Origin of the sequence: Streptomyces sp. NPDC059743 (assembly GCF_042732975.1) — a bacterium.
Lineage (GTDB): Bacteria > Actinomycetota > Actinomycetes > Streptomycetales > Streptomycetaceae > Streptomyces.
On the sequence record NZ_JBHWGS010000014.1, the window covers coordinates 132,585 to 189,161 of the forward strand.

Sequence of the window (56,577 nt, forward strand, 5' to 3'; positions counted from 1 at the left end):
CGGATAGGCCTGGAGCAGGCCCTGCGTCTGCTGGAAGGACTTCTGGTCCGCGTCGTCGCCGTACGCGACCTTCACGAGCTGCATGTTCCGGTACTTGGGCAGCTTCAACTCGTCCTTCATGAACTCGATCCAGGTGTTCTGGTTCGTGGCGTTCTGGGTGGCCGAGAGGATCGCGATCTTGCCCTGGTGGCCGATCTGTTCACCGAGGTGCTGGACGAGGCTCCGGCCTATCTCCTCGGAGCTGGCCTGGTTGATGAAGAGCTGGCGGCAGTCCTTGGCGGTGTCGGAGTCGTACGCGACGACCTTGATGTCCTTCTTCATGGCCTGCTTGAGCGGGCCGCAGACCGCGTTCGGGTCGTTGGCCGCGATCAGGATGGCGTCCTGGCGCTGCTGGATGAGGGTGTTGATGTACGAGACCTGCGAGGAGGCGCTGGCGTCGGAGGGACCGACCTCCTTGCCGGTGGCGCCGTACTCGGCCGCGGCGGCAATACCGGCCTCGTCCACGATCTTCTCGTACGGATTGTTGATCTGCTTGGGCAGGAAGGCGAGCTTGAGGCCCTTCTTCAGCGGCGCGTCCGGATTGGCCTCGGCGGCGGTGTCCGCCTTCGTGGTGTCCTTCTCGGTGCTGTTCTTGGTGGTGCCGGAGCAGGCGGTCAGGGCGACGGCGAGGGCACAGACGGTGGCGGCGGTGGCCGCCGCGCGGCGCCGGGCGGCGGTACGGATGATCATGGCGGGCACAGGCCTTTCGGGAAGTACGGCAGAGGCTGGGCAAAGGCGAGGTGAGGTGAGTCGGAGGAGGGTGGTGCGGTTGAAGGGCCGGGCTCGGGGCAGGGCGGGAGGCTCAGGGCCCGGACGTACCGACGGCCGCGCGCCGATGACGGCGCTCCACCACGGTGGCGATGACTCTCGGCGTGAGGACCGAGGCGACGAGCAGCAGCCCGGTCACGATGACCTGGACCTCGTTCGGCACATCGTTGAGCGTGAGCAGATTTTTGAGGACTCCGATCAGCAGCACACCGGCGACCGCGCCGAAGAGCGTGCCCTTGCCGCCGTCGAAGTCGACGCCGCCGAGCAGGACGGAGGCGATGACGAGCATCTCGAAACCGAGGCCGTTGTCGGCCCGCGCGCTGCCGTACCGCAGAGTGAAGACGATTCCGGCGAAGGCCGAGAACACTCCGGTGACCACGAAGAGGATCAGCTTGAACCGCTTGACCCTGATCCCGGCGAAGTAGGCGGCCTCCTCCTGCGCGCCGATGGCGAACAGCGACCGTCCGAAGGAGGTGGAGTGGAGCAGTACGGCCGTGGCGAGCGCCAGTACGAGGAACAGGACGACGGGATAGGTCAGGAAGGTGCCAGGGACCGTGGTGGTGTCCACGGCCCAGTCGGCGTACACCTGCGGGAAGTCGGTGACGGCGTCACTGCCGAGCGCGACCGAGGCGAGCCCGCGGTAGAGGGCGAGTGTGCCGATGGTGACGGCGAGCGAGGGCAGTCCCACCCGGGTGACCAGCCAGCCGTTGAGCAGTCCGCCCGCGACACCGGCCAGCAGCACCACGGGCACGATCAGCTCGAAGGCCCAGCCCGCGTTCCACAGCGCGCCGGTGAGCGCGCTGCCGAGGCCCAGCATGGAGGCGACGGACAGATCGATCTGTCCGGCCACCACCAGCAAGGTCATGGGCAGGGCGATCAGGGCGACTTCGGCGATGTCGTTGAAGGCGAAGGCGAGATTCTCGCCGGAGGCGAAGCCGTCGGTGGTGCCGAGGCCGGTCACGAAGACCGCCACCAGCAGAACGCCGACCGCGGTGTCCCAGCGCAGTCCCACCGTCCGTAGCAGCCGCCCGGCGCTCGGGCGCGGCTCGGGCGTGTCTGCCCGGGGCCCGGGCGCGGTCTCCGGCGCGGTCTCTGTCTCAGGCGCCGTTCCCATGGCGGGCGCTCCTCTTCCTCAGTGCGGCTGTCATGCGCAGGGAGACGATCCGGTCGACGGTGATGGCGGCGAGGAGCAGCGCGCCGGTGATGGCGCCCTGCCAGAACGCGTCGACCTTGAGGACGACCAGGGCGCTGCCGATGGTGGTGAGCAGCAGCGCGCCGAGCGCCGCGCCCCACACCGTGCCCGTACCGCCCGTGATGGCGACACCGCCGACGACCACGGCGCTGACGACGGTGAGTTCCCAGCCATGGGCGTTGTCCGCGACGACGGTGCCGAAGCGGGCGAGCCAGAGGGCGCCGGCGAATCCGGCCACGGCACCGGAGAAGGCGTACGCCGCGAGGATCCTGCGGCGGATCGGTACGCCCGCGAGCCGCGCGGCCTCCGGGCTGGAGCCGATCGCGTACAGCTCGCGTCCCGAGCGGTAGCTCCGCAGGTAGTACGCGGTGAGCGCGAGCAGCACGAGGGCGATCAGCGGAAGGTACGGGATGCCGAAGACGCTGCCGCTGCCCAGGTCGAGGACCGGTTCCGGGATGTCGTTGGCGCTGATCTGCTCGCCCTGTGCCCACCAGTAGTCGAGGCCCTGGATGATGTAGAGCATCCCGAGGGTGACCACGAGCGCCGGGACGCGGCCGAAGCTGACCAGTGCGCCGCTGACCAGGCCGCAGCCCACACCGAGTGCGGTACCGAGCAGCATGACGGTGAGCACACCGTGGTCGGTCCCGGCGACGAACTGGCCGCAGGCGAAGGCGGAGAGCCCGACGACGGAGCCGACCGAGAGGTCGATATTGCGGGTGACGACGACCACGGACTGGCCGACGGCGAGCAGGACCAGGATGGAGGCGTTGAGAAGGAGGTCCTTGACGCCCTGGTCGTCCAGGAAGCGCGGATTGGAGATCCAGGTGCCGAGGACGAGCAGCGCCAGCGCGCCGGCGATGCTGATCTCCCTGGCCCGGAACACGGCGTCGACCAGCGAGCGTGACGAGCGCTCGTCGCGGCCCGCTTCGGCGGGCCTGTCCAGCAAGGTGGTCATGCCGCCGCCCTTTCGGCGCGGCCGGTCGCGGCGGCCATCACCGTCTCCTCGGTGGCCTCCGCGCGCGGGATCTCGGCGGTGAGACGGCCTTCATGCATGACGAGGACCCGGTCGGCCATGCCCAGGACCTCGGGCAGATCGGAGGAGATCATCAGGACGGCGAGTCCTTCCGCGGCCAGGGAGGAGAGCAGCCGGTGCACCTCCGCCTTGGTGCCGACGTCGATGCCCCGGGTCGGTTCGTCGACGATGAGGACGGCCGGTTCGGTGGCGAGCCACTTGGCGAGGACGACCTTCTGCTGATTGCCGCCGGAGAGCACACCAACGGGATCGGCGAGACGGTTGTACTTGAGCTGGAGACGTACGGCCCAGTCGGCGGCCCTGCCGCGCTCCAGCGCCCGGCGCACCAGTCCGCCCTTGCCGAGCCGGCCGAGCCCGGTCAGCCCGATATTGCGTTCGATGGACATCTCCATCACCAGTCCGCGCAGCCGCCGGTCCTCGGGCACGAGCGCGAGTCCGGCGTCCATGGCCGCGGTCGGTGAACCGGCGGGCAGCTTCCGTCCGTCGACCTCCACCTCGCCCGCGTCGGCCCGGTCGACACCGAAGACGGCCTGCGCCACCTCGCTGCGCCCGGCGCCGACGAGTCCCGCGAGAGCGACGATCTCGCCTCGCCGTACCTCGAAGGAGATGTCCCGGAACACTCCCTCCCGGGTCAGCCGGCGCACCGACAGGGCGGTCTCGCCCACCGCGGCCCGCTGCTTGGGATACAGCTCGCCGAGATCGCGGCCGACCATGGCACGGACCAGATCGTCCTCGGTGAGTCCGGCCAGTGGCTCGGAGGAGATCAGCCAGCCGTCGCGCAGGGTGGTGACGCGCTGGCAGAGCTCGAATATCTCGCCGAGCCGGTGAGAGATGAAGAGCACGGCGGCGCCCTCGGCCCGCAGAGTCCGCACGACGGAGAAGAGCCGGGCGGTCTCGCTGCCCGTCAGCGCCGCCGTGGGCTCGTCCATGATCAGCACGCGCGCGTCGAAGGAGAGCGCCTTGGCGATCTCGACGATCTGCTGGTCCGCGATGGACAGCCCGCGCGCGGGACGGTCCGGGTCGAGCTCCACACCGAGTCGCTTCATCAGGGCGGCGGTGCTCTCCCGTACGGCCCTGCGGTCGATACGGCCGAGCGAGCGTCGGGGCTGGCGGCCCATGAAGATGTTCTCGGCGATCGACAGATCGGGGAAGAGCGTCGGCTCCTGGTAGATGACGGCGATCCCGGCGTCGCGGGCGTCGGCAGGTCCGTGGAAGACAACAGGTGTGCCGTCGAGAAGCACCTCGCCGGCATCGGGCCTGTGCACCCCGGCGAGCGTCTTGATCAGGGTGGACTTGCCCGCGCCGTTCTCCCCGGCGAGCGCGTGCGCCTCGCCGGGGAACAGTCGCAGGGAGACGTCCCGCAAGGCCCGTACGGCGCCGAAGGACTTGCTCACATCCTTCAGGGCCAGGACCGGGGCGGGGCCCGTGGCGGGCTGGTTCATTTGGGCTCCTCAGCGGCGACGGGCCTGGGGCACCGCCCGCCGTGAAAGGTTTCAATGAGGTTGCACGGAAGCTAAACGGCGTTCCAGGGCGGCGTCAATGGGCTGTGCTCGACAATTTCGGGTGAATTCACAGGGGTGCGACCCGAACAAATGGAGGTGTCGCGCGGAGGGTTGACACCCTCCGACGACTCCCATAGCTTCGCCGCGATGAAACGATTCATAAGGAATCGCGGCACCGACTCCGGCCGGCCCCGCGAGTCCGCACCACGGGAGCGCTGAGATATGACGGGTCGATCCGCCGAGTCCGCTGTGAAGGCGGCGCTGAAGTCACAGGCTGTCGAGACGCCGTCGTGGGCGTTCGGGAATTCCGGCACCCGGTTCAAGGTGTTCGCCCAGCCCGGTGTGCCGCGTACGCCCGCCGAGAAGCTCGCGGACGCCGCGCGGGTGCACGCGCATACGGGCGTGGCGCCCACGGTGGCGCTGCACATCCCGTGGGACCGGGTGGACGACTACGGCGCGCTGGCCGCGCGGGCCCGGGAGCTGGGACTGCGCGTCGGAGCGATCAACTCGAACGTGTTCCAGGACGACGACTACAAGCTCGGATCCGTCACGCATCCGGATCCGGCCGTGCGCCGCAAGGCGCTGAACCATCTGCTGGAGTGCGTGGACATCATGGACGCGACCGGCTCGCGCGATCTGAAGCTGTGGTTCTCGGACGGGATCAACTATCCGGGCCAGGACGACATCTCGGCACGTCAGGGACGGCTCGCCGAGGCGCTGTCCGCGGTGTACGAGCGGCTCGGCGACGGGCGGCGGATGCTGCTGGAGTACAAGCTGTTCGAACCGGCCTTCTACGCCACGGATGTGCCGGACTGGGGAACGGCGTACGCGCACTGTCTGAAGCTGGGCCCGAAGGCGCAGGTGGTCGTGGACACCGGGCACCACGCGCCGGGCACCAATATCGAGTTCATCGTCGCGGTACTGCTGCGCGAGGGAAAGCTCGGCGGATTCGACTTCAACTCCCGCTTCTACGCGGACGACGATCTGATGGCCGGGGCCGCGGATCCCTTCCAGCTCTTCCGGATCATGTACGAGGTGATCAGAGGCGGCGGGTTCACGGCGGAGACGGCGTTCATGCTCGACCAGTGCCACAACATCGAGGAGAAGATCCCGGCGATCATCCGGTCGGTGATGAACGTCCAGGAGGCCACGGCCAAGGCGCTGCTGGTGGACGCGGAGGCGCTCGACGCGGCCCAGCGGAGCGGTGACGTGCTGGCGGCGAACGCGGTGCTCATGGACGCCTTCAGCACGGACGTACGCCCGCTGGTGGCCGAGGTCCGCGCGGAACTGGGCGCGGACGCCAATCCCGTCGCCGCGTATCACGCCTCCGGGTACGGCAAGAGGATCGTCGCCGAACGGGTCGGCGGCACGCCGGCCGGCTGGGGCGCCTGAGGCCCGGCCCGTATCCGCTCCGGCGCCGCACCTGAGCCCGTACCCGTACCTGGCGAAGTCCGCACCTCACAGAGGGACATGATGACCGACCAGCCTCACCAGCACGTGCCGACCGTGCATCCGGCGGCGGCCGAGCTGCTCGACCGCTCGCACCGGCTCGGCGCCGATCCGCGCAACACCAACTACGCCGGCGGCAACACCTCGGCGAAGGGATCCGCCACCGATCCCGTGACCGGCGACGACATTGAACTGATGTGGGTCAAGGGCTCCGGCGGCGATCTGGGCACCCTCAAGGCCGGCGGGCTCGCCGCGCTCCGCGTCGACCGGCTGCGCGCGCTGACCGCGGTGTACCCGGGTGTGGAGCGCGAGGACGAGATGGTCGCCGCGTTCGACTACTGCCTGCACGGCAAGGGCGGCGCGGCGCCCTCCATCGACACCGCGATGCACGGACTGGTCGACGCCTCCCATGTGGACCATCTCCATCCCGACTCGGGTATCGCCCTGGCCTGTGCGGCGGACGGCGAGAAGCTGACGGCCGAGTGCTTCGGCGACACCGTGGTCTGGGTGCCCTGGCGCCGGCCGGGCTTCCAGCTCGGTCTGGACATCGCCGCGGTCAAGGAGGCGAATCCGCGGGCGATCGGCTGTGTGCTCGGCGGCCATGGCATCACCGCCTGGGGCGCCACCTCGCAGGAGTGCGAGCGCAATTCCCTGCACATCATCCGTACCGCGGAGGCGTTTCTCGCCGAGCGCGGCAGGGCCGAGCCCTTCGGTCCCGTCCTGCCTGGATACGAGCCGCTGCCCGAGACCGAGCGGCGGGCGAAGGCGGCTGCGCTGGCCCCGCTGATCCGTGGTCTGGTCTCCACCGACCGGCGCCAGATCGGCCATTACACCGCCACGGAGCCGGTCCTCGACTTCCTCTCCCGTGCGGAGCATCCACGGCTGGCCGCCCTGGGCACCTCCTGTCCCGATCACTTCCTGCGGACCAAGGTCCGTCCGCTGGTGCTCGATCTGCCCGCCGGTGCGCCGCTGGAGCGGATGAAGGAGCGGCTGGCCGAGCTGCACTCCGACTACCGCGCGGAGTACCGGGCGTACTACGAACGGCACGCGGTACCCGGTTCACCGCCGATGCGCGGGGCGGATCCGGCGATCGTGCTGGTGCCGGGCGTGGGCATGTTCTCCTTCGGCAAGGACAAGCAGACCGCGCGGGTGGCCGGTGAGTTCTATCTCAACGCCGTCAATGTGATGCGCGGGGCCGAGGCCGTCTCCTCGTACGCGCCGATCGAGGAGTCCGAGAAGTTCCGTATCGAGTACTGGGAGCTGGAGGAGGCCAAGCTGCGCCGGATGCCCGCGCCGAAGGCGCTGGCGGGCCGGATCGCGCTGGTGACGGGTGCGGGCTCGGGGATCGGCAGGGCGATCGCGCACCGGCTGGCCGCCGAGGGCGCGTGTGTGGTGGTCGCCGACCTCAACGCCGAGAGCGCGACGACGGTCGCCGGGGAGCTGGGCCCGGGCGGCACGGACACGGCGGTGGCGGTCACCGTCGATGTGACGGACGAGGAGCAGATCAAGGCGGCGTTCGACGCGGCCGTCCTCGCCTACGGCGGCGTGGATCTGATCGTCAACAACGCCGGTATCTCGATCTCCAAGCCGCTGCTGGAGACCACCGCGCGGGACTGGGACCTCCAGCACTCCATCATGGCCCGTGGCTCGTTCCTGGTGTCGCGTGAGGCGGTCCGGGTGATGACCGATCAGGGATTCGGCGGCGACATCGTCTATGTCGCCTCCAAGAACGCGGTGTTCGCGGGCCCCAACAACATCGCGTACTCCGCGACCAAGGCCGACCAGGCCCATCAGGTACGGCTGCTCGCCGCGGAGCTGGGCGGGCTCTCGATCCGGGTCAACGGCGTCAATCCCGATGGCGTGGTGCGTGGTTCGGGGATCTTCGCGGGCGGCTGGGGAGCCGAACGGGCGGCGGTGTACGGCGTGGAGGAGGAGCGGCTCGGCGAGTTCTACGCCCAGCGCACACTGCTCAAGCGGGAGGTGCTGCCCGAGCATGTGGCCAACGCGGTGTTCGCCCTGACGGGCGGCGATCTCAGCCACACCACGGGACTGCATGTGCCGGTCGACGCCGGTGTGGCGGCGGCGTTCCTGCGCTGAGAACGAGGTCCGTCGTGTCATCCACCGCACCGCTCCCTTTCGCCGCCGTCGATCTCGGCGCGTCCAGTGGCCGTGTCATGGTCGGCCATGTCTCCGGCCGCGGCGCGGGCACACTGCGCCTCCAGGAGGTGCACCGGTTCCCCAACCGCCCGGTGCGGACCGCCGGCACACTGCACTGGGACATCCTGTCCCTGTACGGCGGTGTGCTGGACGGACTGCGGGCCGCAGGCAGGGCGGCGGGACGGGCGCCGGCGAGTGTCGGTGTCGACACCTGGGCCGTCGACTACGGACTGCTCGACGCGGACGGCGCGCTGCTCGGCAATCCCGTGCACTACCGCGACACGCGCACCGAGGGCCAGGCGGCGCTGGTGGGCGCTGTGCTGCCACCGGCCGAGCTCTACGCGGCGACCGGCCTCCAGTACCTCCCTTTCAACACCTTGTACCAGCTCACCGCGGCGCGGGACACCGCGGTGCTCGGCGCCGCGCGGCGGCTGCTGCTGATCCCCGATCTGATCGCGTACTGGCTCACCGGCGAGGCCGGGACCGAACTCACCAATGCCTCCACCACCCAGCTGATCGACCCACGTATCCGCGACTGGTCCCGGTCCGTCGCCGATACGCTCGGCATCGATCTCGCTCTGTTTCCTCCGCTGCGCGGACCGGGCGACCGGGCCGGTGAGCTGCTCCCGGAGGTGCTGGCGGAGACCGGACTGTCCGGCCCTGTTCCGGTGACGGCGGTCGGCTCGCACGACACGGCGTCCGCCGTCGCCGCGGTCCCGGCGACGGGCGACCGCTTCGCGTATGTCGCGACCGGCACCTGGTCCCTGGCCGGGCTGGAGCTGGACGCGCCCGTCCTCACCGAGGAGAGCAGACGCGCCAACTTCACCAATGAATTGGGCGTCGACGGCACGGTCCGCTATCTGCGCAACATCATGGGCCTGTGGCTGCTCCAGGAGTGTCTGCGCACCTGGGAGGCGGCCGGCATCCCGCAACGGCTGGACCGGCTGCTGCGCGAGGCCGCCGAGGTGCCGGGGCTGCGGTCGTACGTCGATGCCGACGATCCCGCGTTCCTCGCGCCCGGCGACATGCCTCGGCGGATCGCGGACGCGTGCCGCCGCCTGGGCCTGCGGCCACCGCAGGGGCCGGCCGAGACCGCCCGCTGTGTCCTGGACTCGCTGGCCCTGGCGCACCGGCGTGCCATCGAGGATGCCCAGCGGCTCTCCGGCCGCGCCGTGGACACCGTGCATATCGTCGGTGGCGGCGCCCACAACGAGCTTCTGTGCCGGCTCACCGCCGATGCCTGCGGGCTGCCCGTGGTGGCGGGGCCCGCGGAGGCGGCGGCCCTCGGCAACGTACTCGTACAGGCACGCGCGGCGGGCGCCGTCCGCGGCGGTCTCGCCGAACTGCGCGCCCTGCTGCGCGCCACGCTGGAGCCGCGCCGGTACGAGCCGACCGGCGACCGGGCCCGTTGGGACCGGGCCGCGGCACTGATCCAGGGGCATACCCCGCATATGATGGTCCTACCGGACAGAGGTCCCCACACGATGTGACAGAACGGGCAGGAACGCGTGGCGCAGACGGTCGGCATCAAGGACGTGGCCCGGCTGGCCGGAGTCTCGGTCGGGACCGTCTCGAATGTGCTGAACCGGCCCGAGAAGGTGTCGCAGCACACGCTCGTACGGGTCCGCGCCGTGATCGACCAACTCGGTTTCGTACGGAGCGAGACGGCCCGCCAGCTCCGGGTCGGCACCAGCCGGATCCTGGCCATCCTCGTCCTCGACATGGCGAACCCGTTCTTCGTCGCCGTCGCCAAGGGCGCCGAGCGCGCCGCGCGTGAGGCCGGGCTCGGGGTGATGCTCTGCAACAGCGCGGGCAGCGCGGCCGAGGAGGCGGAGTATCTGGCGCTCTTCGCCGAGCAGCGGGTACGCGGAGTGCTGCTCACTCCGACCGACGCGTCCGGCAGCACCGTGCGGGAGTTCGCGCGTCAGGGCATTCCGTATGTCCATGTCGACCGGGCCGTGCCCGCCGCCGAAGGATGCTCGGTCTCGGTGGACGATGTGGCGGGCGGCGCGCTCGCGGTCCGGCATCTGCTGACGGCCGGACACCGGTCCGTGACGTATATCAGCGGCCCGATGTCGCTGCCTCAGTGCCGGGACCGCCGTACGGGCGCGCTGGCCGCGCTGCGCGAGGCCGGTCTGCCCGAACAGGCCTTGCGGCATGTGGAGTCGGCGCGGCTGGATGTCGCCTCCGGTATCGACGCCGGAGCGCGACTGCTGGGTCTGGCGGAGCGTCCCACCGCCGTGTTCTGCGCCAATGACCTGCTCGCGCTCGGTGTTCTGCAAGCGATGTACGGAGCCGGCGTCGATGTGCCCGGCGATGTGTCGATCGTCGGCTATGACGACATCGAGTTCGCCGCCGCGGCCGTCGTACCGCTCACCTCCGTACGGCAGCCGGCCGACGCGATGGGGCGCGCGGCGGCGGAGATGCTGATGGACGAGACGGGTCCCGGCGCGGAACAGCACAGCCACCGCTCCGTCGTGCTCCAGCCCGAGCTGGTGGTGCGCCGTTCGACGCGCCGACTGGACCGGCCGGCGCGCTGACCGCCGGCGCGGCACCATGGCGCCGTGGCCCGGGCCCAGGACACATGGGCCGACCGACTACGGGGCCTGCGGGGCCGCGTAGCAGTGGACCTTGACCGTCTGGTCCGGGCTCCAGCGCTGGTCCACGACGGCCAGCAGATTCCAGCCGAGGCGTTCGTAGAGCGCGGCAGCCGCCGCGGCGGAGTCGGCGGCCACGACGTCCAGTACGGGATGGAGACCGCGTTCACGGGCCTCCCGCGCGGCCTGGGACATCAGGAGGGCGCCGATCCCATGGCCGCGTGCCGAGGGAGAGACGAACAGACGGCTCAGTACGACGGTGTCGGCGACCGCCGTTCCCGTCCGGCTGCTCCACAGGGCCGGGGCCACATCGTCCGCGCCGGCCAGGGCAAGAGCGGCATGGCCGACGATCCGTCCGTCCAGTTCGGCGACCCAGGCCGCCAGTTGTGTGGGCCCGGCCAGCCAGTCGGCCGGGCGCTCGGGCCAGTTCACGGGATAGCCGTCAACTTTGTGCACCTCGGCGAGCACCTGTAGGCAGCCGTCCAGGTCGTCCTCGCCGCGACGCCGAACATCGCACATCGGGATGTCATCGGCTTTCGGCAATGTCTGTCGATTCACCGAACCATGCAACCACAGCGCGCCACGGATCCTTGCCGTGCCCGGGGCAACCATGCTCACGAGCCTGCCTGTTCGAATACAACGAACCTGGCTGGACAGCGACTTAACTACGTCCGCATTTGCTCCAAATCCCTGGTACATGCGGTGCTCTTGGTTCAAGAGAGGGTCAACAATGCGCCAAGACCGGCCAATGCCCAAGGATGCCCTGGATAGTCTCCGGCCGTGATATCGACCAGACATACGAATAGATCCTCCGCAGCCGGCGGCACACCTCGCCGTACGCTGCTCCGCGCGGCCCTCGCCGGTGGCGCCGCCACGGCCGGTGTGGCCATCGCCGCGCCCTCCGCGGGCGCCGCGGGCCACCGGCTGCCCCGCCCGCGTCCGGCCACCCCGGACGAGGCCCTCCGTGAACTCACCGACGGCAATCGCCGCTGGCGGACCTTCCGGGAGCAGCACCCGCACGAGACCGAGACCGTGCGTCAGGCGCTTGTCTCGGGACAGCATCCCTTCGCCCTCGTCCTCGGCTGCATCGACTCCCGGGTGCCGCCGGAGCTGGTCTTCGACCAGGGCCTCGGCGATCTGATGACCGTGCGCTCGGCCGGCGAGGTCCTCGACGAGGCCGTCCTCGGCAGCATCGCCTACGGTGTGCTGGAGCTGGGCATTCCGCTGGTTCTCGTCCTCGGGCACCAGTCCTGCGGCGCCGTGGCCGCGGCCGTCCACGCCGAGGAGTCCGGTGAGGAACTCCCGGCCCATATACAGTACTTGGCCGACCAGATCCGTCCCGCGATCGTGCACTCCGAGGAGGGCGACGCGCGCGTGGACGCGACCGTGACCGCCAATGTCGCCCGGGTGACCGGACGTCTGGCCGCGGAGCCCGACCTCGCCGCCAAGGTGGCCGAAGGCAAGCTGGCCATCGTCGGCGCCCGCTACGAGCTCAACACCCAGCTCGTCCACCGGGTCTAGGGTCCGCCTGCCCCAGTCCCTCCTTGCTCTCTTCCTTCTTCTCTCTTCGTTGGAACAACCCCTGGCCGGGGCCGGAGTACACCCCGGCCAGGGAACGAATACGCCTCTCCCCCTTGATGTGGTCGCGACACCTGTGCCATATATGTCTAGACCATTGCCCCCAGGTGGAGGACACGGCCATGCCCAGGTTCGTCAGTCTTGCCGCGCTCATGTCCGCCGTCCTCCTCACACTGTCCGGCTGCGGCTCGAACGACGAGGAGGGCAAGGCGCCTTCGGCTCCGGCCGGAGTCACGGTCCAGGCGGGCAGCGCCACTTCGGTCCATGTCATGTGGAACCAGCCTCCGGCGAAGGCCGGGATCAAGGGCTATGAGGTGTACCGCGGCAAGACGAAGGTCAAGGACGTCCCGGCCGAGAAGACCATGATCGATGTCACCGGGCTGAAGCCGTCGACCGCGTACACCTTCTCCGTACGGGCCAGGACCGACGAGGGCGCCTTCTCGCCGTACAGCAAAGAGATGGCCGTCACCACGCCCGCCGCGGTCGCGGAGGACAAGGAAGCACCCGCCCGCCCGGAGCTGCTGACGGGCAGGAGCGACGGCGCGCGAGCCGCCCGGCTGAGCTGGGCCAAGGCCACAGGTGACCAGGGCATCACCTCCTACGACATCTACCAGGGCGACTCCAAGATCCATAGCGTGGACGGTGACGCGACCTCCGCGCAGATCACCCGGCTGCGGCCGGGAACCCACTACCGCTTCACGGTCACGGCCCGGGACGCGGCGGACAACACCTCGCCGGCCAGCCGAGCCGTCGAGATCACCACGCCGCGCGGGCCCGGTGACGATCCCGACACCGCTCCGATCGGCTTCCGGGCCGCGACACACGCCGCCGACGGCGCGCACTATGTCGATCTGTCCTGGCTGGCGCCGAAGACCGGCGGCGAGGTCCCCTCGTACCAGATCTATATCGACGGCAACTTCGCGACGACCTTGATCTGGGGAGGCGAGGCGCCCAAGGGCCGGGCCACCTACAGCGTGTATGTGAGCAAGAAGGCCGGCGAGACCTACCGAGTGAAGCTCCGCGCCAAGCTGCCCGACGGCAACTGGGGGAAGTTCTCCCCGGAACGCACCATCGTCACCGGCGAGCCCCGGCCGTAGCACGCCACCGTCACCCGTAAGACCCGCACCTGACGACAGCCCGCGCCGCGTAGCCGTCATGGTCGGCCTACCGGCCGGCGTCGCTCACCGCCGATCCGTAGTCGGCTCAGCAGACCTCTGCGACCGGCCGTGCGCGGTGGCCCGGATGCTCTCTCCACCGGTGGTGACGCCTCGTCCTCGCACGGACCGTCGGGGCGCGGAACAGGGCGGGTGCGCCGGGCCTCCGCCAGGAGTGTGTCCAGGCTTGTGCGGTGCCATCGGATCTCGTCCGGATGGTCGGCCACCACCAGCCGCCGCACCGTCGCCCGCGCCGCCTCCGACTCCGGCTGGCCGGGAGCGAGCTCGGGCCGCAGCCGGTTCAGCTGAGCCCGTTCATACGGATCAGGCACCATCTCGGCCAGGAGAGCCGGATCCAGCACACAGGCGACGACGGCCGCACGCTCCCAGGGATCCTCGCTCTCGTGCAGCAGATGGCCGATGCGCCTGCCTCGCCAGTTGCGCGGACGCCGGTCCTCCTCCGCGTCCGGGCCGAGGCGGAGCGGCCCTGGCAGCCGGCCGGTGAGCAGAGCCGGTTCCTGGTCGGCGAACGTCCGTACCTCATCGGCGAGATAGAGCCAGACAACCGCGCGGTACCGATTCAGATAAAAGCGCACCGGAGCGATGAATCCCGCCCGTGCCAGCCGGGTGAAGCGGCCAGGACTGACGGTCATGAGCTCCGCGCCCTCCGCCGTCCCCACCGTCCGCGCCCGCTCGCGGAGCGCCTCCGGGAATCCTTCGGCCGCCCGCAGGCGGTCGATCTCCTGCCGGGTGACCTGCCGCCGTCCGGCGGCCGGTCCTGCGATGGTGCGGATATGGCCCAACTGCGCGGCGAGCTCGAACTCTCCGCGTCTCAGCTCCAGCTCCCGCGCGGCCCACACGACACCGACCGTACGCGCCGTGCGTGGCTTCCTTTCCGCGGTCGCCGTCGCCTCGTCCATGGTGTCGCCCATGGTGCTGCTCCGGATGTTCCGGATGTTGCCCTGGGCATCGCTGACGGACATGGTGGTCTCCCCCGTGAGTCGTCGTTACTCGCGATCTCTCGCGATTACTCCCGGTGACGACCGTAGCGCGGCAGCCGTATTCTCCGTCAGGCCTGTGGATAACTCGGCGGGCCGAGCGGAAAGCCCAGCTCAGACCGTTCAGAAACCGTTCAAGACCGCTCAGAGACCGCTCAGACTGGTCTGGCCCGCTTGCCTGACCGCGACTCCGAGATGCTCACCGACCCGGTTGACGAGCAGCGTCATCTCATAGGCGACCTGCCCGACATCGGCCTCGGCCGTGGTCAGTACACACAGACAACTGCCGTCACCGGCCGCGGTGACGAACAGCAGCGCCTCGTCGAACTCGACCATGGTCTGCCGGGCCTGGCCCGCCTTGAAGTGGCGTCCTGACCCGCGGGCGAGGCTGTGCAGTCCCGAGGAGACGGCCGCGAGATGCTCCGCGTCCTCGCGTGCCAGTCCCGCGCTGGCTCCCGTCACCAGGCCGTCATTGGACAGGACCAGCGCGTGCTGTAGGTGCTCGACCCGCTCGGTCAGGTCGTCCAACAGCCAGTCAAGTCCCTTTTCGAGTGGCATTGCCGTTCCTCCCCGTTCAGATGTTCTCCTGGCTCGCAACGCCCCGTAGCCTTCCGCACCCGCCGCTCCCGGGCAAGCGCTCGCCGGACCTCGGGGCCCCGGCGCACACCCGGGGCGTCGTATCGCGCAGGGCGCGTGCCCGACGGAAAATACGGGCATGGCGAGACACATGAGCAAGGACGAATGGCGGACCTTCGTCTCCGAAGGGACACGCACGGCGAAGCTGTCCACCGTACGGGCCGACGGAAGCCCGCATATCGCGCCCGTCTGGTTTGTGCTGGACGGCGACGATCTTGTCTTCAACACCGGCAAGGAGACCGTGAAGGGACGCAATCTGCTGCGTGAGGGCAGGGCAGCGCTGTGTGTGGACGACGAACGTCCGCCGTTCGCCTTCGTGGTGATCCAGGGCCGGGCAGAAATCGACGAGGAGCCGGAGCAGTTGCGCGCGTGGGCGACGCGGATCGCCGCGCGGTACATGGGCGAGGAGCGCGCCGGGGAGTTCGGGGAGCGCAACGGAGTTCCGGGTGAGCTGGTGGTGCGCCTCAAGGCCGACAAGGTCTCGGCCTTCGCCGCCGTGGCGGACTGACGGACTGACGGACTGACGTGGAGGCCTGACGCGTCCGGCCGAACGGACCGCGACGGGACAGCAATGGACCGCAAAGAACCGCTGGCGCCCGAACGGCGTGGGGCCTGACTCCGCCCTCGGCGCAGTCAGGCCCCACTCCCCCTCCGGCCGTGGCCGAGGAGCCTCCCGGCCGTCGGCCGTCAGGCGGCACTCGGCAGGCTCAGTCCCTCGACCGGACCCGAGAGCACGGACTTGAAGAAACGGCTGGTGTCGTCCGCGAGCACCTCGCTCTCGCCCTTCTCCAGCGCGGTGAGGACCTCGCGCGCCACCGCCCTGGGATCGCCCTTGGGAACATCCAGCGCCCGGATCATGTCGGTGTCGGTGTAGCCGAGATGCACACCCACCACCTGGGTCCCCTGCGGAGCCAGTTCCAGCCGGAGCGAGTTGGTGAGCGACCAGAAGGCCGCCTTCGTCGCACCGTAGGCACCACTGCCCGCCGCCCAGGACAGCACCGAGTGGATGTCGATCAGCGCGCCGCCGCCCTGGGCCGCCAGGATCGGGGCGAAGGCCTGAGCGATCCTCAGCGCGCCGAACACATTGGCCTCGAAGAGCTCCTTCACGGCGTCCAGGTCGGTCGTGACAAGCGGGCCGAGGGAGCCGATACCGGCGTTGTTGAAGACGATGGACACATCGTCCGCGATACGCGCCAGCTCCGCGACCGACTCCGCGTCGGTCACCTCAAGCGGTACGGGAACAACCCTGGGGTCGGGATCGGCGACGGGCGTACGGGCGGTGGCGTACACCTTGGCGGCTCCCGCCACCAGCAGTTCCTGTACGAAAGCCCGGCCCAGCCCGCGCTGCCCACCAGTGACCAGGACGGTTGCTCCACTGACGGTGGTCATGACGTTCTCCTCGGATGACGGTCCACAACGACATAGGCGTAGTTGATTTGCCTCTGTCGCCAGAGTGCTCGCCGCCGACGACATAGTCAAGTAGGATTTGGCTATGTCTTGGACGGCCAGTAATCGATACCGCCTACGTCAGGCTCCCGAGGGACTCGCACTGGTGCAGGACCTGATCAACACACGCGCGATCCAGCAGTACGCGCCTGATCTGCTGGCCGGTCGCGAGTCCGCCGAGGAGTGGCTGACCGGCGCCGCCGAGGAGTGGGCGCGAGTCCGGGGCCTCAATGCTCCTGACTGCTCACTGTCGGCGCCGGATCCGCAGGCGCTGCGCGATCTGAGGTCCGCCTTCGAGGCACTGATCGCCGCGGCGGGAAGCGATACGCCGGAAGACGCGCCCGGATCCGACCGGACCGATCACGACATCGATCACGACGTCACGGTGCGGCTCGCTCCCGACTCCCAGGGCCAGGTACGGATGGTCCCGGTCGGCCGGGGACCTCAGTGGCTCGAATCGGCGCTCTGGTCGGAGACACTGCTCGCCCAGCGGGCCGGCGTCTGGTCCCGGCTGAAGCTGTGCCGCAACATCGGGTGCCGGTCGGCCTTCTACGACACGTCACGCAACAACAGCGGCGTCTGGCACGACGTACGCGTCTGCGGCAACGCCGCCAATCTGCGCGCCTCGCGGGAGCGTAGAAGGATGCGTGAGGACAGTACTTCCTGATCGGCGAACGCCCGAAATAGACCGGCGAGCGCCCGGACCTCTCCGCGAACGTAAGCGCCCGGACCTCCCGGCGAGCGCCTCGGATCAGGGAGCCGTAGCCGTAGCCAGCCGGGCGGCGCGGATCGTGAGATAGTCGCGCTCCGGAAGGCTGGTCGTACGACGCGCCGCCTCCCGGTAGTTCTCCACCGCGCCCTGCCGGTCGCCCGCCATCTCCAGCAGATGGGCGCGGACCACCGACAGCCGGTGATTCCCGGTCAGACGGCCCTCCTTGTCCAGGTACTCCACGATGCCGAGCCCGGCCTCCGGGCCGCGCACCATCGCCACGGCCACCGCCCGGTTGAGCGAGACGACCGGATTGGCGCCGAGCTGCTCCAGCACTCCGTACAGCGCGAGGATCTGCGGCCAGTCGGTGTCCTCGGCCGTCGCCGCCTCGTCATGGACGGCGGCGATCGCCGCCTGGACCTGATACGGGCCGAGTGGGCCCTTGGGCAAGGTGGCCGTGATCAGCGCCGTGCCCTCCTCGATCGCACGGGCGTCCCAGCGGTTCCGGTCCTGCTCCGCCAGCGGGATCAGCTCACCGTCCGGGCCGGTGCGTGCCGCGCTTCTGGCGTGGGTGAGCAGCATCAGCGCCAGTAGCCCCGCGACCTCGCAGTCGTTCGGGAGCAGTTCATACGCGGCCCTGGTCAGTCGGATCGCCTCCCGGGACAGCTCTACCCGTTGCAGATAGGGGCCTTCGCCGGTGGCATATCCCTCGTTGAAGATCAGATAGAGGACATGCAGCACGGCGTCCAGCCGACGCTCGCGATCCTTGTCGTCCGGCATCAGGAACGGGATCCCCGAGGCCTTGATCCGCTGCTTGGCCCGGCTGATCCGCTGTCCCATGGTCGCCTCAGGCACCATGAAGGCGCGTGCGATCTCGGCCGTCGTCAGACCGCCCACACAGCGCAGGGTCAGCGCGATCGCCGCCGTGGGTGACAGCGCGGGATGGCAGCACAGGAAGAGCAGGATCAGCGAGTCGTCCCGGTCCGCCGACTCGTCGCTGTCCGCAGGCGGAGCCGACTGCCGGTCGGCGGGCACCTGTCGGGCCACCAGGTCCTCACGGCGGCGCCGCGCCTGCTCACCTCGTACCTGCTCGGTCATACGGCGGCTCGCGACCTGGATCAGCCAGCCGCGCGGATTACCGGGCACGCCCTCGCGGGGCCACTGGGTCGCCGCCGCCAGCAGCGCTTCCTGTACGGCGTCCTCGGCGGCGCCGAAGTCTCCGTACCGGCGGGTGAGCACGCCGACGACCTGCGGCGCCAGGGTGCGCAACAGGTCCTCGGCGGACATGCCCTCGGGACCGGATCCCGGACCGGTGAACCGGCCAGTGGCCGGACCAGTAACTGGACCAGTGGCCTGGCCGGCGGCTGGACCACCGGCTTGGCCATCGGCCTGGCCGGCCACCTGGCTGGCGGCCCGGCCGGTTCGCGGCTCCGTCGTTCGATCGGCGAGAGGAATCGGATCAGTCAGTGCTCACATCTCCTCGGGCGGTCCCGCCATCACCTGGCGCACCTCGATCGGCATGTTCAGCGGCTTGCCGTCGGGGCCAGGAGCCGTGGACACATGCGCGGCCAGCTCCACCGCCCGCTCGGCACTGTCGCAGTCGACAATCCAGTACCCGGCCAGGAACTCCTTCGTCTCAGGGTAAGGACCCTCGGTGACAATGGGCGCCCCGCCACCTCCGGCCCGTACGATCCTGGCCTGGTCGGGCCCCGCCAGTCCCTCCGCCGTCACCAGCTCGCCCGCCTCCGCGAGCTTCGTGTTGGTGTCACGCATAAAGGCGATATGGGCCTGGATCTCCTCCGGTGCCCACTCCGTGATCGGCGGGAAGTCCACGGTCTTCTCACTGAACTGCATGAGCAGCATGTACTTCATGACCTTCTCCTCACTGTCGCGGCCCCTGCGGGGCGCTCTCACGGACAGGTAGAAGCACGCGCCGCGATTTCGACATCCTCGACAAGGAACATCGAGATTTCTCAGAAAAAGCTAGCCGCAATCTCCGCCGCCCGCTCGTCGCGGTACGGGCCGCACCTACGGGATCATGCCGCCATGGCTCACGATCACACACAGGTACGGGAGTTCTTCGGTGCCAGGGCGGCCGGCTGGGACACCCGTTTTCCGGACGACGGCCCTGCCTATGCCGCGGCCGTCGTCGACCTCGGGCTGCGTCCCGGCGGCGCGGTTCTGGACGCGGGATGCGGGACGGGACGCGCGCTGGCGCCTCTACGGGCCGCCGTGGGCCCGCAGGGCACGGTGCTGGGCGCCGATCTGACACCGGAGATGCTGGCAGAGGCCGTACGGGCCGGGCGCGGCCGGATCGGGAGGCTGCTGCTCGCCGATGTGGGCCGGCTGCCGCTGCGCCCGCGTTCGCTGGACGCGGTCTTCGGCGCCGGGCTGATCTCTCATCTTCCGCAGCCCACGGAGAATCTGCGCGAACTGGCCAGGGTGGTGCGGACCGGTGGCCGACTGGCGCTGTTCCATCCCCTGGGCCGTGCCGCGCTGGCCGCCCGGCAGGGACGGCGGATCACGGACGACGATCTGCGGGCCGAGTCCCGTCTCCGTCCTCTGCTGGCGAATTCCGGCTGGCGGCTGGAGTCGTACACCGACGAGGACTCCCGCTTTCTGGCCCTGGCGGTCCGCCAGGACTGATCCGTCGGCGCACCGGTCACGGGCGGGCAGGAGGCTCCGTGGCGGACCGCTGTGTGGAGCGGCGGTGAGGGCCCGCTGTGAGGACCGGCTGGTTCCGGACTCTCGACGTCCGGGTTGCCCACTGGCTAGGGTGCGCCGACAACGGATCGGATGGGGAGGTGCCGTGGCCGGAACGGACGACTCCATGGACGATGACCCGCTGTATGTGCTGACCGCCGCGCTGCTCACACCCGCGCGGTTCCCGGCCGTGCTCGGCGACGACTATCCGGAGGCCTGTGCCGCCCTCGGGCTGGAGCCCTACGACCGTGGATACGGCCTGGTCATGGGCCAGGACCGGGCAGGCGCCCGCTGGACGGTGGTGGTGGACGACGTCTCGTTGGTCGCCGTCGCGATCGCGTCCTGGGACTGCGGTATCGAGTACGACCTGTCACCCGGCGAACGGACCGTGGTCTGCGCGCTGCCCGGCTGGCCGCTCGCCCTGTCCGTACGGGCACCCGGTCTGCCTGCCCCGCACGACCCCGATCCCGAACCGACGCCCGGCACCGAGGATGACGACGGGAACGGGCCGTCGGACGGGACCGAGACCGACCGGAGCGGGAACGAAGACAGCACCTGGCGTCCGCTCACACCGCCCGACACCGATGCCTGGGGCCCGGCCCAGCGCCGACTCGGCGCGGACGAGGTCGCCCTTCAGTGGGCGGTATGGCGGGAGCGGCTCACCGCAGCGGTGGCCACGGACTCCACCGCCGACACCGACGCCGCCGACACCAAGGACGGCGGCCCGGAATCCACGGCCCTCTCGCATCAGGGAGTGCGACGCGTACTCAAAGAGCTGCATTCCTATGTCGAAACGGCTCCGCCGCTCGGCCGGGTCCGCTCCAGCTTCGCCCCGGGCGAGGCCAGAACACTGCGCGCCGACGGCCCCGGCTGGTCGTTTGTCGCCAGGACCGACGACATGGCGTTCATCCTGCTGGACGAGGAGCCGGGCGAGATCCTGCCGGTCGGCCGTGGCACCGAACTGCCCGCGCTGCTCACCGCGCTCGACAAGATGGCCGTACGTCCGGCCTGACCGCTCGCACGGTCAGGCCCTCCTCGTACCCGATCCGGCCGTCGTCATCGCGCCGCGTCCCGTCGGCTCAGCGGCCTATCTCTTTACGGCTGATCCTGCGCAGCCTGCGGCGCTGCGACGGGTCCAGCATCAGATACGCGGCGGTAGGTACCCCGAGCACCACCAGCAGCGAGAACCAGAATCCGATCAGCGGCATCAGAAGAAGGCCTACGGCCACTCCCCCAATGACGATCTTCGTCCTTGTCGACATCGACGCCTCCTTCGCGGCACAGGCCGCTTCTGCTCGGTGAACGCACACCGGGCTCCGCCAGTTCCACTATGCGCCCGAGCGCAGCGGTTCGCCGACGTGGTGCATATGGCTGAGCGCCTGCCGGTACGACTCGACGAGCCCGGTCTCGGTGTACGGAACGCCCAGCGCGAGGCAGTGCGCACGGACCAAGGGCTGGGCGAGCCTCAGATGAGGACGGGGCATGCTCGGGAAGAGATGGTGCTCGATCTGGTAGTTCAGCCCGCCCAGGAACCAGTCCGTGAGCATGCCGCCCCGTACATTGCGCGAGGTGAGGACCTGTCGGCGCAGATGGCCCCAGCCCTCGCCGTTCCCGGCGTCGGGCATCTCCATGCCCTTGTGGTTGGGCGCGAACGCCATCCCCAGATGGAGACCGAGAAGCATCTGGTGGATCAGCGCGAATACGACGGCCTGGCCGACGGTCATGGTGGTCAGCAGCAGCGTGACATAAGCGACGACATGGGCCGTGAGCAGCAGGCCTTCCACCACGCGCTTACGGGTGGGCATGCCCTCGTCCTCCGGTCCGGAGGATCCGGAGAAGACGGCCCGGAAGCCGTACACCTTGAGGGCTATGCCCTCCAGTGTGGTGAGCGGGAAGAACAGCCAGGCCTGGTGACAGGTCAGCCAGCGGCGCAGACCGGAACGGCCGGCCGTCTGGTGCTGCGTGAAGACGAGGATGTCGGCGGCGACATCCGGGTCCTTGTCGATGTGGTTGGGGTTGGCGTGGTGCCTGTTGTGCTTGTCGTTCCACCACTCCTGGCTCATTCCGAGCAGCAGATTGGCGTGGACGAGCTGCACCAGCCGGCCCCTGCCACGGTCGGCGGTGATCTGGGAGTGTCCCGCGTCATGGCCGACGAACGCCATCCGTGCCGATACGACGGCCAGCAGAGGCGCGAGAAGCAGTGTCCACCAGGACGGGCCGAGAAGCGCCATTCCTGTGATGATCGCGCCCAGAAAGAGGAAGTTGACAGTGATGCCCCGGGCGTACCAGGCGACCCGGCGCTCCAGCAGGCCCTGCTCCCTCACCGTCCGCAGCAAGGGCGCGAAGTCGCTGCCGCCCGCGCGGCCGACGACGGGGTCGGGTATGGGCTCCGCGATGGGGGCGATGGCGGCTTGGGGCATGTCGGTCTCCGGTCTGTAGGCCGATGTCCAGTGGGGAAAAGTCGCGCAGACTGCGCTGACCTCTTGAAACGTACGGGGAGGAAACGCCGGCGGCCATGAGGCCACCACCCGGAAAAGGTGGAGGCTGCCAGGGGGTCGACGGTGGTGCTGGCTACACCCTGACGACCAGGCGTGAGTCAGGTCACGGTGGCGCCGCTCCCGCGTGGCTTCGCGGTGAGGTACCCTCGGCGGCTCCGACCCGCAGTAGTCAAACTTGAGGAATGCGTCTTCGCTGTGCACAGGCTCCCCGCGGCAACGCCCTCCCGGATCTCCGAACTCGCCCGCTGCTCCACGGTCTTTCTTCCCGCGGACCCGGCCCGCACCGGCCGGATCGCCCACTGGCACCCCGACGGCGCGGAGCCGCCGTCCGCACCGGGCTCCGTGGAGGAGCTGGCTGTCGTCGACACCGATGGCCACCCTCTCACGGTCGGAGCGCTCCTGATGCCCGTATCAGCCGCTCTTCCGCTGCTGACCAGGGCTCGTATGCGCGCGGACGCCTCGCCGTCGACGGCTTTCTGGGGCGCCGCCGCTCTGCTGGCTCTGCAACTCGCGGCCCGTGGAAGGCTGTTGCCCGGTCTCACCGGGACGGACCAGGACGCGTGGCGCGCCGGGCCGCTGACCTCGGAGGATCTGGAGCGGATCCGTACGCTCGCCGCCTCGATGCCGCCCTCCGCCCATGCCGTTCCGCTCGTTACGGCATCACCGGGACCGCTTCTTCTGCCCGCGCCTGAACGGCTGTTGCGGGACTTCCTCGACGCGGTCGTCGACGGGCTGCCCAGGACACCCGCCGCTGAACTCGCCGCCGCAGGGCCCGCTTTCGCCGCCATGCCGGCGAACCGGTTCCCCGAGTTGCGCGGCTGGGCGGCCGATGTGGCCGCCGGCCATGACGCGGGCGTACGGCTCTCCCTCCGCGTCGAACTGCCCGGCCTCACGGACGCCCGAGTGCGCGTGCCGGACGCGGATCCCGGTGCCAGTGCCAGTGCGGGTACGGGTGCAGGTCCGGACACCGTTGAAATGGCCGGCGCGGGCCTCGCCTTCCGGGCTGTCCTCCAGATGCACAGCGTCAGCAATCCCACGGTCGTCGCCGACGCCACCGCCGTATGGTCGGGTACGGGATCCACCGGTACGGCCTTCGGCCCGCGCGCCCGGATGGACGCCCTGCTCGCCCTGCGCCGTGCCGCCCGCGCCTGGCCGCCGCTCACGCCGCTGCTCTCGGCCGCCGTGCCGGACGCCATCGAACTCGCGGACGAGGACATCACCGACCTGCTGGGCGAGGCGTCCACGGCGCTCGCCGCGACCGGCGTCCAAGTGCACTGGCCCAAGGAACTGGCCCGCACGCTGACGGCACGCGCGGTCATCGGCCCTGGCGGCCAGGCGGAGGAGAGCGACGCCGACCGCGCCGGCCAGGAGCAGGATCCGAAGGAGGACGACCAGGACGACCGGAGCAGCCCGTACCGTACCGGTACCGATCTGCCCGCCTTCCTCTCGGCCGACGCGCTGCTCTCCTTCAACTGGCTCTTCGCACTGGGCGATCAGCGGCTCACCCGCGCCGAGCTGGACCAACTCGCCGAGGCCAGCCGTCCCGTGGTCCGGCTGCGCGGGCAGTGGGTGCTCATCGATCCCGCGGAGGCCCGGCGCGCCCGGGAGAGCCAGGACCGCAAGATCACTCCGCTCGACGCCCTCGGCGCCGTACTGACCGGCTCCACCGAGGTCGAGGGCCGCCGTGTCGAGGTGGCGGCCACCGGCTGGCTCGCCCGGCTGCGCGACCGTCTCGCCGATCCCGAGCGGACGGACGGCGACGAACAGCGGATCGGCCCGCCCGCGGCGCTTGCCGCGACTCTGCGCGACTACCAGCTCCGAGGCCTCAATTGGCTGCACCGTATGACCTCGCTCGGTCTCGGCGGCTGTCTCGCCGACGACATGGGGCTCGGCAAGACGATCACTCTTATCGCACTCCATCTGCACCGGCAGACCGACGCCTCGGCCGCCGGGCCGACTCTGGTCGTCTGTCCGGCCTCGCTGATGGGCAACTGGCAGCGCGAGATCGAACGGTTCGCGCCCGGCACGCCCGTACGGCGCTTCCACGGCACCACGCGTGACCTGGAGGCCCTGGAAGCGGGCGAGTTCGTGCTCACCACGTACGGCACGATGCGGCTGGACGCGGCCCGGCTCGCCGGTGCCGACTGGGGCATGGTCGTCGCCGACGAGGCGCAGCACATCAAGAATCCGTACTCGGCCACCGCCAGAGCGCTGCGTACGATCGGCGCCAGAGCGAGAGTCGCACTCTCCGGCACTCCCGTGGAGAACAATCTCTCCGAGCTGTGGGCGATCCTCGACTGGACAACTCCCGGGCTGCTCGGCCGCCTTGGCACCTTCCGTACGCAGTACGCGCGCTCGGTGGAGAGCGGTGACGATCCGGCGGCGGCCGAGCGGCTCGCCGCGCTCGTACGGCCGTTCCTGCTGCGCCGACGCAAGTCCGACCCGGGCATCGCGCCGGAGCTGCCGCCCAAGACCGAGACCGACCGGGCCGTCTCCCTCACCGCCGAACAGGCCGGGCTGTACGAGGCGCTCGTACGGGAGACTCTCGCGGCGATCGCGGAGGCGGACGGCATGGAGCGGCGCGGGCTGATCGTCAAGCTGCTGACCGGACTCAAGCAGATCTGCAACCACCCGGCGCACTTCCTCAAGGAGGACCGGCCGCGTATCGCGGACCGTTCGGGAAAGCTGGACCTGCTGGACGAACTGCTCGGCACCATCCTGGCCGAGGGCGCGAGTGTGCTGGTCTTCACGCAGTACGTACGGATGGCGCGGCTGCTCGAACAGCATCTCGCGGCGCGCGGTGTGCCCACGCAGTTTCTGCACGGCGGCACACCGGTTCCCCAGCGTGAGGCGATGGTGGACCGCTTCCAGAACGGTGAAGTGCCGGTCTTCCTGTTGTCGTTGAAGGCGGCGGGCACCGGGCTCAATCTCACCAGGGCCGAGCATGTCGTCCACTTCGACCGCTGGTGGAATCCCGCCGTGGAGGCGCAGGCGACGGACCGCGCGTACCGCATCGGGCAGGACCGGCCCGTACAGGTGCACCGGATGATCACCGAAGGCACGATCGAGGACCGGATCGCCGACATGTTGGCCCGTAAGCAGGCGCTGGCCGATGCGGTGCTCGGTTCCGGCGAGGCGGCCCTGACCGAACTGACCGACGCCGAGCTGGCGGATCTGGTGGAGCTGCGAGGGAGCGCGCGATGAGCGGCACGGATGGTACGGACGGCTGGGGCGGCCGGGATGGCGGCGGCAGCCAGGGCGGTCGGGACAGTCGGGGAGGCGGGGATGACATCGAGCGCACCTTCGCCGCTCAGGCACCTGCGCCTGGCCGCGGTTTCGCCCATACCTGGTGGGGCAGGGCCTGGCTGAAGGCGCTGGAGGAGACCGCGCTCGACGGCGCGCCGCTGGCGAAGGGACGCAGACACGCCCGCGAGGGCGCGGTGGGTGCCGTGACCGTACGGCCGGGCAGGATCACCGCGGTCGTACAGGACCGGGACGGCACCGCGTACCGCAGCGATGTGCTGTTGCAGCGGCTGAGCGAGGAGGAGTGGGACCGCTTCCTGGACATGGCGGTGGACCGGGCGGGCCATATCGCGGCGCTGCTGGACCGGGAGATGCCACCGCACCTGGTCGAGGACGCGGCGGCGGCCGGAGTCGAACTGCTGCCGGGTATCGGTGACTTGGAACCGGAGTGCGGCTGTGAGGCATGGGACCACTGCGCGCATTCGGCGTCGCTCTGCTATCAGATGGCCAAACTGCTGGACCAGGATCCGTTCGTGCTGCTGCTGATTCGCGGCAGGAGCGAGCGCCGGCTCCTCGACGAACTGCATGTGCGCAGTGTCGCGCGGGCCTCGCGGGCCGCCGGTACGGAGGCGGAGGAGGCGCCGGACATGGAGGAGACGGTCGCCGATACGGTGGGCGTGCTCACCGTGATGGCCTTCGCGGCACGGGACATTCTGCCGCCGCTGCCCGCTCCTCCGCCGCTACCACGGGAGCCGGGGCAGCCTCCGGCCCTCGACACCGGGACCGAGCCGTCGGTCGCCGACTCGTCGTCCGGGACCGATGCGTCGCCCGGAGTGGATGTGGACGCGCTGGAACTCCTGGCCGCGGACGCGGCGGCACGGGCACTGCGCATGCTCTCCGACGCGCTCGCGCCCGATCATGAACAGCAGCCGCTGGAAGACGAATTGACGCTCCGTCAGGACGGTGTCCGGCTCGCGGCGGCGACATCGGACACCCGTCTGCTGGCGCGGCTCGCCGTCGGCACCGGTCGGCAGCGCGCGGAGCTGGATCTCGCCGTACGCGCCTGGCGCCTCGGAGGCGCGGCGGCCCTCGCCGTACTGGAGGACGAGTGGACACCGGAGCCGGAGGCCCTCGCGCGTGCGGAAGCGGCTCTCGCCACCGCCTGGGAGGACGGAGACCGGCCACGGCTACGGGCCCTGGGCGCGGGCCGCTGGTCCGTCGCCGACGCGTCGGCACAACTGCGGTACGGACACGACGGACGCTGGTGGCCCTACCGAAAGGAACACGGCCGCTGGGCCCCGGCCGGCCCAGCCGCCCACGATCCGGCGGCGGCCCTGGCGGAGGTGCTGAGCGAAGGCTGAACGAGGGCTGGCTGAACGAGGGCTGAGCAAAGGCTGAGTGAGGGCTGACGGAGAGACACGGAAGACGGACGGCGAGCGCAGGGAGTGGCTGCCCGCCGGTGAGCCGGATCGGCGGCCGGCAGGACGCTTGCCGGGCGGTGTCGTCGGGGGTGACGATGGTCGGGTCCGGCCCGTCCGACCGGGGAGGCCGTGTTGTCCGACACCTGGGTGGCCCTCGAAGGAGGCACCGATCCGGCCGAGCGCCGTGGCGTACTGCGCCGGGCGCACGAGTCGTCCGCGACCGCGGGCCGGGTCGAGCGGCCCGTACGGTCGGTGGTCGCCGCCTCCTGGCAGCGTTCCGCCCGCGCCCGCGTGAGCCCCGAGGGCACGGCGAGCGTCGAGCTGACCGACGACGGGCTCGCCGCGTACCGCGACGCGCATCCTCTCTCCCGGATGATGCCGCTGTTCCGTGAGCTGATGGGCGCGTACGCCATGGACGGCGAGCATCTGATGGCGGTGTGCGACGCGCACGGCAGACTCCTGTGGGTCGAGGGACACCGGGCGACGCGGCTGCGGGCGGACCGGATGAACTTCGTCCCGGGAGCCCGCTGGTCGGAGGCCGTTGCCGGAACGAACGCGCCGGGCACCGCGATCGCCGTGGACCGGCCCGTACAGGTCTTCGCCGCCGAGCACTTCCAGCGGCCCGCCCATCCCTGGACCTGCGCGGCGGCGCCCGTCCACGATCCGTACACGGGACGGCTGTTGGGCGCAGTGGACATCACCGGCGGCGACCGACTGGCTCATCCACACAGCCTGGCCTTCGTCGGCGCGGTCGCGCGCGCCGCCGAATCACAGCTCGCCTTGCTCGCGCCACCGGCCGCCGCCGGTTCCGTACGGCTCTCCACGCTGGGCCGCGACGAAGCGCTGCTGGTGACGGCGGGCCGCAAGGTCAGACTGAGCCGCAGGCACAGCGAGATCCTGACCTTGCTCGCCCGGCGTCCGGAAGGCGCCACAGGCGACGAGCTGCTGGTGGAGCTGTACGAGGACGAGTCGGTCCATCCGGTCACTCTGCGCGCCGAACTCTCCCGGCTGCGCGGACTGCTCGGCGCCGGACTGCTGCGCTCGCGCCCGTACCGGCTGGCGGTCCGCGTGGACGCGGACTCGGGCGCTCGCGTCCGTACTCCCCGTGGCGCAGCGGCCCGCCGCGCTCGCGCGCGTACGCGAACTGGACGCGTGGCAGCGGCCCTGACGCGGATCACGGATCGCGGTCCGTGCGGGCGCCCTGTGCCCTGTGGTCCTGCGCCCTGCGCTCGGCCGAGGCCCGTCAGGTCGCGCCGATGGCGGCGGCGAGCATCGGGAGCGAGCGGGTGAGGGAACGTTCCCAGTACGGCCAGGTGTGGGTACCGGGACCGTAGCGGTCGGCGGTGACATTCAGACCGAGGGCCTGCGCACGCGCTATGTAGTCCCCGGCCATCAGGTCGAGCACCGCCTCCAGGGCGTCGGGAGTACGGTCCGGCGCGTCGAACGGGCCGGGCAGGCCGTTGCCACTGCTGACGTATACGGGAAAGCCACGAGGGAGGCGCGAGATGAGCTCGTACGCGTTGTGTTCCCGCCAGAGGGCCGCCTGGGCGGTGGGATCGCCCCACAGGTCGAGCGGTTCGAGTCCCTGTCCTCTGACGATGTTCTGAATGCCGGCCGTATAACGCGCCGTGTTGATGAGTCCGCTGAAGGACGCGGCGGCGCGGAAGAGCGTCGGATACCGGGCGGCGTAGTACAGCGCGCCGTGTCCGCCCATGGACAGCCCGGCCACGGCGCGCCGGTCGTTGGCCCGTAGCTGCTGTTCCAGGATGCGGCGGACCTCGGTCAGATGGAAGGTCTCCCAGGCGGGAGCACCGTACCGGCCCTGGTTCCACCAGTTGGCGTAGAAACCGGCCGGTCCGCCCTCCGGCGTCACGATCAGTGCCGGTGTATTGGCGGTGATGGCGGCGGCGTTGCCCCAGCCGGTGGAGCCCGGGCCGCCGCAGCAGCCGTGCAGCAGATACAGCACGGGCCAGCGGCGGGTGGGCGAACTGTCCCAGCCGGGCGGCAGCAGCACGGTGGCGTTGGCGGTACGGCCGAGTGCGGGTGACTCGATCCGCAGGTTCAGGGTGCGCTCATCAACGCGCTCGGCGGCCAGCAGCCGTCCCCGGCGACGGGAGGAGGCCGGCGCGGCGGCAGGTACGGAGCGTACGGCGGCGGACGCGGATACGACGGAGCCGGAGGCCAGGGCGCCTACGCCGGCGACGGCAAGCGCGGCCACGGCACGGCGCCGGGTGAGAGGGCGCGGGGCGGACAAGTCGGGTGCGGAGCCGGGCGGTTGGGACATGGTGTCTTCTCCGTCTCTCCAGAAGCAGCGGTGCGACGTGTGCGTACGGCGTGTACGGGTGTGCCGGGCGGTGGTCCCTTGGTTTGTCTTACGTCAGGGCTCCGGGTGTGTAAAGGGTTTTCACTCAGGGAGCATTGAGGGTCTCTACGTCACAGATCAGCGGACAGGAAGCGGTTTCTCCTCCCTGGGCGAGCGTGGCCTGCTGCCCGCTGTCGCTCGCGCTGCGAACCGGCCCCGATCTCCTTACTCTCGGTTTACGGGCACCACGGTGTGTGCCCATGTGAAGGAGCGTCATGCCTGCCGAGACGGAAACCGGTACGCCGACTCCGGAGGCCGAACCCATCCCTGCCGAGGCCGAACCCCTCCCTACCGAACCTCTCCCTGCCATCGACGGGATCCGCAGCCAGGATCAGGGCGACGACGAGTCGCTCCAGGCCTCCGGCGACAAGCCGGAACTCCAGCCCGCCCTCGGCAATACCCACACCTTCGCCGCCGGGATCAGCTACCTCGCGATCCTGACCGGCACCTTCCCGCTCTTCTACTTCGGTGTGACATTCGCCGGGCCCGGCTACTGGTGGTCATGGCCCATGGTGTTCCTCGGCCAGCTCATGGTGGCGCTGTGCTTCTGCGAGCTGGCCGCCCGCCATCCCGTCGCCGGTTCGGTCCACACCGATACGGCCCACACCGGGCCGGTCCACAACTGGGCCAGGAAGCTCGGCGGTCCGCATATCGGCTGGCTGGGCGGCTGGATGATGGTGACGGCCACCATGGTGTCCCTCTCCACGGTCGCCCTCGCCTACCAGATCACGCTGCCGCAGATCTCCCGGTTCTTCCAGTTCGTGGGACCCGGCACAGGCAGGACCGATGCCGCCGCCAACGCCGTACTGCTCGGCTCGGTGCTGATTCTCTTCACCACCCTGGTCAACGCGTTCGGAGTCAGACCGATGGCCCGGTTCAAACCCGCCGGAGTGCTGGTCGAACTCATCGCCGCCCTCACCCTGATCGCGCTGCTGGCCGCGCATCTCACGCACGGACCGGGCGAGATCACCCGGACAGCCGGTCATGGCAGCGGCGGCGCCGACGGCATCGGTGAGTCGCTCGGCTATGCCGGCGCGCTTCTGACCGCCTTGCTCGCCTCCGCCTATGTCATGTACGGATTCGGCACAGCGTCGTCGCGTGACAAGGAGTCCCTCGACTCCAGCCGCAACGCACCGCACGCGATCCTGCGGGCCCTCGTCGTCTCTCTCCTGATCGGCGGGCTCATCGTCCTGTTCGCTCTGCTGGCCGTGCCCGATCTGAACTCCACACGGCTGTCCGCGGACGGAATCCAGTTCGTGCTGCTCTCCACTCTCGGTCCGACCGTCGGCGAGATCGTGCTGTGGTGCGTGGTCATCGCCATCACCGTCTGCGCGCTGACGGTGCACAGGGCCGGGATCCGGCTGGTCTTCGCGATGGCCCGCGACAACTGTCTGCCCGCCTCCTCGCTGCTCGCCCGGGTCAGCCCACGGTTCGGGACTCCGGTGGTGGCCGCGATCGCCGTCGGGCTGGTCGCCGTCGGCACTCTCGTGATCAATGTCAATCAACCGCAGATCTTCTCCGTGATCACCAGCATCGCGATCATCATGATCTATCTGGCCTATCTGACGGTCACACTGCCCATGCTGGTGCAACGGCTGCGCGGTACCTGGCAGCCCAAGCCCACGTCCGAAGAGCACTTCTCGTCCAAAGGGCGCTTCTCGTCCGGGGAACACTTCTCGCTCGGCCGGTTCGGGCTGCCGGTCAATCTCCTCGCCGTGCTCTGGGGAATCGGCATGTCGGTCAATCTCGCCTGGCCACGCCCGGAAGTCCACAACGCGGAGCCGCTCTTCCACTGGTATCCGCGCTGGGGCGCGTTCCTCTTCGTCGGCATCGTCGCCGCGGGCGGCTTCACGTACTACTGGCTCGTCCAGCGCGAACGTACGGGCGTGCCCGGATCCGGAGCCCGTCAGGGCCACACCCACGCCCACGCCCACACCCGCATCCACATCCGCGGCAACCTGATTGCAACGTACCGGTCCCTACTGTCCACCGTGCGGCGTCGTCCAACGGCGGGCGGCGCGAAAACCGGGAGGCCACCGAAATGACCCGTTACACAGCACCCGGCGTCTCCGTCCCGCCGAGTCCGCCGCGTCAGGCGCAGCAGGCCGCTGCCGGCGATGCGGACCTCCTCCCCCACAACCAGTTCCTCGCGGGCCTCCGCGAAGTCCCACCCCCACCTCCGAATCTCCCAGCCGTGCGTACGAGCCGTGCCGTCTGCTCACCCCGGTTCGCGTCAACCAGGAAGAAGCCACGCGGTCACGCTCCGGGGCGTCAGGTGTCTGTGCTGGGGCTAGGCCGTGTCTGACAAATCCCGTCTGGCTCACGACGCCTGGCACGCACGCTCGCCGCATTGTCGGGATCATCCAAGTACGTCCAGTACGAGGATGACCCTCCGCCTTGCGATCGCACGCACCAGACGCCGTGAGCCCCGCCCTGCGGGCGGACGACGCTATGTGGCAGACACGGCCTAGCGGGGCGCCATGCGCAAGGCACCGTCCATACGGATGGTCTCGCCGTTGAGGTAGTCGTGCGCGGCGATCATGAGGACAAGTCGGGCGTATTCGTCGGGGTGTGCCAGGCGGCGGGGCATGGGCACCCCTTCGGCGAGGGCCGTACGCACCGCGTCAGGGAATCCGGCCATCATGGGGGTGTCGACGATTCCTGGTGCGATGGTCATGACACGGATGCCATGGTCGGCGAGGTCCCGGGCCGCGGTGATGGTCAGACCGGTGACACCGGCTTTGGAGGCGGCGTAGGCAGCCTGACCGACCTGTCCTTCGAAGGCCGCGATGGAGGCCGTGTTGACGATCAGTCCGCGCTGGCCGTGATCGTCGGCGCAGGTCCGGGCGATGGCCTGGGCCGCGAGGCGGAGCACGTTGAAGGTGCCGACGAGATTGACGTTCACCACGTGGTGGAACAGGTCGAGCGGGTGGGCGCCGCGGCGTCCCAGGACGCGGGCGGAGGGCGCGATGCCGGCGCAGTTGACGGCCAGCCGTAGCGGGTGTCCGTCTCGGGCGACGCGCTCCAGTGCCGTGCGCACCGGTTCCTCGTGTGTGATGTCGGCCGCGAGCAAGGTCACGTTGTCCGGCGGTGCGGGTGCGTCGCCGATGGCTTGCTCGAGGTCGAGGCCGTAGACATGCGCGCCGTTCTGGGCGAGCAGCGCGGCGGTTGCGGCGCCGAGCCCGGAGGCGGCGCCGGTGACGAGTGCCGCGTTTCCACTGATGTTCATGGGGTCTCTTCTAGGGCTGTCGGGTGAGGTGCCGGCTGATGACGAGGCGCTGGATCTGGTTTGTTCCCTCGAAGATCTGCATGATCTTCGCTTCCCGCATGTAGCGCTCCGCGGGGTATTCGCGAGTGCATCCGTATCCGCCGAATACCTGGACGGCGTCGGTGGTGACCTTCATGGCGGCGTCGGTGGCGATGAGTTTGGCGATGCTGGCCTGGCGGCTGTAGGGGGCTCCGGCGTCGCGGCGGCGGGCCGCGTCCAGGTAGGTGGCGCGTGCGGATTCAACGGCGGCGGCCATGTCGGCCAGGAGGAAGCCGAGGCCCTGGTGGTCGATGATTTTTCGGCCGAACGCGGTGCGCTCTTGGGCGTACTGGGTGGCTGCGTCCAGGGCTGCCTGGGCAACGCCGGTGGCGCATGCGGCGATGCCGAGGCGTCCGGAGTCCAGGGCGCTGAAGGCGATCTGGAGTCCTTGTCCCTCGGCGCCGATGAGGCGGTCGGGGGTGATGAGGGCGTTGTCCCAGTAGGCCGAGGTGGTGGGGACTGCGTGCAGGCCGATCTTCCGTTCCGGGTTTCCGAAGGAGAGTCCGTCGGTTTGTCCGGGTGCGAAGAAGCAGGAGATGCCGCCGTTGCCGGCGCCGGTGCGGGCGAAGAGGGTGTAGAAGTCGGCCTTGCTGCCATGGGTGATCCAGGCTTTGCTGCCGTTGACGCGGTAGCCGTCGTCGCTTTTGTCGGCGCGGCAGGTGAGTGCTGCGGCGTCGGAGCCGGAGTGCGGTTCGGACAGGCTGTAGGCGCCGATCAGTTCGCCGTTGAGGACCGGTTCGGCCCACCGGTCACGCTGGGCGGTGGTGCCGAAGGTGAGCAGCGGGAAGGCGGCCAGTGTGTGGACGCTGACGGCGACCGCGACGGCGGCCCAGCGGGCCGCGAGTTCCTCGATGACCTGGAGGTAGACCTCGTAGGGCTGGCCTCCTCCCCCGTCGGCCTCCGGGTAGGGCAGGCCGAGCATGCCTGCCTGGCCGAGCAGGGTGAACAGGTCCTGGGGGTAGGTCTCGGTGCGTTCGTATTCGTCGACGCGGGGGGCGAGTTCCTTTTCGGCGATGTCGATGACCAGGCCGAGGAGGTCGTTGGCCTCCTGGCTGGGCAGCAGTCGTTCGACGGGCATCGGCTGTTCCTGTGGTCGGGGCCGGATCAGGCGGAGGCGGGGGCTGACGCGGTGAGTGTCTGCAGGGCCTTGCGGGCCCCGGTGCGGAAGTCGGCGACGCGGGCGAGTTTGATGTCCTCGTATCCCTTGACGGTTTCCGCGAGTCGGGCGATTTCCTCGACCGTGGTTGCGGTGTGCGGGGTGAGGTGGTTGAGGGCGTCGTCGACGAGGGCGCGGTACTCGTCGACGAGGGCGCGCTCTTCGCGCCGGACGGTGGCGTAGCCGAAGATGTCCCAGCGCGTGCCGCGCAGGGAGCGCATTGCGCGCAGGGTGCGGAAGACCAGCGGTGCCGAGCGTCGCAGGCGGATCTTCCGCTTCATGCCCATTGCCCGTAGGACCGGCGGGTGCAGCATGACGGAGACTCGGGCCTGTGCGCCGAACTGTCCGGTGATCTTGGCCTGTTCGACGCTGTCCAGGTGCAGCCGGCCGACCTCGTACTCGTCCTTGTAGGCCATCAGCTTGTGCAGGCCCTTGGCGTATGCGAGGGCGATCCTGTTCCCCGGCTCGTCGCCTGCGAGCGTGCGGGCGCGGTCGGCCACGTGGCGTACGTCGGCCGTGTAGCGCCGGGCGTACGCCTCGTCCTGGTAGGCGATCAGGTCGGTGGCACGCAGGGCGATGGTGTCCTGGAGCGATGTGGAGGCGGTGACGGAGGCCGCGAGGGACCGGGCGGCCGGGGTGATGTCGACGGCGGGCGGGTGCGGTGCCGTGAGTGCTCCGAGGACGGCGGGGCGGTCGATGACGGCCGCGCGCCCCCATCGGAACGCCGCCAGGTTCTTGTCGACCGCTGCCCCGTTGAGGCGGATCGCCTGCTCGACCGCGTCGGCGGACAGGGGGAGGCAGCCGTGCTGGAAGGCCGCTCCGATGAGGAGCATGTTGGCCGGCATGTGGTCGTCGAACAGGGCTTGGGAGAGAGCTTGGGCGTCGAGGTAGAGGTTGTCCTCGGCGCGTGTGACGGACTCGATGCGCTCCAGGGCTTCGTCCGGGGATCCGGGAACAGCCACACGGTTGGTGACCATCGCGGCTGTGGGCACGATCGCGGTGTTAACGACGGCGATGGTGTGTTCGCCGCGGGCGGTCCGAAGGTTGGAGTCGGCGGATGCCCCCAGCACGTCGAAGCCGATCAGGACGTCGGCGGTGGCACGTGAGGCCCTCAGGGCTCCCTCGATGGGCGAGGTGGAGATGCGCAGGTCGCTGACGACCGGGCCGCCCTTCTGTGCGAGGCCGATCTGCTCCAGTCCCGCCGCGTAGTGCCCGTCGATGTGGGCGGCCATCTGCAGGATCTGGGAGACCGTTACGACGCCGGTGCCGCCGATCCCCGGCATGCGCAGCAGGACGCTGTTGCCGCTCACGGCGAGTACGGGCTCGGTGAGGGTGCCGGGCAGCCGCGGCATCGTGCGGCGGCGTGGGGTGGTCGGCTCGACGAGGAGGAAGGAGGGACAGTCGCCTTTGAGGCAGGTCAGATCCGCATTGCAGGACGCCTGGTGGATCTGGGTCTTGCGGCCGAATTCCGTCTCGACCGGCTGGACGGACAGGCAGGTCGAGACGTCCCCGCAGTCTCCGCAGCCCTCGCACACGCGCTCGTTGATGACGACCTTCTCCGCGGGCGTGGGGAGTTGTCCCCGCTTGCGAAGCCGGCGCTCCTCCGCCGCGCAGCGGTCGTCGTGGATGAGCACGGTCACCCCGTCGACGGCGGCCAGCTGCTTTTCCGCCTCGGGAAGGTCGTCGCGGTGCCGGACGGTGGCGATGCGGTCGAGGGTGATTCCCCGGTATGCGGACGGCTCGGCGGTGGTGACGATGACCTGGCGGACGCCTTCGAGAGCCAGCCATCGGGTGAGTTCGGGAATGGCCAGCCGGCCTTCGGCACGCTGGCCGCCCGTCATGGCCACGGCATCGTTGTACAGCAGTTTGTACGTCATGGTGGCGTTGGCCGCGACGGCGGCGCGGATGGCCAGGGAGCCGGAGTGGTGGAAGGTTCCGTCACCGAGGTTCTGTACGAAGTGGCGGTCATCGGTGTAGGGGGCGATGCCGAGCCACTGCGCGCCTTCGCCGCCCATCTGGGTCAGACCTATCTGGTTGCCGCGGCCTGCTCCGTCGAGGGCGATCATGGCGTGGCAGCCGATGCCGACGCCGACCAGGGTGTCGTCTGCGGTGCGGGTGGAGGTGCTGTGGGGACAGCCGGAGCAGAAGTAGGGGGTACGGGAGGTGGCCATCGGCAGGGGCGTACGGCGCGTCGGAGGCGAGGGCGCCAGGGCGGCCAGATGCCGGGCAGCTGTACGCGGCAGCCGCTCGGGGCCGATGCGCGAGGCCAATGCCGTGGCCACGTCGTCTGCGGCCAGGGTGCCGCGCGCCGTCAGCAGCGGTCGGCCGTTTTCGGCGTACCGTCCGACCACAGTAGGCGGATCGGGGATTGCGTAGAGCGCCTGCTTCAGCTGTCCTTCCAGGAAGGGCACTTTGTCCTCCACGACAAGGACCTCTTCAAGGTCGCCGGTCATGGCCACCAGTTCGTCGGCCGCAAGGGGGAACGGCATGCCCAGGCGGATCAGCCGGATGCCCAGCTTCTCCATGGCCGGCTGGTCGATGCCAAGGTCGTCCAGGGCGCGTTGCACGACCGCGAACGATGTGCCGGAGGCGAGGATGCCCAGGGTGGCGCGGCGTGCGCTGAAGGCGACACGGTTCAGGCCGTTCTCCCGGGCGTAGGAGCGCGCGAGGTCCAAGCGGCGGACGAGCATGTCGAATTCAGCGTCCAGAGAGGCGGGGCCCACCAGGGTGGGGGGCGCACCGCGCTGCGCCTTGGGGCCGGCGGGGATGCCGGAGCCCATCGCGTCCAGGTCGATGACGGCGGACGCGTCCGCGATGTCCGCGACGATCTTGATGCCTGCCCACAGTCCCGTAGCCCGTGACAGCGCCACGGCGTGCAGGCCGTATTCGATGATCTGGGCGACGGAGCCGGGGGCGAGCAGTGGCATCGACAGGCTCTGGCACATCGGTTCGCAGGAGCTGGGGACGGTCGAGGACTTACTGCCTGGATCGTCACCGATCCAGGCGACGGCCCCTCCGAGGGCCGAGGTCCCCGCCACGTTGGAGTGCCGGATGGCGTCGGCCGCCCGGTCCAGGCCCGGGTTCTTCCCGTACCAGAAACCGGTGACGCCCTGGTGGCGGCTGCCGGGGACCTTGCCGAGCATCTGGGTTCCCGCGACCGCTGTCGCGGCCAGTTCCTCGTTCAGTCCGGCGCGGAAGGTTACGCCCTCGGGGTCGAGGAAGCGGCGGGCGCGGCCCATCTCCAGGTCGACCCCGCCCAGGGGCGAGCCCTGGTAGCCGCTGACGAACACGCGTGTGTTCAGACCGCGTGCCTCATCCAGGCGCCGCTGCTCCAGCGTCAGTCGTACCAGTGCCTGGATCCCCGACATCAGCACACGCCCGCTGTGGAGCACGTACTTGTCATCCAGCGAAATCGCGGCGGGTTCGGTGCGCACGCGGGCCTCCTCTTCTCCGTGCCGCTCAGTGCGCCCAGGACAGCAACACACTCGGCATCGGAGCAAGCAACTTGCGAGAGAGCAGGGTAAACACGCAAAGTTATAAAGTACCGGCGGGGTATTCTTTCTTTACTTTGCGTTCCTGCTTCCGTCTTGGGGTACCGATGACAAGCCTCGACGAGGTCGATCACCAGCTGCTGCGCATGCTCCGCGAGGACGGCCGCCGGACCTTCTCGGAGATGTCCGGGAAGATCGGGCTGTCGGTCGCCGCGGCCAAACGCCGCGTAGACCGGTTGCGTGAGAGCGGAGTGATCACCGGCTTCACCGCGCAGATCGACTACACGAAACTCGGATGGGGCATCGAAGCCTTCGTCGAGCTGTCGTTCGCGGGCAGTACCCCGGTGGGCGAAATCGTGCGCGTCGCCCACAAGGTGACGGAGGTCGTGGGGGTCTACACCATCGCCGGCGACCCTGACGCACTGGTGCATGTCCGCGTCCGCGACATCGGACACCTGCAGCAAACCATCGACGGTCTGCGGCGGTCGGGGCAGGTGACCGGCACCAAGACACTGATGGTGCTGGGCTCTTGGGTACGGAAGGCATAAGGTCGCCCACAGCCGTCACCACGGCACCCATGACAACCGTCCGATGGCGCACGAGGGTTGCCCGGCTCGACAGGACGGGCCGGAATGCCGCACAACGCGGTCGGCGCGCCGGCCCTGCGGCGGTTCCGGCTCGCGCATGTCCGACTCAGCCACAGTCATGGCGGACGCCTGGCAGCGGCGACGGTGTAGGTGGCGAACGACTCGTTCAGCCACAGGTCGTTCCACCACTCCATGGTGACCAGGTTGCCGAACCACATGTGGGCGAGCTCGTGCAGGATGATCTCGCCACGTCGCTCGTAGAAGTTGTCGGTGACCTTCGAGCGGAAAATGAACTGGTCGCGGATGGTGACCGCTCCCGCGTTCTCCATTGCGCCCGCGTTGAACTCGGGCACGAAGAGCTGGTCGTACTTGCGGAAGGGGTAGGGGTGGTCGAACTTGTCCTGGAACCAGTCGAAGCCCTGGCGCGTGACGTCGAAGATGTGGTCGGCGTCGAGGAACTCGGCGAGCGACGGGCGGCAGCGGCGCGACTGGAGGATCGAGAACCGGCCCAGTGAGGTTCTCGGACAAGTGGACTCCGGCATCGAGGGCCGTACCGCAGGCAACGAGCAGGACAGGTTCGCCAGGGCGCGTCTTCGAAGTGGCGCGGATGGTGGCGATCAGGGCGCCGCGCCCGTTACCCGGCTTCGGCGTCCAGCAGTCCGGCTACCGCCAGCGCTGCCTCGACCTGCACAGCGACCAGGTCGCCCAGTGGGTAGGGCTCGGCAAGCAGGTACGCCTCGGCTTCGGCGCACCAGATGTCGAACAGCGCGCCGGCTTCCTGGCCGGCCGCGCGCACAGCGGCTCGCTGGTTGCCGGCCCGCAGCTCGGCGTCGAGCTGTCGCCGGAGCAGGCCGGCGGCCCTCAGCCGCAGCATATGGGTCGTGCAGCGGACAGCGAACTCCTCAGCGACGGTGGCGTCCCGGTCCGCGAACACCGAGGCCATGGCCTCATAGGCCGGCACGAGCCCTTCGGTCTGCTCGATGGACCCAGCCAGAGCACGGCGCAGCGGGGTGCTGATCACCAGGTGGGGCTTCACCGGATCCGTGATGCTCGCGACTTCTTCGACGGTCTTCTTGGCGTCGCCGGCGCCTTCCACCAGGACGGCGGAGTAGGACCGGCCGCTGGTGCTGACGTCGTTGGCCCGTGGGTCACGCCACAGAGGGGTCTCCGCGATCAGCGATGTGGCGCCATGTCGTCCGGCGTAGTGCGAACTGGAAGAGCCGAAGCGGGCCGTTCCGTCTTCGCGAGCAGCGGCGGCGGCCAGCGCTTTGGCCTCGGGCATGAGGTAGACCGCGCGTCCCGCCTCGGGCCAGCCCAGAGTGTCCATGGGGCCGAGGGAAAGCTCGACACCCTGCCTGACGCTGACCTCCCCCAGCGCCTCTGCGGCGCCGGTCAGGTTGCGGTTGAGGATGTAGAAGACACCGCCGAAGTCCGCGTTGTGCAGGGAGTACGACAGCCGGGGCTTGAGTTCGTCGATGACACGGGCCAGAGCCTGCGTCTCGGGAAGCATTCCGTCGAAGTAGGCCCCTTCCTCCAGCACCGGAAAGGTCCACTCCGGCTGATCGGCAAGAGCGGGGCGGTAGAACCGCTCGTGGTAGTTGCGGATGGTGAAAGGACCGGCGAACCAGCCCTCGTTCAGGCGTGTGGCATCGGGGTCGAGACAGGGAATGAAGTTCCACGTATAGCGCCCGCGCGCTTCGCCGCTTTCGGCGACCAGCCTGGCCAGATGCACCACCGTGAGCAGTCCGATCGGCTCGTTGGGGTGCGGGCCGCCCACCACCAGCGCCTGCTCCTGGCCATGCCCCACAGACAGCAGATTGAGAGGCTCGCCCTGGCGCGACAAGCCGACCCGCCGGAGCCGGCACAGCTCGGGGAAGTCCCCGACAAGCTCCTCGACAGCAGCGTTCAACTCGTCCACCGTGAGCAACCGGTCGATCCGACTGGGCACGTATCCGTAGTCCACGACGACTTCCACCTCGATCTTCGATGTGCCTGTGACAACGGCGCCTCAGTGCGGACGCCCAACTTCCGCGATCGCGGGCCGCGAACTGGCCGCGCGCCCTGCCTCCCGGGCGACCGCCGGCCGGACCGGTCACGGAGGAGTACGGAGGAGTACGGAGGCAGCGACAGTCAGAGGACACGACGCCGCCCGCCGCCGCTCCTCGGTGAGTGGAGCCCAGAGGCAATTCATAACAGCACTACTACCGTAACGTCACTATCGTTGATGGGATGCATGTGGCCAACTCCGCCCGACGGGTCTCACTCCGCCTCAGGACGGGGGCGCCGCACATCGCGGCGCAGACTTCACCGCTGCCTGGCAGCACCACCCGCGCATGCGGGCCTCAGTCGGCCGACCTCTCCCGGAGCCGGCCGCCCGCCATGTCACGTCCTGTCGACAGCGGAAGCCAACGCGCTCGCGAAGTCGGCCCATTGCCCCGCCGTGAACCCGCTCCCGGCGAGCACCTGGCGCAAGGCCAGCCCGCTGAGCATCGAGGCGACCGCGACAGCGAGACGTTCGGCCTCCTGGGCCGTGAGCCGGCGTTCATCGCCGGGGGCGATGAGTCGGGACGTCAGCATGGAGCTCAGCACGTCCCCGCGGCTTCCCCAGCGAAGACCCTCCCGGGGCCTTTCGTCGCGAAGAATGACGGCCATGACGTCGACCTCAAGCCTGAGGGCCCTGAGTCCGTCCGACGACGCGACGATGCGGTGGTACTCCTCGGCGTACGCCTTCAGTACGTCAGTGGCGGTCAGCGCCTGGTCGTCGCCCAGCTTGGTCATCGCCGCGCCGAACTCATCGAGCGTGCGGTCGAGCACCGCGAACAGCAGGTCAAGCTTGGAACCGAAGATCGAGTAGATGGCCCCGCTGGTCAAGTCGGCTGCCTGTGCGATCGCCTGAACACTGACGTCTTTGTAGCCCTTGCTCATGAACAGCTGCTCCGCAGCAGCGATCAAGGCTTCCTGGTTGCGGCGTCGCAACTCGGCCCGACGTCCCGTCATGCAAGTCCCCTCGGTCTTGCGTGAGGTTCGCTCTACGCAGCTATAACAGCCTTATTACTGTAACGCCTTCCTCGGGGCCCTCAGGCGTGCCAGTCCGGCCCGCTCCGCGATTCCTCCTCTCGGCCAGAATGCCGAAGAGGCCCTGCACCAGAACACTTTGCGGTACCGAACCCGGCGCGCGGTCGAAGTGTTCGGCATCGACCTGCACGACGCCGATCAGCGTCTCATCCTGTGGCTACAGCTGCGGCTTCTCACCTGAGGGGCGGCCAGAGCACCGGTTGGGCCGTGTCGTGCCCAGAACCCACGCCTGAAGAGCTGTTCGGAGGCGCCGTGTCGAGCTGGGGACACGGCGCCGGATATGCTCACCCGCTCTTGCGGATCGCCCGCGCGCCGAAGTGCAGGTAGCGGCTGCCGTCCTCAAGGGCGAACATGACGAGCGGAATCGGCGGCAAGCCAGGCGACAGCGGGGCCACGTACAAGCCCCGGCCGGGGTCGACGGCCGTGACCGGCTGGATCGGGGGCGCGTCGAAATTCTCCTTGTGGAAATCCTGCTTCATGCTGATCGAGACCGTCGGCTCGCCGTCGGGTCCCGGGGTGAGCTCGAAGGTCGTGGCGTATGAGTCGTAGGTGCCGTACCAGTCCGTCAGGTCGTGCTGGACCGGCTCGGCGGGCGCCTCCGGCAAGTCCGGCTCGCGTGGTCCACCCACCGCGGAGGCGATCTCGTTGACGAGGGTGTGCCAGAGCTCCAAGACGCGACCGCCGTTGGTCAGCAGCGCAATCGCGCTGTCCTGCCCGGGCAGCACACGCAGCAGAGCGGACTGTCCGATGGTGCCGCCGTCGTGACCGTAGATGCGCTGTCCTTCCCAACTGGGCAGCATCCAGCCGATTCCCCAGTGGGGGGGCGATCGTCCAACGGTCCGGCATCTCAACCTGGGGGGTGTGCATGGCCCGAACCGACTCAGTGGTCAGTACGCGAGTGCCGTCGGCCGCCAGGCCGCCGGCAAGGTGCATCTTCGCGAAGGTGATGAGGTCTTCGGCCGTCGCACACACGGCGCCGGCGGGCCCGAGTGACCGGGGCATGTCCCATCGGGGGGAGGGCTCGGGGTAGTCGTCCCCGGCCGGGCCCGGGTGGCCCAGTGCGGCGCGGAACCGCAGAACTTCCTCGGGGAGGGTGAAGGAGTGGTTCATCCCCAGCGGCTCGAAGAGCAACTCACGCATGCTGGTGTCCCAGACTTTGCCGGTGACCGCCTCGATGACACGGCCTGCCACACTGAAGCCGCTGTTGCAGTACGACATCGTGGCACCCAGCGGGTGAACCTGGTCGAGCTTCGCGCACAGCGCCGTGTACCGCTCGAGAACGTCGTCGCCACGGCCCGCTTCGTCGAAGACATCGCCCTCGATGCCGCTGGTGTGCGTGAGCAGGTGCCGCAGGGTCACCGTGGCGGTGACGTCCGGGTCGGCGACCTTGAACTCGGGCAGCACCTCGACCACCGGCCGGTCCAGATCCAGCTTGCCCTCATCGACGAGCCGCATCACCACCGTGACCGTCAGGACCTTGGTGATCGAACCGATCTGGAACAGCGAGTCGATGGTGACCTCGACCCCCGTGCCGCGGTTGAGGACGCCGGTCACCGCGGCAACCGTCTCACCGTCGTTCAGCAGGGCCAGTGACGCACCCGGCACCTTGTAGTGCTCGGCAAGGGTGGTCAGGCGTGCTTGCAGCCACGCGCGGTCGACAGTCGCGATTCCTCCCGATATGGGAGTACCAAATAGGACAAGACGCACGATGGGGCGGCTTGGCTGAGGAAATTGCGGTTGGTCCGGGCGGAGTCGTGGTCATTCACCGCAGGATCGACCTCGGGAAGCGTGCTGCCGACGACCCACCTGGGTCTTCGTCGTGATCAACGAGAAACAGCCCAGGCCCTTGTCGACGAAACCGAAGTTCGCTCCATACCGGGTGTCACACCATGAAGGGATGCAACCACCAAGCACCGGATCGCACACACTGGCTCCGCGCACTCGCCACAGGCGAACTCGGCATGGAGCCTCGGCAAGAGGTGGCACCGGCGTCCTGGCAGTACTGCTCGGGAGTGTGAGCGCGGCCCGGCCAGACGACCGACCGGTGAAGGATGAGTACTCATGACAACGCCCACGATCAAGCTCAGGCCCTCCTCCAGCCCACTGTCCGACGCGGAGCGCGAGACGATCCTGGCCAACCCCGGCTTCGGCCGCCACTTCACCGACCACATGGTGACCATCCGCTGGACCGAAGAGCGCGGCTGGCACGACGGCCGGCTCGTCCCATACGGCCCGCTCTCCCTCGCCCCGGCCACGAACGTCCTGCACTACGCACAGGAGATCTTCGAGGGCCTGAAGGCATACCGCCGTCCCGACGGCACCGTCGCCACCTTCCGCCCGGACGCCAACGCCCGGCGTTTCCAGGCATCCGCACGTCGACTGGCCATGCCGACGCTGCCCGTCGAAACCTTCATCGAAGCCTGCGACGTCCTCGTCCGGCAGGACAAGGCATGGGTCCCGGCCCACGGCGGGGAGAAGTCCCTCTACCTGCGCCCGTTCATGATCGCGACCGAGATCGGCCTCGGCGTGAGACCGGCGAACGAGTACCTCTTCGTCGTCATCGCCTCGCCCGCCGGGGCGTACTTCCCCAGCGGCGTGAAGCCCATCTCGATCTGGCTCTCCGAAGACCGCGTCCGCGCGGTCCCGGGCGGCACGGGCGACGCCAAGACCGGCGGCAACTACGCGGCCTCCCTGCTCCCGCAGGCCGAGGCGGCCGCGAGAGGCTGCGACCAGGTCGCCTACCTGGACGCCGTCGAGCACAAGTGGGTCGAGGAACTCGGCGGAATGAACCTGTACTTCGTGTACGGAGGTGGAGCCGGCGGAAAGCCAAAGATCGTCACCCCGATACTCACCGGCTCCCTGCTCGCGGGCATCACGCGTGACTCGCTCCTCGAGCTCGCGAAAGACCTCGGCTACGAGTCGGAAGAGGGCTCCGTCTCCATCGACCAGTGGAAGGCCGACACCGAGAACGGCACCCTCACCGAGGTCTTCGCCTGTGGCACGGCCGCAGTCATCACGCCCATTGGCACGGTGAAGTCGGCGCGCGGCGAGTGGCAGCAGTCGGGCGGGCAGCCCGGCAAGGTCTCGATGAAGCTCCGCGACGCGCTACTCGCCATCCAGACGGGCAAGTCCGAGGACACCCATGGTTGGACGCACCAGGTGGGCTAGTTGTAGAAGGCCATGATGTTGGGGGCGTCCAGAGTTGCTTACTCAGCTGCCGTACCTTCGTACGGTCACCTCGTGGGCGAGCGCGGCTGAGCCGTCCCCGCAGCATCTGACAGGTGCGGTCGGGAGCTCTATCTCCTCGGGTGTATTCCGGAAGCAGAACTTAACTTCTCGATGGGCCGCGAAAGCCGCTGTGTCGCCGGGACAGCTGCGTAGTTCTGCCGATGCCGGCGACCGGCCAGGCTTGTCATGATCGCCGTATGACTCATTTAGAGCAAAGACCGTCTCCTTGGCGGTGGAAGCCCGCGCCGCAGCCGATCAGGAGCAGCACAGGCAGTCCGCCGACGACGATGAGCCCGGTCCATCACGGGTGATCGGCTGTCAGCCCCCAGAGATCCACGGTGATCCACAGGCCAACGTCCCCGTGAGCCAGTCCCAGAGCATCTTGCCGACGGCCAGCGCGATGACCGCATGCAGCAGGAACTTCAGCAGCGGTCGAGAGACCCGGACACCGCGACGGCTCCCGTGCGGGACTGCGTCCGGGCTGGCACGCCCACCTCCTCAACCAGTACCAAGATCCGGACCATACACGGGCCAACACTCCACCCATCGCTGGCCCAGGCCCCGTTTCCCCTGGTCACCGCGCCATGCAAGATGTACCACCAGCACACGAAGAACCTTCTGGTGTCGTACTCCCCGAAGAAGCTCGGCTTCTGCTAGACGCACACGAAAAGGCGCCTGACCTGACCTGGACGTCTGCCCGTCAGGCGCCCTTCTCGGCGCACACTTGAGCGAAGAGCCGAAACAGGGTCCGTACTGCGCTCGTGACGAAATCCGGTGTTTGCTGCTGGTGGCTCACTAGCCGCAAACGGCGGTGCTCAATCCTCAGACCAAGCAAGTGGGAGCAGTTCTGGCCGACGATCCACCGGCGTCAGTGCCGACCGTTGGACGTGTCGGGGTATGTTCGTGACGGCCGTCACGGCCCGGACGGGGCCAGTGCCGACCAGGCAGCGGCCAGAGCCTGGAGCCTCCCGCGGATGTAAGCCGCGGACTCGTTGAGGCGCAAAGGCCCTGGCCTTGGTAGCGCGGCCTCAGCTTTCAGCTGAGGCCGCGGTTCTTCGAACTACTTGAGCCTGCCATAGAAGTACATGACAACGATCACGACCTCACAGGTTGCCAAAACGGTGTTGGTCGTGAGGCAGCGCCAAGCGGCGCCCCTTAACCGGCTCCTCCATCTTCTCCACGCTGTGGAGCGGTGCTCTCTCCTGGATCAACGGCACGGCGTCTTCAGCCGCCCCCTTCGGTGGTGCGAGGAAGTGCCTCGCCGCGCTGAAGGCATGACGTCACGCCCTCAACTGGAGGGCGTGTTGAGCTTTTCTTGAGGTAAGACAGTAGGCAGCGGTCTTGATCTGCGTCATTACTTCTGAGGCGAAATTGAGCATCACAATCCGGCTGCAAGTGCGAATACCACCCTTAACTGGCACGAAAGCTGCCGGAAATGTCATGCACGCGGAACACGATCCACAAGTACGTGCCCGAACTGAGGGGCGGTCAAGTCGCGCTCTCGCAAGCCGACCTGCCCGGCTTCCGGGATCAGCGGAGTAGACCAGCCGTTTGCGGATGGTGACGATCCTGCTGGCTTGTTCGGTCACGCGGCGAGGGAGAGGTCGAGTCGGGCAAGGTGGCTGACGCGGGTGCGGTCGAGCGGGTGGCCGTTCCACCAGGCGTCGAGGCGAATGAGGTTGAGCGCGACGTCGGGTCGCGGTCTGCGCAACGAAGTCCTCTAGATCATGGTTGCCCACGAGTCGCTCCTTGTCGTCTGAGAGTTCGGCAACTGGTTGCAGCGCAGTTGTCCATGGGCGCGCATATTCCCGTGATCGTCGCCCTGCCGTGGCCGCATTGCGGACCCCAAGAGGGTGCTATGGCGTCGGCACGGGATGGTGTTCGAGGAGCTTGCCTTCGAGGTGATGGCGGAGCTCCCGACGGCGCTGGCGCGACGCGAGGTTCTGGCGCTGATCGAACAGGTTCGGGAAGCGTTCGGTGCCTGCACCTGGGTGCAGTACATGCCTCACGCTGGCGCCGTCGAGGTGCGCGAGATCGGGTGGTGCGGTTGATGTCTCTGAGGATGCTGAGGGGCGCCGGTGGTGCCGGACGCCGCAGCGAGTCCATCGACGGCCAGGAAGACCATGGCGCGCGCAGAGCGGCAGCACGTCCGTAAGGAATAGTGCACGCCTGAAATATTGCCTCATCACCAGTAGGACGGGGTCGAGGCCGCCGGGTACACAGTCTGGGTGACCGATCGGCAGCTGACGCCCATCGAAGGGGTGGATCTTTCCGGCGTGCCGACCCGGCGTCTGCCCGGCCCTCCGCCGCGGCCGGCCCCCGGCTGGCTGGTCCGCCCGGTGCCCGGGCACCTGGGCCGGACGGTGGTGCACGACGCCATGTGCCGTCACGCTGCGGGCGCTGGAAGAGAACTGGGCACGCAGGAAGCCGTGGACGCCCTGATGCGAGAGGGGGCTCAGGCCTGCACCGACTGCGACGCGGCGGCTGTACTCGTCCCGGCGCTCGAATTCGGCCAGGGGCATGGATAGCAGAGGATCCGCCGGTAGCTCCGAAGGCTGACCAGCAGGGCGTCGGACCGATCCGGAGAGGGGATGCACGGTCAGCTGAAACCCTTCGAGGGGCAGCTGCTCAGCCAGCCGGACCAGATGCTCGATCTGCGGCGCTGAAACCTGGTGGGTAGCTCCGATTCTCTGGATCGTTGCATGCAGTCCGTCGTCCGGGACCGCGTCCATGCCGAGGTGTGCCAGCTCGTTCTGGCAGCGCCGGGCACAACGGCTCAGGAGGGAGGCGTCCGAGAAAGTCAGCATCCAGTAGTACGCGCGGCGTCCACCGGACCAGCCGGGACGAGCCCAGTGATCGGTCATCCGGTCGATACCGACGAAGGCGTTCCAGTCGTGCTCGACAATGACGTGGGGATCGTCCAAGTCGAGCGGTGGTGTGGCGGGAAACGCCCGACGATGCGCACCCGGCTCGGGCGCCACGACTCTCCTCATCACTCACAATAAGAGTGGACCCTTGCACTGACATGGACACACACGTAAGATCACTTCGGTCGCCAACTCGTATGATCTTCACAATTCTACGCTTGGTCACACAGGGACATCCTGGCCGAATGTCCACGTCGGTTGAGGAGTCTTGCTCTTGATGGATCACGCGATCTCGGTCTACACACTCGGCAGTTTCGAACTGACTATTCACGGGAAGCCGGTCCAGCGATGGAAGGCAGGCAAGGCCCGCGACCTCTTTCAGTTCCTGTTGCTACGCCAAGGGCGAGTGGTCCCGAGGGAAACGCTCCACGAGTCGCTGTGGCCGGGATCCTACTGGTCGGCGAATTCGAGTTCACTCAAGGTGGCGGTGCACACCCTGCGCAGAGTTCTGGCCAACTGCCAAGACTCCTCCGGGGAGACGAGCTCGCCGTCGCTGCGCCTGGTCACTCGCGAGACCGGCTACACCCTGCAGGCCAGGGGAATCTGGGTGGACTCCGAGGTCTTCGACGACCTGGTCGACCAAGGGCATCGTGCCGAGTTGACCGGGGCCCATCGTGAGGCGAGCCAACACTACCGGGCGGCCGCCGAACTGTACGGAGGGGACTTCCTGGCAGGATCTCCCATGGAATGGGCCAATGTCCACAGGGAATGGCTCCGAAGTCGATTCCTCTATGTCCTCCAGCGCTTGGCCGAAATCAGTCTTGCGGAAGACGATCCACTCTCGGTGATGCGCTATTGCCGTCGGCTCCTTGAAATCGAGCCATATCGCGAGGAGAGCTATCGCATGCTGATGTACACGCACGCTCAGCTCGGACAGCTCAATCAGGTTCGCCGCTGGTACGACTTATGCACAACCCGCTTACGCGAAGACTTGCAAGCTGCCCCAGAACCCGCGACCAGACTCACGTATTCCCGCGCCATGCACGGCCAACTCAACACGCACAGCTGGGAATCCATCAACTGCCCCGGCCACACGGCAGCCCACTGAAATCAGCCGACCAAAGCCTGACACCACTGAAAAGCTCTCCGCATGTCAGAGAGGTGTATCTACAGGGCGGCGGCCGCCGCCGATCTCATTGGCCGTCCGTCCGCGGCCGCCGCATGTAACGGGCCAAGCATCCTTTCCGGGTACCGCTGCCGGCCTATGCGGCCATCTCGCGCGCAACATCGTGCTCGTCGAGCCACTGCTCACCGCCCCTGTCGGCGGCGCGCACCGGCGGCCGACGGTCCCGAACGGGGGCCCGAGGTGTACAGCCGTTTGTCGACGGTGGCCGAGTCCTCGCCGAGCGCGGCGATCGTTCGAGTGACGAAGTCGGCGAAGACTGGATGATCGAAGATGGATTCGGCCGGCGGATCGGCGTTCCTTGCGCATGCGGGACACCATTCGGGTGGCGAGCATCGAGTGGCCACGAGCGCGATGAAGTGTGCGTCGTCGCCGACCTCAAGGACGTTCAGGAGGTCCTGCCAGAATCGGCGGGCGAAGTCGGCCACAGTACAGGCATCGCGTCGCCCGTGCGGCACGGGGCCTGTGTCATCAGCGTCTCTCCCTCCTCGTTTCCCATGGGTTCAGCGCTCTTTGTGTGCCAGTTCGGTGCACAGCACGGCCCGCACCAGCGCGATAGCCGTCGTCTGGTCCTCCTCGATGAACAGATAGGCGCCACCAGGTCGAGTTGGCGCAGGGGTTGCTGCGTTTCGCGGGCCCAGTCGGCCATCACCTCGGGTCCGACCTCGGGGTCGTCGCGCCCCGCCAAGGTGACGATGGGCTTGGACAGGACGGGGCCGGGCGTGTGGCGATAGCGGTCAGCCAGCGCGAAGTCGGAGCGCAACATCGCGAGCAGCAAGGAAAGCATCTCCTCGTTGTCGAGGATGGCCTGGGAAGTCGCCCCCATCTCCCGCAGCAGAGCGATGAACTCCTCGTCGGCAGTGTGTGTTGGGGGACAGCGCTCCGAACTCACGCGCCGGTGCGCAGGCCGCGACGATGAGGAGGAGCAGAGGGCGGCCGCGTCGGGCCAGGCCCCGCGCGACCTCGAAGGCCAGGAGTGCGCCCAGGCTGTACCCGAACAGTGCCAGCGGTAGGTCCCTCTGCAGCGGGGCGGTGGCCTCGACCACGGCGTCGGCGATCCTGTGCAGGTCGTGCTCGAGCGGCTCCCCCCACCGATGGGCCTTGCCCGGCAGGCACAGCGGGAGCACTTCCGCGGTGCCCGCAAGTGCCTTGTCCCAGGCGCGATACATGACGGGTGCCCCCCGCGTAGGGCAGGCACAGCAGGCGTACGGCGCAGTCGCCGGGGGCGGGAGGGGTGGGGAACCACCGGCCCGTTGTGGTGGCCGCGCCGTGGTGGGTGTCGTCACGCGTAGGCACGGGACTGCCTCTCGTAGAGGTCTTGGTAGATGCCGTCGTGCTCGGTCATCAGGTGGTCATGAGCGCCGAGTTGCGCGATGCGTCCCCGGTCGGCGACGACGATCAGGTCGGCGAGGCGTGCGCGCACGATGGCCGCGCTTGACGGGCCGGCGGACCTGGTGCGGTTGGAAGCCCCCAGACCGCCGGATTGGTCGATGGCATCAACTGCGCGACGGTCTGCCCGGCGGCCCCGACATATGCGGTCAGCAGCACGTCCTGTTCGCCTCGCACCCGTTGTCCACTCTGGGACATCGACCGGCCCAGCGATTCGGCGACCGCCTGGGCGACCGGGCCCACTACTTGCAGCATCAGGAAGACCACCACCAACAGCAGGGCCACGACGACGGTTTCCCGATCGAGGCCGCCCTGGCACCTGAGTCCAACAGCGAACCGGTCACTATGCCGGAGGTCACCGGTAGCATCGCGGCCAACACCGCGCCCACGGCGACCAGGACGGCCAGCACCCAGTTATTGCAGCGATCCGTACGCAGCATGTCACCGGCCAGGACCACGATGGGCGACTTCCACCGGATCTGCCGGGCGCCTGTTGCACGATCCCCCGTACCGTCCTCCACCACCTGCGACTCCTCTTCCTCCCCAACGTTCACCGCAGTGCCATGCGCCGGGACGAGGCTAGGGCGCTACAGTCCTCCCGCGATTACGTCGACGAGGGCTGTTCCGCGGACTCCCGCACGCCCCATTCCTCGATGCTGTGGATCACCAGCCCGTTGGTCGGGTTGTCACGGATGCTGGCGGACTCCGACGCCACGGCCAGGAAGGTGGGCCACTGGTAGAGCGGCAACACATAGGCGTCCCGGCTCATCTCCTCGTCGGTGCGGTTGAGGAGTTCATGTGCCTTGCCCAGGTCGAGGGTGCCAGGGGCCTCGGCGATCAGCCGGTCGACCTCGGAGTTGGAGCAGCCGCCGTAGTTCATTCCCCGCCCGTGCACATGTCGCGCGCGGGACCGACACGGACGGGGTTAGCGTTCCATCCGAACAGCACAGCGTCGTAGTCACCAGCGTCCAGGACGCTGCCGAGCCGCGACATGGGCACGATGTCGGTGCGTACACCAATGCGGTTCCATTGCGCGTGACGAGTTCGGCAACACGTGCAATCCGGCATGCCCTGCACGAAGTTGTGGCTGCCCAGCGGCCGAGCATAGGGAACGAAACGACGCCCGATCGTCTCGGCGATGAGGGCCACGCGGTCCACCGCCGTGAATAGCGCGCGGCGCAGCACCGCATCGCGCAGATGCGGCACACTGACGTTCAGATCGAGGTGGTCCCAGACGAGCCCCTTGCCCACCGTGTGACGCACACCGGACAGAGAGGCAGCGGCGGCGACGAGCTCCGCGTCCGGCTGGGGTTAATTCCGTGAATGTGGCGATCCGCAGAGCGGGCAGCAACCCGTTCTGGTCGCCGACCACTTCGAACACGAGCTCGTCGAGGGCAGGCCGCACACGCCCGTACCAAAGAGGGTTGGGGGACGAGAACGATCCTCCGATCGGTCGTCGCGTCGTCGACCATGTACGGCCCCGCCGGCCAGGCGGTGGCCGGTCGTTAAACGCCTCGAACGCGGCGGCGAGACCGTCCGGCGCCTCCAGGTTCCCGTGACGTGCCGCGGCGTCTTCGAAGACGAGGCCGGCTTCGCGATGACGCCGCTCACCTCCCGCACCTGGTCCCAGCGCGGCCACACCCCGGCGATACGGGTCCAAGGCCGCTCCCGAGGCCAGTCTCGGTGGCCGCCATGTGCCGCTACCACCCCCACAGACAATGCCGCCTGATATACCGGTACCTGCTCCACGACCCATACAGCGGCACCACGAAAGGCGGACGGCGCAGCTTCTCCTGGACCGGCTACCGCGATCTACTCATCGCCGTGCACCGGCAACTCGGCGCCCCACTCGTCGTGGTCTGGGACAACCTCACCACCCATCGCGCCCTGGACCTTCGCGGCTTCGACGCCAAACATGACTGGATCACCGAATTCCAGCTGCCGCCCTACGCCGCCGGCATCAACCCCGACGAGGGGATGACGAGGGGATTTGGTCCATCCTCAGACGCAGCCACCAAGCCCTACGACAGGGTATGTGCCAAGTCCAATACTGCAGCGACCTCATCGACGGCTGTCTTACCGGCACAAGCCTCACCTTCATGACATCACGCCAAGAAGGTCAGTAATCAGTACCTTCCAGGCATTGGGCGAACAGCACTCGGGGTGGACCTGCGCCGGTTCCGGCTCGACCTGGCCGTCGAGGTGTACGCCATGGCCGATCCACCGGACGAGCGGACGGGCCTCCCCGCAGCCTCCGGCTGACGTCTCGCCGTGGCGCTAGCCGCCCGCCGCCGCGTTTCCCTCCCAGGCGAAGGTAACCGGTACGTACGCCGTGTCGGCGCCGGCCCGCACTGCGGACGCCGAGCGGGGCTTCGACGACACCATTCAGCTCGACCAAGTCACCGGCCGGGTCGCGGCGGCCACGATCACCAACGTCTCCCTGGTCCGCCAAGGGTGCTGGCCACGCCCTGGCTTGCCGGTCACGGAGGCCGATCTGCACCAGGCGCAGGAAGTCTTCCTGACCGGTACCGCATCGGAACTGGTACCGGCACGGGAGATCGACAGTCACCACCTCGAGCCGCGCGGATGTTCGGCCGACTGAGTGACACGAACCTTCCACGACACCGTCCGTGGCCGCGCGTTCGGCGACCTGGGCTGGTCGACCGTCGTCTCCGAGCAATGAGCGGGTCGCGCGGCACGCATAACCACGGCCTAACCCCTCATCGCTAGTTTGGGCCCCGTCCCTCCCGACTCCCTGGGGGAGACACCATGGCGGCAGTGCGGTCGCGATGGCTGATCCGTGCTCTCGACTGATGCACCGGCCCGGTTGTTCTGCTTTCTGTACGTCGGCGCCGGTGCCTCGTCACTGCGTCTCTGGCCGGACCGCCAGATCGCGCTCGATTGCGCAATCGAGCGCGATCTGGCGGTCCGGCTGGAGCCCGGGCCGACCTTCGAGCACAGCGTCGTCGCCGACCTTGCGGCATACGCCGACCGGTTCGCAGTACGGGTGAGTGGGGCGTGATCACCACATACACCGCCACCCGCGGGTGGGGCATCGACGGGCCACCGTGGTCAGGAGGGATCGAGCGTGCGGAACAACTTCTGGGGTCCGGCGGTCGGCGACGAGCAGATCGCCGCTCTCGTACGGCACTACGCCGGTCGTCCGGCCGTGCTCGGCGGATCGTCGGCCGCGACCGCTCGCTTCCTGGCGGGGTCCGACACCAGCCGACGGCTGACCGCTCAGTCCCTGCCTCGCAACCTTGGGAGCGTCTCATGATCGCCGATCATTCGGCTCGGCACCCGAGCCTAGTCGAACAGTGGAACGAGACACGGTACGACTATTCCGCGACCAGCCGCATCATGGATCTCGTCGATTCGGCTGCGGTCAAGTACGCCGACGATCCGGCCGTTCGAACGACATCCGGAGTCGCGCTCACGCATGGCGAGCTCGCGGCCGAGAGCTCACTGCTCGCAGAGCATCTCGCAGCGCACGGCGTCCTTCCGCGGACGCCGGTCGGCCTGTTGGTCGATCACGTCCCGGAGGCCGTCGTGGCGATCCATGCGATTCTGCGCGCGGACGCCTACTACGTTCCGCTGGATCCACGATGGCCGGAGCGCCGCATGGCGGAGGTACTCAAGGCCAGCGACATCGGTCATGTCCTCGTCACGGAACCGTACTGCGGCAGGGCGAGCGACATCGGCGACGACATGACGATCATCGCGGTACGCCATGGCAGTGAACCCGAGGTGCTCGCGAGATCCGCCTCTCGGCCGTCGGTCCGGCAACACGAGTCCGGACCCGCAGGACCGGACGAGTTGGCGTACACGATATTCACGTCGGGCTCCACCGGGCGGCCGAAGGCGGTGGCGGTCCGGCACACCAGCGTCGTCAACCTGATCGAGTGGTTCAATCGGCGCAACTCCGTCGACCCGAGCGACATCCTGCTGCAGGTAGCGGCGTTCAGCTTCGATCTGTCGGTGTACGACGTCTTCGGGGCCCTGGCTGCCGGTGCGAGTGTTCTCCTGCTTCCCGATGCCGATCTGGAAGAGCTCGAGGAGATCGCGATCGCCCTCGTCGAGCACAGGGTGACGCTGTGGAACTCTGCGCCGGCCATGTTCACCGCCGTGACGCTGCTGCTCGACAAATCGTCCCGCCAGCACAGGGATCGACTTCGTCGGGTCTTCCTCAGCGGTGACTGGATCCCGCTGAACACCCTCGAGGTTCTCCGTCGTGAGTTCCCGCGCGCGACTCTGGTGGCGCTCGGCGGTGCCACCGAGGCCTGCGTCTGGTCGAACGACTTCGTTGTGGACGAGGTGGAGCCGTCGTGGCGGAGCATCCCGTACGGGCATCCGATGCAGAACAGCCGGTACTACGTCCTTCACGACGATCTCACGCCCTGCGACATCGACGAACCGGGCGAGCTGTACATCTCCGGTGTCTGCGTAGCCGCGGGATACCTCGGCGATCCGGCCCTGTCGGCGGACCGATTCCTGCCCGATCTGTGGGACCAGGGCGAGGGTTTCACGATGTACCGGACCGGCGATCGTGCTCGCTGGACATCGAACGGATGGGTCGAATTCCTCGGCCGCATGGACTCGCAGGTGAAGATCCACGGGTTCCGGATCGAGCTCGGCGAGATCGAGCAGGTGGCCATGCGGGTCCTCGACGTCGACGAGGCGGTCGCCCTGAAGCTGGACGGCGGAGACTCGCCTTACCTGGCCCTCGCGCTGAGGGCTTCGGGAGAGCTGGACGCCAAGACGGTCAAGGAAAGGCTGGGTGAATGGCTGCCCAGGTACATGGAACCCCGTCGCGTGGTCGTATGCCGGACCTTTCCGGTGGGCCAGACGGGGAAGGTCGATCGCGCAGCGCTGCGGGAGCTCTTTCAGCCCGCCGGGTAGCGACCGTCTCGGAGTTATCGATGGGAGTCTCGATGAACGACGATCTCTATGACGTCATTGTGATCGGTGCGGGAGCGGCGGGCCTGACCGCGGCCACCATGCTCGGCCGTTCCATGCGAAGCACGCTCGTCATCTCCAAGCCCCGGCGACGCAATTCGCCGACGAGCTCGGTCAACAACGTCCCGTACGCCGACGGGACCGCCCCGGCAGACGTCTATCGGAAGATGGAACAGGACGCCGTTCGATACGGTGTGACCATGCTGTGGGACGAGGTCACATCCGTTCGCGCGTACGAGGACCACGTCGTCGTCGAGGGCGGCGCGAATCCCGGTCTGCGCTGCAGAAGGTTGCTCCTCGCCACCGGCCGCGTCGACGTCCTGCCGGCCTGGCTGCCAGACGGTGTCTGGGGCAGATCGGCTTTCGACTGCCCCTACTGCCACACGTACGAGCATAGTGGCAGCATGTTCGTCTGCGTGGGCACCGGGGACGAGACGCTCAAGATGGCGGCCTTGTCGCGGCAGTTCGCCAAGCGGATGACAGTTCTCGTCGGGGACCCATCGGCGAGCCGGGGAAGACTTGCCCGTCTGCTCTCCCGCCACGACGTCGAAGTGCTGTGCGATGAGGTGGTCCGTGCCTCCGCGGACCCGGCGGGCGGCGTCATCCTGGAGACGGCCCACGGGCGGACCCTCAGCGCCGACACCCTGCTGCTCGGCGATGTGGCCCGGCCCTACCGGAAACTCGCCGAGGACCTCGACCTCGAGCTGTCGGTGGAGGGATTCCCCGAGACGAGCCTGTACGGAATGACGTCGAATCCGCTTGTCTACAGCGCCGGGAACGTCGAAGGGTCCTCGTACTTCATGTGGACCGGAGCGGCGAGCAGCGGGATCAACGCCGCCCGCGCGATCTGCGAGGATCTCGCCTTCGCCAGTGAACTGCTGGACGACTGGGAGTGAAGCTCACGCGGCCGGCGCGACCGCTACCGGCCGCGAGGCGTAGTGGACGCGCCCTTCCGCCACGGCTACAAACCTGACGAAGTGCTCGTGGTGCGTGAACGCCTCGGCGCTCAGCGTGGCGTTCACGCGCATCCGTGCAGGAGACCCCGGCCTGATGGCGATCCGCTGCGCGTCCGGGAACGCCATGCCGAAGTTCGCAGCCCCCGATGTATGGATGGCGCCGGCCGCGATGGTCTCCTGCGAGACGCTCGCGGCGGGTGCCATCAGCACGTCGACGGTGACGGTACCCGGCCGCTTCCAGATACTCGGGCATTCGATGAGCACCTCTCCGATGACCGGGTCGAGCGGGGAGTCGGCGATCGTCCCGCACACGTTGCAGGTCAGCGCGCGACGCCCGACCTGCTCGTACATCGGGTGCCGCCCGACAAGTTCCGCCAGCCGACCCGTGCAGTACGGGCAGGCATCGTCGATCGGGCGGACACTCGTGTCGAAAATGCCCTCCCACATCTCGTTGAGGGCGGAATGGCTCATCTTGCCGAACTCATGAAAGTCGGCGACCGCGCTCAGTTCGGCGTCGGCGATCAGGCCGCCAAGGCGGCGCAGCGGGCCGACGACCTTCTCGGCGGGCTCCGCACCGAGGGCCGTCTTCTTCAGCGTCCGGGCCAGTTCCAGGATTTCGGCTTCCATGGCGACGATTCCGTCCGGCGGCATAAATCCGGTCGGCCCGAACTCGCGGAGCGCCCGCACGGTCCGGCCGAGTTGCAGCAGTTGCGGCTTCACGTCGCGGACGCCATCGTGCGCGTCGGCGCTGGGCCCGGCGTCGTTGGTGGACGGGGGTTCGGTTCCACCGCCCGCGGTCACCCAGGGCAGTCCGAGGACCGCGAAGTAGGGCAGCTCACGACCGGTGTCCCGGAGGTGGTCGTTGATCGCGGCGCAGATCCGCCCGACGTCCGTGCC

Annotated in this window: 52 protein-coding genes and 2 pseudogenes (2 of these 54 running past the window's edge); 25 read left to right on the forward strand and 29 right to left on the reverse strand. The window is 68.8% G+C overall.

The window, feature by feature from the left end; all coding sequences use genetic code 11:
• The 4 genes from rhaS to ACFV6H_RS25025 form a co-directional block, all read right to left on the reverse strand.
• Positions 1-729 carry the 5' portion of a rhamnose ABC transporter substrate-binding protein gene (gene rhaS, locus ACFV6H_RS25010; protein WP_385545914.1) on the reverse strand. 357 nt of this gene lie to the left of the window's left edge, so 729 of the gene's 1,086 nt are visible here — the first part of the coding sequence; the start codon lies at positions 727-729; its stop codon lies off the left edge, out of view.
• A 112-nt stretch (positions 730-841) separates the two neighbouring features.
• Entirely contained in the window at positions 842-1,921 is a 1,080-nt protein-coding gene (locus ACFV6H_RS25015) for an ABC transporter permease (RefSeq protein ID WP_385545917.1), read from the reverse strand.
• The gene (locus ACFV6H_RS25020; RefSeq protein ID WP_385545920.1) at positions 1,905-2,954 is read right to left on the reverse strand and encodes an ABC transporter permease; all 1,050 of its coding nucleotides are present in this window, start codon (positions 2,952-2,954) and stop codon (positions 1,905-1,907) included. The genes ACFV6H_RS25015 and ACFV6H_RS25020 overlap by 17 nt, the downstream gene beginning before the upstream one ends.
• Entirely contained in the window at positions 2,951-4,474 is a 1,524-nt protein-coding gene (locus ACFV6H_RS25025; RefSeq protein ID WP_385545923.1) for a sugar ABC transporter ATP-binding protein, read from the reverse strand. Before ACFV6H_RS25025 ends, ACFV6H_RS25020 begins: the two co-directional genes overlap by 4 nt.
• Positions 4,475-4,756: 282 nt before the next feature.
• On the opposite strand from ACFV6H_RS25025, the gene rhaI reads away from it, so the two are divergent.
• The 4 genes from rhaI (at position 4,757) to ACFV6H_RS25045 (ending at position 10,680) form a co-directional block, all read left to right on the forward strand.
• Positions 4,757-5,926, forward strand: coding sequence for an L-rhamnose isomerase (rhaI, locus tag ACFV6H_RS25030; protein WP_385545926.1), 1,170 nt, complete (start codon positions 4,757-4,759; stop codon positions 5,924-5,926).
• A gap of 81 nt (positions 5,927-6,007) precedes the next feature.
• A complete protein-coding gene (locus ACFV6H_RS25035) occupies positions 6,008-8,080 on the forward strand; it encodes a bifunctional aldolase/short-chain dehydrogenase (protein ID WP_385545929.1) in 2,073 nt (690 codons plus the stop codon).
• 14 nt (positions 8,081-8,094) lie between these two features.
• Positions 8,095-9,630, forward strand: coding sequence for a rhamnulokinase family protein (locus tag ACFV6H_RS25040; RefSeq protein ID WP_385545932.1), 1,536 nt, complete (start codon positions 8,095-8,097; stop codon positions 9,628-9,630).
• An 18-nt stretch (positions 9,631-9,648) separates the two neighbouring features.
• Complete coding sequence (locus ACFV6H_RS25045; protein WP_385545935.1) at positions 9,649-10,680, forward strand: LacI family DNA-binding transcriptional regulator; 1,032 nt, start codon at positions 9,649-9,651, stop codon at positions 10,678-10,680.
• Positions 10,681-10,737: 57 nt separating this feature from the next.
• Here ACFV6H_RS25045 and ACFV6H_RS25050 read toward each other — a convergent pair whose 3' ends face one another.
• Positions 10,738-11,256: a GNAT family N-acetyltransferase gene (locus ACFV6H_RS25050; RefSeq protein ID WP_385545938.1), complete on the reverse strand. Its 519-nt coding sequence runs from the start codon at positions 11,254-11,256 to the stop codon at positions 10,738-10,740.
• 261 nt (positions 11,257-11,517) lie between these two features.
• Here ACFV6H_RS25050 and ACFV6H_RS25055 point away from each other — a divergent pair, with 261 nt between their 5' ends.
• Positions 11,518-12,258, forward strand: coding sequence for a carbonic anhydrase (locus ACFV6H_RS25055; protein ID WP_384985654.1), 741 nt, complete (start codon positions 11,518-11,520; stop codon positions 12,256-12,258).
• 179 nt (positions 12,259-12,437) lie between these two features.
• Complete coding sequence (locus ACFV6H_RS25060) at positions 12,438-13,412, forward strand: fibronectin type III domain-containing protein (protein ID WP_385545941.1); 975 nt, start codon at positions 12,438-12,440, stop codon at positions 13,410-13,412.
• A gap of 56 nt (positions 13,413-13,468) precedes the next feature.
• Here ACFV6H_RS25060 and ACFV6H_RS25065 read toward each other — a convergent pair whose 3' ends face one another.
• Both ACFV6H_RS25065 and ACFV6H_RS25070 read right to left on the reverse strand, forming a co-directional pair.
• Entirely contained in the window at positions 13,469-14,452 is a 984-nt protein-coding gene (locus tag ACFV6H_RS25065; protein WP_385545944.1) for a DUF6397 family protein, read from the reverse strand.
• A 159-nt stretch (positions 14,453-14,611) separates the two neighbouring features.
• Complete coding sequence (locus ACFV6H_RS25070) at positions 14,612-15,025, reverse strand: roadblock/LC7 domain-containing protein (protein WP_093602167.1); 414 nt, start codon at positions 15,023-15,025, stop codon at positions 14,612-14,614.
• A 157-nt stretch (positions 15,026-15,182) separates the two neighbouring features.
• Between ACFV6H_RS25070 and ACFV6H_RS25075 the strand changes: the two genes are divergently transcribed.
• Positions 15,183-15,611, forward strand: coding sequence for a PPOX class F420-dependent oxidoreductase (locus ACFV6H_RS25075; RefSeq protein ID WP_384788483.1), 429 nt, complete (start codon positions 15,183-15,185; stop codon positions 15,609-15,611).
• A 179-nt stretch (positions 15,612-15,790) separates the two neighbouring features.
• Here ACFV6H_RS25075 and ACFV6H_RS25080 read toward each other — a convergent pair whose 3' ends face one another.
• Positions 15,791-16,492 carry an SDR family oxidoreductase gene (locus ACFV6H_RS25080; protein ID WP_385545949.1) on the reverse strand — a complete coding sequence of 234 codons (702 nt, stop codon included), beginning with the start codon at positions 16,490-16,492 and terminating at the stop codon, positions 15,791-15,793.
• A gap of 103 nt (positions 16,493-16,595) precedes the next feature.
• Here ACFV6H_RS25080 and ACFV6H_RS25085 point away from each other — a divergent pair, with 103 nt between their 5' ends.
• Positions 16,596-17,216: a CGNR zinc finger domain-containing protein gene (locus ACFV6H_RS25085; protein ID WP_385545952.1), complete on the forward strand. Its 621-nt coding sequence runs from the start codon at positions 16,596-16,598 to the stop codon at positions 17,214-17,216.
• An 84-nt stretch (positions 17,217-17,300) separates the two neighbouring features.
• Here the strand turns inward: ACFV6H_RS25085 and ACFV6H_RS25090 are convergent, their stop codons facing one another.
• Positions 17,301-18,545 carry an RNA polymerase sigma factor gene (locus ACFV6H_RS25090; protein ID WP_385545955.1) on the reverse strand — a complete coding sequence of 415 codons (1,245 nt, stop codon included), beginning with the start codon at positions 18,543-18,545 and terminating at the stop codon, positions 17,301-17,303.
• 183 nt (positions 18,546-18,728) lie between these two features.
• Entirely contained in the window at positions 18,729-19,130 is a 402-nt protein-coding gene (locus ACFV6H_RS25095; RefSeq protein WP_385545958.1) for a YciI family protein, read from the reverse strand.
• Between the two features lie 174 nt (positions 19,131-19,304).
• Between ACFV6H_RS25095 and ACFV6H_RS25100 the strand changes: the two genes are divergently transcribed.
• Both ACFV6H_RS25100 and ACFV6H_RS25105 read left to right on the forward strand, forming a co-directional pair.
• Positions 19,305-19,904 carry a class I SAM-dependent methyltransferase gene (locus tag ACFV6H_RS25100; protein WP_385545961.1) on the forward strand — a complete coding sequence of 200 codons (600 nt, stop codon included), beginning with the start codon at positions 19,305-19,307 and terminating at the stop codon, positions 19,902-19,904.
• Between the two features lie 163 nt (positions 19,905-20,067).
• Entirely contained in the window at positions 20,068-20,973 is a 906-nt protein-coding gene (locus ACFV6H_RS25105; protein WP_385545964.1) for a hypothetical protein, read from the forward strand.
• Positions 20,974-21,040: 67 nt separating this feature from the next.
• Here ACFV6H_RS25105 and ACFV6H_RS25110 read toward each other — a convergent pair whose 3' ends face one another.
• Both ACFV6H_RS25110 and ACFV6H_RS25115 read right to left on the reverse strand, forming a co-directional pair.
• Positions 21,041-21,223: a hypothetical protein gene (locus ACFV6H_RS25110; RefSeq protein ID WP_093592247.1), complete on the reverse strand. Its 183-nt coding sequence runs from the start codon at positions 21,221-21,223 to the stop codon at positions 21,041-21,043.
• Positions 21,224-21,289: 66 nt separating this feature from the next.
• A complete protein-coding gene (locus tag ACFV6H_RS25115) occupies positions 21,290-22,381 on the reverse strand; it encodes a fatty acid desaturase family protein (RefSeq protein WP_384985671.1) in 1,092 nt (363 codons plus the stop codon).
• A 273-nt stretch (positions 22,382-22,654) separates the two neighbouring features.
• Between ACFV6H_RS25115 and ACFV6H_RS25120 the strand changes: the two genes are divergently transcribed.
• From ACFV6H_RS25120 to ACFV6H_RS25130, 3 genes are all read left to right on the forward strand, one after another.
• The gene (locus ACFV6H_RS25120; RefSeq protein WP_385545968.1) at positions 22,655-25,663 is read left to right on the forward strand and encodes a DEAD/DEAH box helicase; all 3,009 of its coding nucleotides are present in this window, start codon (positions 22,655-22,657) and stop codon (positions 25,661-25,663) included.
• A complete protein-coding gene (locus ACFV6H_RS25125; protein WP_385545971.1) occupies positions 25,660-27,063 on the forward strand; it encodes an SWF or SNF family helicase in 1,404 nt (467 codons plus the stop codon). Before ACFV6H_RS25120 ends, ACFV6H_RS25125 begins: the two co-directional genes overlap by 4 nt.
• A gap of 192 nt (positions 27,064-27,255) precedes the next feature.
• Complete coding sequence (locus ACFV6H_RS25130; protein WP_385545973.1) at positions 27,256-28,413, forward strand: GAF domain-containing protein; 1,158 nt, start codon at positions 27,256-27,258, stop codon at positions 28,411-28,413.
• Here the strand turns inward: ACFV6H_RS25130 and ACFV6H_RS25135 are convergent.
• On the reverse strand, positions 28,367-29,407 hold the full coding sequence (locus ACFV6H_RS25135) for an alpha/beta hydrolase (RefSeq protein ID WP_385545976.1): 1,041 nt from the start codon (positions 29,405-29,407) through the stop codon (positions 28,367-28,369). The two genes, ACFV6H_RS25130 and ACFV6H_RS25135, sit on opposite strands and share 47 nt — an antisense overlap.
• Positions 29,408-29,700: 293 nt before the next feature.
• Between ACFV6H_RS25135 and ACFV6H_RS25140 the strand changes: the two genes are divergently transcribed.
• Positions 29,701-31,530, forward strand: a complete 1,830-nt coding sequence (locus tag ACFV6H_RS25140; protein ID WP_385545979.1) for an APC family permease — start codon at positions 29,701-29,703, stop codon at positions 31,528-31,530.
• A gap of 422 nt (positions 31,531-31,952) precedes the next feature.
• On the opposite strand, the gene ACFV6H_RS25145 is transcribed toward ACFV6H_RS25140, so the two are convergent.
• The 3 genes from ACFV6H_RS25145 to ACFV6H_RS25155 are packed head-to-tail and all read right to left on the reverse strand — an operon-like array spanning position 31,953 to position 37,382.
• On the reverse strand, positions 31,953-32,714 hold the full coding sequence (locus ACFV6H_RS25145; RefSeq protein ID WP_385545981.1) for an SDR family NAD(P)-dependent oxidoreductase: 762 nt from the start codon (positions 32,712-32,714) through the stop codon (positions 31,953-31,955).
• A 10-nt stretch (positions 32,715-32,724) separates the two neighbouring features.
• On the reverse strand, positions 32,725-33,870 hold the full coding sequence (locus ACFV6H_RS25150; RefSeq protein WP_385545984.1) for an acyl-CoA dehydrogenase family protein: 1,146 nt from the start codon (positions 33,868-33,870) through the stop codon (positions 32,725-32,727).
• Between the two features lie 26 nt (positions 33,871-33,896).
• Positions 33,897-37,382, reverse strand: a complete 3,486-nt coding sequence (locus ACFV6H_RS25155; RefSeq protein ID WP_385545987.1) for an indolepyruvate ferredoxin oxidoreductase family protein — start codon at positions 37,380-37,382, stop codon at positions 33,897-33,899.
• A gap of 164 nt (positions 37,383-37,546) precedes the next feature.
• Here ACFV6H_RS25155 and ACFV6H_RS25160 point away from each other — a divergent pair, with 164 nt between their 5' ends.
• Positions 37,547-37,987, forward strand: coding sequence for an Lrp/AsnC family transcriptional regulator (locus tag ACFV6H_RS25160; RefSeq protein WP_384985685.1), 441 nt, complete (start codon positions 37,547-37,549; stop codon positions 37,985-37,987).
• A gap of 167 nt (positions 37,988-38,154) precedes the next feature.
• Here ACFV6H_RS25160 and ACFV6H_RS25165 read toward each other — a convergent pair.
• The 3 genes and pseudogenes from ACFV6H_RS25165 to ACFV6H_RS25175 all read right to left on the reverse strand — a co-directional run.
• Positions 38,155-38,505, reverse strand: a pseudogene (locus ACFV6H_RS25165) (M1 family aminopeptidase); the annotation flags it as partial.
• Between the two features lie 155 nt (positions 38,506-38,660).
• Positions 38,661-39,944 (reverse strand): M14 family zinc carboxypeptidase, encoded by a 1,284-nt coding sequence (locus ACFV6H_RS25170; RefSeq protein WP_385546232.1) that lies wholly within the window; start codon positions 39,942-39,944, stop codon positions 38,661-38,663.
• Between the two features lie 464 nt (positions 39,945-40,408).
• Complete coding sequence (locus ACFV6H_RS25175) at positions 40,409-41,023, reverse strand: TetR/AcrR family transcriptional regulator (protein ID WP_385545990.1); 615 nt, start codon at positions 41,021-41,023, stop codon at positions 40,409-40,411.
• 142 nt (positions 41,024-41,165) lie between these two features.
• On the opposite strand from ACFV6H_RS25175, the gene ACFV6H_RS25180 reads away from it, so the two are divergent.
• The gene (locus ACFV6H_RS25180; protein WP_384985724.1) at positions 41,166-41,282 is read left to right on the forward strand and encodes a helix-turn-helix domain-containing protein; all 117 of its coding nucleotides are present in this window, start codon (positions 41,166-41,168) and stop codon (positions 41,280-41,282) included.
• A gap of 103 nt (positions 41,283-41,385) precedes the next feature.
• On the opposite strand, the gene ACFV6H_RS25185 is transcribed toward ACFV6H_RS25180, so the two are convergent.
• Both ACFV6H_RS25185 and ACFV6H_RS25190 read right to left on the reverse strand, forming a co-directional pair.
• Positions 41,386-41,901 (reverse strand): hypothetical protein, encoded by a 516-nt coding sequence (locus tag ACFV6H_RS25185; RefSeq protein ID WP_385546242.1) that lies wholly within the window; start codon positions 41,899-41,901, stop codon positions 41,386-41,388.
• Between the two features lie 91 nt (positions 41,902-41,992).
• Positions 41,993-42,808, reverse strand: a pseudogene (locus ACFV6H_RS25190) (serine hydrolase domain-containing protein); the annotation flags it as partial.
• Positions 42,809-43,162: 354 nt separating this feature from the next.
• On the opposite strand from ACFV6H_RS25190, the gene ACFV6H_RS25195 reads away from it, so the two are divergent.
• On the forward strand, positions 43,163-44,269 hold the full coding sequence (locus ACFV6H_RS25195) for a branched-chain amino acid aminotransferase (RefSeq protein WP_385545993.1): 1,107 nt from the start codon (positions 43,163-43,165) through the stop codon (positions 44,267-44,269).
• 1,645 nt (positions 44,270-45,914) lie between these two features.
• Here ACFV6H_RS25195 and ACFV6H_RS25200 read toward each other — a convergent pair.
• On the reverse strand, positions 45,915-46,040 hold the full coding sequence (locus ACFV6H_RS25200) for a hypothetical protein (protein WP_385545996.1): 126 nt from the start codon (positions 46,038-46,040) through the stop codon (positions 45,915-45,917).
• Positions 46,041-46,203: 163 nt separating this feature from the next.
• Between ACFV6H_RS25200 and ACFV6H_RS25205 the strand changes: the two genes are divergently transcribed.
• The 3 genes from ACFV6H_RS25205 to ACFV6H_RS25215 all read left to right on the forward strand — a co-directional run bounded on the left by ACFV6H_RS25205 (position 46,204) and on the right by ACFV6H_RS25215 (position 48,304).
• Entirely contained in the window at positions 46,204-46,380 is a 177-nt protein-coding gene (locus ACFV6H_RS25205; protein WP_385545999.1) for a hypothetical protein, read from the forward strand.
• A 327-nt stretch (positions 46,381-46,707) separates the two neighbouring features.
• Entirely contained in the window at positions 46,708-46,857 is a 150-nt protein-coding gene (locus ACFV6H_RS25210) for a DUF6233 domain-containing protein (RefSeq protein ID WP_385546236.1), read from the forward strand.
• Positions 46,858-47,473: 616 nt separating this feature from the next.
• Positions 47,474-48,304, forward strand: coding sequence for a BTAD domain-containing putative transcriptional regulator (locus ACFV6H_RS25215; RefSeq protein ID WP_385546002.1), 831 nt, complete (start codon positions 47,474-47,476; stop codon positions 48,302-48,304).
• A gap of 200 nt (positions 48,305-48,504) precedes the next feature.
• Here ACFV6H_RS25215 and ACFV6H_RS25220 read toward each other — a convergent pair whose 3' ends face one another.
• The 6 genes from ACFV6H_RS25220 to ACFV6H_RS25245 form a co-directional block, all read right to left on the reverse strand.
• A complete protein-coding gene (locus tag ACFV6H_RS25220; RefSeq protein ID WP_385546005.1) occupies positions 48,505-48,807 on the reverse strand; it encodes a hypothetical protein in 303 nt (100 codons plus the stop codon).
• Entirely contained in the window at positions 48,768-49,205 is a 438-nt protein-coding gene (locus ACFV6H_RS25225) for a thioesterase II family protein (protein ID WP_385546245.1), read from the reverse strand. Before ACFV6H_RS25225 ends, ACFV6H_RS25220 begins: the two co-directional genes overlap by 40 nt.
• Positions 49,117-49,665, reverse strand: a complete 549-nt coding sequence (locus tag ACFV6H_RS25230) for a thioesterase II family protein (protein ID WP_385546008.1) — start codon at positions 49,663-49,665, stop codon at positions 49,117-49,119. Before ACFV6H_RS25230 ends, ACFV6H_RS25225 begins: the two co-directional genes overlap by 89 nt.
• Positions 49,662-49,802: a hypothetical protein gene (locus ACFV6H_RS25235; protein ID WP_385546010.1), complete on the reverse strand. Its 141-nt coding sequence runs from the start codon at positions 49,800-49,802 to the stop codon at positions 49,662-49,664. The genes ACFV6H_RS25230 and ACFV6H_RS25235 overlap by 4 nt, the downstream gene beginning before the upstream one ends.
• Positions 49,803-50,372: 570 nt before the next feature.
• The gene (locus tag ACFV6H_RS25240; RefSeq protein WP_385546013.1) at positions 50,373-50,648 is read right to left on the reverse strand and encodes a hypothetical protein; all 276 of its coding nucleotides are present in this window, start codon (positions 50,646-50,648) and stop codon (positions 50,373-50,375) included.
• On the reverse strand, positions 50,645-51,031 hold the full coding sequence (locus ACFV6H_RS25245; RefSeq protein ID WP_385546016.1) for a hypothetical protein: 387 nt from the start codon (positions 51,029-51,031) through the stop codon (positions 50,645-50,647). Before ACFV6H_RS25245 ends, ACFV6H_RS25240 begins: the two co-directional genes overlap by 4 nt.
• Before the next feature lie 420 nt (positions 51,032-51,451).
• Here ACFV6H_RS25245 and ACFV6H_RS25250 point away from each other — a divergent pair, with 420 nt between their 5' ends.
• The 5 genes from ACFV6H_RS25250 (at position 51,452) to ACFV6H_RS25270 (ending at position 55,620) form a co-directional block, all read left to right on the forward strand.
• A complete protein-coding gene (locus ACFV6H_RS25250) occupies positions 51,452-51,871 on the forward strand; it encodes a hypothetical protein (RefSeq protein WP_385546019.1) in 420 nt (139 codons plus the stop codon).
• Between the two features lie 229 nt (positions 51,872-52,100).
• Entirely contained in the window at positions 52,101-52,370 is a 270-nt protein-coding gene (locus ACFV6H_RS25255; RefSeq protein ID WP_385546022.1) for a hypothetical protein, read from the forward strand.
• A 198-nt stretch (positions 52,371-52,568) separates the two neighbouring features.
• The gene (locus ACFV6H_RS25260; RefSeq protein ID WP_385546025.1) at positions 52,569-52,790 is read left to right on the forward strand and encodes a hypothetical protein; all 222 of its coding nucleotides are present in this window, start codon (positions 52,569-52,571) and stop codon (positions 52,788-52,790) included.
• Positions 52,787-54,667, forward strand: coding sequence for an amino acid adenylation domain-containing protein (locus ACFV6H_RS25265; protein WP_385546028.1), 1,881 nt, complete (start codon positions 52,787-52,789; stop codon positions 54,665-54,667). The genes ACFV6H_RS25260 and ACFV6H_RS25265 overlap by 4 nt, the downstream gene beginning before the upstream one ends.
• Before the next feature lie 32 nt (positions 54,668-54,699).
• Positions 54,700-55,620: an NAD(P)/FAD-dependent oxidoreductase gene (locus ACFV6H_RS25270; RefSeq protein WP_385546031.1), complete on the forward strand. Its 921-nt coding sequence runs from the start codon at positions 54,700-54,702 to the stop codon at positions 55,618-55,620.
• 3 nt (positions 55,621-55,623) lie between these two features.
• Here ACFV6H_RS25270 and ACFV6H_RS25275 read toward each other — a convergent pair whose 3' ends face one another.
• Positions 55,624-56,577, reverse strand: partial view of a hypothetical protein gene (locus ACFV6H_RS25275; protein WP_385546033.1) — the 3' portion only. It continues 1,017 nt past the right edge of the window; the window shows 954 of its 1,971 coding nt (coding positions 1,018-1,971); its start codon lies beyond the right edge, outside the window; its stop codon occupies positions 55,624-55,626.

What these genes read in the sequence shown, in the direction of transcription:
- ACFV6H_RS25015 (WP_385545917.1), bottom strand. Translation starts at nt 1,921, where the DNA reads ATGGGAACGGCGCCTGAGACAGAGACCGCGCCGGAGACCGCGCCCGGG.
- ACFV6H_RS25020 (WP_385545920.1), bottom strand. Translation starts at nt 2,954, where the DNA reads ATGACCACCTTGCTGGACAGGCCCGCCGAAGCGGGCCGCGACGAGCGC.
- ACFV6H_RS25025 (WP_385545923.1), bottom strand. Translation starts at nt 4,474, where the DNA reads ATGAACCAGCCCGCCACGGGCCCCGCCCCGGTCCTGGCCCTGAAGGAT.
- rhaI (WP_385545926.1), top strand. Translation starts at nt 4,757, where the DNA reads ATGACGGGTCGATCCGCCGAGTCCGCTGTGAAGGCGGCGCTGAAGTCA.
- ACFV6H_RS25035 (WP_385545929.1), top strand. Translation starts at nt 6,008, where the DNA reads ATGACCGACCAGCCTCACCAGCACGTGCCGACCGTGCATCCGGCGGCG.
- ACFV6H_RS25050 (WP_385545938.1), bottom strand. Translation starts at nt 11,256, where the DNA reads ATGTGCGATGTTCGGCGTCGCGGCGAGGACGACCTGGACGGCTGCCTA.
- ACFV6H_RS25060 (WP_385545941.1), top strand. Translation starts at nt 12,438, where the DNA reads ATGCCCAGGTTCGTCAGTCTTGCCGCGCTCATGTCCGCCGTCCTCCTC.
- ACFV6H_RS25065 (WP_385545944.1), bottom strand. Translation starts at nt 14,452, where the DNA reads ATGTCCGTCAGCGATGCCCAGGGCAACATCCGGAACATCCGGAGCAGC.
- ACFV6H_RS25070 (WP_093602167.1), bottom strand. Translation starts at nt 15,025, where the DNA reads ATGCCACTCGAAAAGGGACTTGACTGGCTGTTGGACGACCTGACCGAG.
- ACFV6H_RS25075 (WP_384788483.1), top strand. Translation starts at nt 15,183, where the DNA reads ATGGCGAGACACATGAGCAAGGACGAATGGCGGACCTTCGTCTCCGAA.
- ACFV6H_RS25080 (WP_385545949.1), bottom strand. Translation starts at nt 16,492, where the DNA reads ATGACCACCGTCAGTGGAGCAACCGTCCTGGTCACTGGTGGGCAGCGC.
- ACFV6H_RS25085 (WP_385545952.1), top strand. Translation starts at nt 16,596, where the DNA reads ATGTCTTGGACGGCCAGTAATCGATACCGCCTACGTCAGGCTCCCGAG.
- ACFV6H_RS25090 (WP_385545955.1), bottom strand. Translation starts at nt 18,545, where the DNA reads ATGTCCGCCGAGGACCTGTTGCGCACCCTGGCGCCGCAGGTCGTCGGC.
- ACFV6H_RS25095 (WP_385545958.1), bottom strand. Translation starts at nt 19,130, where the DNA reads ATGAAGTACATGCTGCTCATGCAGTTCAGTGAGAAGACCGTGGACTTC.
- ACFV6H_RS25100 (WP_385545961.1), top strand. Translation starts at nt 19,305, where the DNA reads ATGGCTCACGATCACACACAGGTACGGGAGTTCTTCGGTGCCAGGGCG.
- ACFV6H_RS25110 (WP_093592247.1), bottom strand. Translation starts at nt 21,223, where the DNA reads ATGTCGACAAGGACGAAGATCGTCATTGGGGGAGTGGCCGTAGGCCTT.
- ACFV6H_RS25115 (WP_384985671.1), bottom strand. Translation starts at nt 22,381, where the DNA reads ATGCCCCAAGCCGCCATCGCCCCCATCGCGGAGCCCATACCCGACCCC.
- ACFV6H_RS25125 (WP_385545971.1), top strand. Translation starts at nt 25,660, where the DNA reads ATGAGCGGCACGGATGGTACGGACGGCTGGGGCGGCCGGGATGGCGGC.
- ACFV6H_RS25135 (WP_385545976.1), bottom strand. Translation starts at nt 29,407, where the DNA reads ATGTCCCAACCGCCCGGCTCCGCACCCGACTTGTCCGCCCCGCGCCCT.
- ACFV6H_RS25140 (WP_385545979.1), top strand. Translation starts at nt 29,701, where the DNA reads ATGCCTGCCGAGACGGAAACCGGTACGCCGACTCCGGAGGCCGAACCC.
- ACFV6H_RS25145 (WP_385545981.1), bottom strand. Translation starts at nt 32,714, where the DNA reads ATGAACATCAGTGGAAACGCGGCACTCGTCACCGGCGCCGCCTCCGGG.
- ACFV6H_RS25150 (WP_385545984.1), bottom strand. Translation starts at nt 33,870, where the DNA reads ATGCCCGTCGAACGACTGCTGCCCAGCCAGGAGGCCAACGACCTCCTC.
- ACFV6H_RS25160 (WP_384985685.1), top strand. Translation starts at nt 37,547, where the DNA reads ATGACAAGCCTCGACGAGGTCGATCACCAGCTGCTGCGCATGCTCCGC.
- ACFV6H_RS25175 (WP_385545990.1), bottom strand. Translation starts at nt 41,023, where the DNA reads ATGACGGGACGTCGGGCCGAGTTGCGACGCCGCAACCAGGAAGCCTTG.
- ACFV6H_RS25185 (WP_385546242.1), bottom strand. Translation starts at nt 41,901, where the DNA reads ATGCTGCCCAGTTGGGAAGGACAGCGCATCTACGGTCACGACGGCGGC.
- ACFV6H_RS25195 (WP_385545993.1), top strand. Translation starts at nt 43,163, where the DNA reads ATGACAACGCCCACGATCAAGCTCAGGCCCTCCTCCAGCCCACTGTCC.
- ACFV6H_RS25205 (WP_385545999.1), top strand. Translation starts at nt 46,204, where the DNA reads ATGGTGTTCGAGGAGCTTGCCTTCGAGGTGATGGCGGAGCTCCCGACG.
- ACFV6H_RS25210 (WP_385546236.1), top strand. Translation starts at nt 46,708, where the DNA reads ATGTGCCGTCACGCTGCGGGCGCTGGAAGAGAACTGGGCACGCAGGAA.
- ACFV6H_RS25215 (WP_385546002.1), top strand. Translation starts at nt 47,474, where the DNA reads ATGGATCACGCGATCTCGGTCTACACACTCGGCAGTTTCGAACTGACT.
- ACFV6H_RS25225 (WP_385546245.1), bottom strand. Translation starts at nt 49,205, where the DNA reads ATGGGGGCGACTTCCCAGGCCATCCTCGACAACGAGGAGATGCTTTCC.
- ACFV6H_RS25240 (WP_385546013.1), bottom strand. Translation starts at nt 50,648, where the DNA reads ATGAACTACGGCGGCTGCTCCAACTCCGAGGTCGACCGGCTGATCGCC.
- ACFV6H_RS25270 (WP_385546031.1), top strand. Translation starts at nt 54,700, where the DNA reads ATGAACGACGATCTCTATGACGTCATTGTGATCGGTGCGGGAGCGGCG.